Source organism: Marinilabilia salmonicolor JCM 21150, from assembly GCF_000259075.1.
In the GTDB taxonomy this organism is placed as follows: domain Bacteria; phylum Bacteroidota; class Bacteroidia; order Bacteroidales; family Marinilabiliaceae; genus Marinilabilia; species Marinilabilia salmonicolor.
In genome coordinates this window covers 57,672-115,342 of the sequence record NZ_AJKI01000031.1, presented here as the reverse complement: position 1 = coordinate 115,342, position 57,671 = coordinate 57,672, and the positions used below count along the sequence as shown (strand labels likewise).

The window sequence follows — 57,671 nt, the reverse complement described above, 5'->3', positions numbered from 1 at the left end:
GTTACCAGTGGTGAAAAACAGGTCACCTCTGATGTCCGGTATAAAGTTATTGATGCAGAGGATGCTTTGAGTAACGGGTCTGTTTCAGAGATAATAAAAGATAGTTTTGGCTATGTTTGGGTAGGAACCTATTATGGTTTGAACCGATACAACGGGTATGAGGCCGTTCCTTATTACCATAATTCAGGTAAGCCAAATTCATTGCCTAATAATTTCATTACTTCTCTTTTTCTGGATTCTAAGGGAACATTGTGGGTTGGAACAAAAGATGGACTCTGTTTTTATGATGATAAGAGAGATCGTTTTGAAGAGGTTTTTTGTGAGCATTCATCAAATCCAGCAAAGCATATCGGGACCATTTTTACCGGGGGGGATGATGGTTTTTTTGTAGGAATGATGGGGGGCGGTTTGTATTGTTATTCATATGATAAGGAGTTGCTTACGCCTGTAGTAAAAAATATGTCATCCGAAAAGAGGTTGAAGTTTCAAATTTATTGTGGATATTTTTTGTCAGAAGATTCAGTATTTGTAGGAACTTATGGCAATGGAATAGGGAGATACAATGAGTTGACTGATAGTATGGAGATGTATTCTTTTCCCGGAATGGAAATTAATTGCATTGAGCAGCTGGGACCAAGCAAATTATTATTGGGAACCAATAATATGGGATTGTATCTTTTCGATATTAGGTCCAAAAGCTATGAGAATGTACCTGTGTTTGACACCTCGAATCAGCCTGTAACTATTGTTCTGGATTTGGAGAAGGATTTGAACGGACAGTTTCTGATTGCGACTGATGGAGCTGGAATTGTTGAATTGGATGGAACTTCTTTAAAGCCTTCAGAGAGTAAAAAAAACCCTAACAAATTTAGTCTTTTCGAAAATGAAGGTGTAAGAGAGTTATATGTGGAGGAATCCGGGATTACATGGGTTGGGACAGTCGGCAAGGGGTTGTATAAATATAATCCGTTGTTCAATCAGTTTTTGTTGACAGGGGAAGATGGAGGAGTTGCTCATTCTGCTTTTTATGAGAATATCATAGATGTTTTTCAGGACTCCAAGGGGCGTATTTGGGTTGGTACAGACGGGGGCGGTTTGTTCATGATGGAAATGGATGAGAGAGTAATTGAGCGATTTGAAAATTTCAATATCCATCCGAAGCTTAAGTATATTGATGTAGTCAGGAGAATATATGAGGATTCGGAAGGGGATATATGGTTGGGGACATATGGAAACGGGATAAGCGTTTTTACCCCGGGCAAAGAACATGACAGATTTCAAACTTTTCATTTGACTCAAAAAGAAAGGTTTGATAATGCCAGTCATGTTTGGTCAATTGAAGGGGCCGGTAAACATCAAATATGGGCAGGCACCCTGGGAAGGGGGCTTTTCAGAATTAATAAACAAACGGGCATTGTTTCCTCTCTATATTCTATTAATGCTGAACTTGATTCTTGTCTGAATCCATATATTCTGAGTCTTGCAAAAGATAACAAACATCGTTTGTGGGTAGGTACCAGCAACGGTGTTATGAGAATTTCTGGAGACCTTGAAAATTTTTCAGTATTTCTGTATGATTCACTGAATAATAGTGGAGTTGGGCGAAATACGGTTACAGATATATATCATAGTAAAGATGGTTCTACCTGGTTATCTACCAATGGTGGAGGAGTCGTCAAAGTAGGGGAAAATGATAGTTTGACCATTTTTAATACGGCAAAGGGGCTGAGTCATGATAAAGTTTATGATGTTTTTCAGGACGGTCAACAAGATTATTGGATTGCAACCTATAATGGGTTGAATCGTTATCGTGTAGCGGATGGGGAGCTGTTAATGCTTGATGCGCGGGATGGCCTTAATAGCAGTGTAATGCAGGTTGCAATGCCCTTAAAGAATGGTTATATAATGACAGGAAGCCCCAAAGGCCTCAATTGTTTTAAACCGACAAACCTTTTGTTAAATGATCGCCCCCCTAAAGTGATTTTTGAAAATCTTTTTGTAGATAATCAGGAGATATTTCCGTATGATGAGTCTAATATCCTTGAAAATACGATTCAATATGCCAATAATATTGAGTTGACATCAGAGAATAATTCCTTTGCCTTGTTTTTTTCCGGACTGAATTATTTTATGCCTGAAAAGACCAGGTACAGCTACCGACTGTTAGGACTTTCTGAAGATTGGAGTATCCCCTCGGAAGAGCGTTGGGCAAGGTTTAATAAACTTCCACATGGAGAATACACCCTTCAGGTGAGGGGGGTGAATAACAGTGGGGTTTGGGGTGAGGAACCTGCAACGCTTAATATCAAAATTCTGCCTCCCTGGTATAAAACGCGTTTTGCATTTTTCGGATTTCTCGGTGTTTTTGGAATACTGGTCTTTGCTTATATGAAATATTCCATCTTCCTTATAGAGATGAAGAAAAATCTTTCTTTTGAGAAAAAAGAACGTTTGAGAATGGAAGAATTGAGTGAAATGCGTTCGCAATTTTTTACGAATATATCTCATGAATTTCGAACCCCTTTAACATTGATTTCATTGCCTGTAAAGAAAATTCTCAGAAAAGGCGGCCTTTCACCGGAGATAACTGAGTCACTATCAGGGGTGGCACATAATGCCGGTTATCTTACTCAGTTAATTGATCAAATTCTGGAAGTAAGTAAAATCGAATCAGGTCATTTGCAACTCAAACTCTCGGAGGAGAATTTTGCTAAATTTTGTGGACAGACTGTTGGCCAATTCAAAGGATTGGCTCAGGAGAAACAGATAATTTTGAAATTAAATGGCCGCTTGTCATACTCCTGGTTGAAGTTTGATAAGAGTGTGGTGAGGAAAATTATTAACAATCTATTATCTAACGCGTTGAAGCATTGTGTGAAGGGTGGGCACGTGACTTTTACTTTATTGGAGGAATCGGATGCCAGCCAGAATTCAGATGAAAAGATGGTTGGAGCAAAAAAGGCTTCCTCTATTGTCGATAATCGTCCACTAAAGGTAGGTTTTAAAGTTGAGGACGATGGGACAGGAATATCAAAGGAGAATTTGGATAGATTGTTCAACAGATATGAGCAGTTTGAAAAGGCAGTAAATAACTATCAACAGGGTACCGGAATAGGTCTTGCATTGGTAAAGCAGTTAGTGGATCTTCATAATGGTGATATTAAAGTTACCAGTAAAGAGGGAAAGGGAACTACTTTCGAAATCTTTTTTAAAGTTTTTCCTGTAGCTTCCAGATATGAGCATGAGTATGTTTCTCCTGTTATATTTAATTCTCCTGTTCAGGGATTTTACACCTCTAATGAATCGGCAGTGAGAAAATCTGAAGAAAACTCGGAACAGAAAAGTGTTTCCGGGGAAAAGCATATTCTTATTGTCGAAGATAATCAGGAAGTTCTAACTTTTTTAAGTGATGAGTTTAAAAGTTTATATCATGTGTCAGAGGCAAAGGATGGCATTCAGGCATTAGATTGGCTTTCCCTGCATCAAGCCGATTTGGTATTAAGTGATGTCATCATGCCGAATATGGATGGCATTGAATTGTGCAGGAAAATTAAATCCAATGTTAATTTGAACCATATCCCCGTTATTTTGCTGTCCGCCAGAGGGGAAGCGGGTGATAAGATTGAAGGATTGGAAGACGGGGCTGATTTATACCTGTCCAAGCCTTTTGATATGGAGTTGTTGAAAGCCTATGTCAGGGGGTTCATCCTTAATCGTGAAAAAACAAAAGAATATCTTTCATCTTTTTTGTATGAGAATTATTCTGTCGATAAAACAATCGGCCTAATTGAAGAGCAGTTTTTGAAAAAAGTGGTGTTTGTTATTAAAGCCAATCTTGACAATGAAGATTTTTCCGTAGAGGATTTGTGTGATGCAGTTTGTATGAGTCGAAGCAATCTTCATAGAAAATTGAAGGCTATTGTGGGTAAAAGTACCACTGAGTTTATTCGGTCTTTTCGATTGAAAGAGGCTGCATTGCTGCTTTCGGATACTGACCTGCAGGTATCTGAAATAGCCTTTAAGGTAGGATTTAACAATGTGTCTCATTTTATTAAGATATTCCGTCAGGAGTTTTCTCTTTCTCCTTCTTTGTACAGAAAGTCCAAGCGAACAGAGATTCACAATTTCTCATAACTGGGTGGTTTATACTTAAAAAAATCACTAATGTCCGGAGAAACTATTATTTTGAAAAAAGCTTGCTTCGCTCTGTTCGCAATGACCTTGTATTAAGGATTTTAACAGGGTTGGTAGGGGCTGATTTTCGGCTTTGCCGAAAATCAACCCCTACCAACCCTCAATATTCCGCAAAGGCCTGTTCATTGCGGACGTAGTGAAGCAATCTCAATTTTTTAACCGGAAATCAATGAGCTCGTTCAAGAATTATTCAGTCTTCCCAAGAGCGAGGCTTTTCTCTTTTTCCTAATTACAATATTGCATTTCTTACAAAGTTTGGTTGTGTTTTTAAAAGGCGGAGGGTCTTTAAGCAATAGCCTGGGGCAACCCCCAAAAAAAGTTGTAATAAATGTTCCCCTCTCACATTATTGGTCGCGTCACGACCAATAATGTGAGAGGACATGGGGGGATAACCCTAAGTCCCGGGCGTTGTCCTTGGGTTATTGCTCTCAGGCTTTCAGCCTGTTTACTCCTTACCTGTTTTATTATCACCTCTTTATTTCAATCCTTTTTATCCACAGGTAATTATGTCTCCTTTTTAGTGGCGGTTTAACGAGACGTCAAAATTTTACAAAATGCAACGTAAAGAATCTTTTGCAACAGCAGTGGTATTGTTGCATCAAATGGCTCATTTTTAGGAACAGGCAGAGTGTAGATGATTGTCCGTCTGAAATATATTTGTTTCCCGTTGTGCTCATGAATTTAAAATGAATCATTAAAAAGATGATACAGCCTGAAGATGAAGAAAAAAAAATGAAACACTACAAGAAAATACGAGGAGGGTTAATTATTGGGATTTTGCTAATGCTGGCCCTCTTCTATTATACAGTTTTTACCAAATAATTTTGTTGAACCAAAAATTCTTAATCTATGAAAAAAACGGATTTTTTTAAACAAATGCTGATCCTTCTATTTTTTGCATTTTTTGCGGGAGAGGTTGCAGCTCAGCAAATAACTGTCCGGGGGACAGTTATTGAATCTTCTAAGGGAGGAGAACCTATTCCCGGTGTTTCTGTGGTACAACAGGGAACGATGAACGGCACAATTACTGATGTTGAGGGGAATTATCAGATTTCACTTCCGGCGGATGCAACGCTGGTTTTTTCCTTTATTGGCTTTAAAACTACAGAAGTTGCTGTCAATGGACAGGAATCAATAGATATTCAGCTTGAACCTTCTGTTATCAACGTACAAGAGGTCGTTGTTACCGCTTTGGGAATTGAGAAACGAAGCAAGGGACTTACTTATTCCACTCAATCCATGAGCGGAGACGAACTTACTGATGCTAAGGATGTTAATTTGGTGAATTCGTTGACAGGAAAAAGTGCCGGAGTGGTAATTACCAAGAGTAGTTCCGGACTGGGTGGTTCTTCCAAGATGCTGATTCGTGGTAACCGTTCTGCCGGAGGTAACAACCAGCCACTTTATGTGATTGATGGTATGCCAATGTTGAACAGTGTTTCAGAACAGCCCAGTACCTCTATTGGAGGTACAAACGATGCCGGTGGACGAGACAGTGGTGATGGTATTTCGAACCTCAACCCCGAGGATATTAAGAGTATTAATATTCTTAAAGGGGCTTCTGCTGCTGCACTTTATGGTACACAGGCGGCCAACGGGGTCATTGTAATTACCACCAAAAAAGGACTGGCCGGAAGAACTACCGTCAATGTGAGTTCAAATACCACCGTGGAGTCTGCTGTTTCTCTTCCTGAATTTCAGGATAAGTACGGGCACAGTTCCGGTGGTTACAGCTGGGGTGATCCGATTAATGGGTCTGACGATTATGTGGATGATTTCTTTAAAACAGGGGTGACGACCATTAATAGTATGTCTCTTTCTTCGGGTAGCGAAAAAATGCAGACCTATTTTTCTTATGCCAATACTTCAGCAAAAGGTATTATTGAAGGGAATAAACTTAAAAAACACAACCTTAACTTTAGAGAATCAGCCAATTTTTTTAATGATAAGTTGTCTTTAGATGCCAATGTGAACCTCTTAAACCAGTCAATTACCAATAAGCCTGTTGCTGGTGGTTATTACCTCAATCCGTTGGTTGGGTTATATCGATTTCCCAGAGGGATGGAAATGCGGCCCTACAAAGAAGATTTTGAAGTGTATTCCATTGATCGAAATCTGAATGTTCAGAATTGGCATAAAGAATTAGAAGCAATGGAGCAAAATCCTTACTGGATTAATAATCGTATGCCTAGTAAGGATCGGCGAAATAGGGTTTTATCTTCGTTAACTGCAAGGCTGGAGATTAACAGTAATTTTAATGTTCAACTCAGAGGGAATGTGGATTATACCAACGACAGATACAACAAGAGAATTTATGCATCCACACACACTGCTCTTGCCGGAAGTAATGGCCGGTACATTGTAATGAATCGGGAAGAGATACTGAACTATGGTGATGTATTACTGAATTATAACAATGTTTTTGGGGATATTTCGCTTACCGGTTCTTTGGGAGCCAGTGTGAATGATACAAAAGTACGAAGCGAGCGCCTGGACTCCAGACCCAATAACTTACATCTTCCTAATGTGTTTACCGTAGCCAATATGGATATTGGCTATATCGAGGAAATGGATCTTCACCGACAAATGCAGTCTGTGTTCGGAACAGCTCAGGTTGGGTTCAAAGATCTGTTGTTTCTGGACGTAACAGGACGAAATGACTGGTCCTCAGCCCTTGCTAATACCGATAGTGAAAATTCAGGTTTCTTTTATCCTTCTGTGGGGATTACAGGTGTGCTTTCCGATATGATGAATATGCCCGATTTTATTGATTTTAGTAAGATTCGGGGATCATGGAGTAGTGTGGGTAACGATATACCTGTGTATATCAGTAATCCGGCCAACTCTTTAGCGGCCGGAGGAAATCTTATCTTTAATTCTGAAGCACCTTTTGACAATCTGAAGCCCGAACTTTCCAAGTCTGTGGAGCTGGGAACTGAGTGGCGGATGTTTGCCAATAAATTATCTCTTGACCTGACCTACTATAAGACCAATACGGAAAACCAACTCTTTACGCTTCCTGCTCCAGCCGGTTCCGGTTTTTCATCTTATTATGTGAATGCCGGAAATATTCAAAATGAGGGTTTTGAAGCTGTTGTTGGAATTACTCCTTTGGCTGAAAATGATTTGTTTTGGAAAAGTACCATCAACTTTTCAACCAATAAAAACACTGTGAAAGAGTTACATCCTGATTTGAAAGAATTTCGCTTTGGAGATCAGACTTCCAATTCTTATTGGATGAAACTAGTGGAGGGAGGTTCTTTCGGTGATATTTATGGTGTGGCATTTGCCAGAGATGAATCAGGTGAAATTATATACGACGAGGATGAATTGCCAACACGTCAGGATGAATTTATTAAAATAGCCAATGCATCTCCCGATTTCTCTCTGGGATGGAATAACAGCATTACTGTCAAAAATTTTAATTTCCAATTCCTTATTGATGGAAGATTCGGAGGGGATGCAATTTCTTTAACTCAGGCTGATCTTGATCAGTTTGGTGTGACCAAAGAAACCGCCGAGGCCCGCGACCGCGGATATGTGGAGTTGGAAGGCCGGAAAATCAATAATGTCAGAGAATTTTACAACCGGGTAGGGGGGCGAAATGGTATTTCTGAATACTATGTTTATGATGCCACAAATGTAAGATTGAGAGAGGTTATTTTGGGTTATTCTTTCGGTGAAGAAGTTTTTGGCGCAGACTCTTTTGTGAAAAATGCAAAGGTATCTCTCATTGGACGGAATCTGTTTTTTATTTACAAAGATGCCCCTTACGATCCTGAAGCACAGTTGTCTGTTGGTAACAACCTTCAGGGAGTGGATGTATTCGGCATGCCGGGTACCCGAAGCTATGGTTTGAATGTTAAATTAACCTTTTAAGAGATCTTGATTATGAAAAAATATATTTTTAAAACAATTCTGTTGTTGACAATTGTTCCCCTTTTGTTTCTGAAATGTACAGACCATTTTGATGAGCTGAATACCAATCCGGTAGGGATTACAGAGGAACAACTGGAAGGTGATTACAATATGATAGGAGCCTATTTTCCTCAAATGCAGCAAATGATATATATGAACTATAACTGGGGAGATGGGAAAGACTGGACTTACCAAATTGCCCAAAACCTGAATGCAGATATTTACTCGGGGTATATGATGTCTCCTACGCCCTTTAATGCCAATGTGAATAACCTGACTTATTCTCTGGTTGATGGCTGGAATTTTGCCGCATGGGAATATACTTATGCTCATTTTATGACTGCTGCACTGGAAGTCGAAAAAAAGGCGGTGGATGAATATGCTCATTTTGGTGCCGTTGCTAAGGTGTTAAAAGTTACCGCGATGCATCGGATATCCAACCTGTACGGTCCGATCATTTATACCGAGTATGGGAAGTCTCAAACAGGTGGCACTTATGATTCTCAGGAAGAAGCTTACAATGCCTTTTTTGATGATCTGAGTGATGCCGTGACTACTTTGGATGCTTTTATTCAGGATAACCCCGGAGCTACTCCTTTTCAGAATTTTGATCAATTTTTTGAAGGCGATTACCAGAAGTGGATTCAGTTCGCCAACTCATTGCGTCTGAGACTGGCTATTCACATAGCCAATGTATCTCCAGAGAAGGCCCGCCAGGAAGCAGAAGCTGCTGTGAAAACTACATATGGGCTGATGCTGGACGGTGTCGCAGCTGTAAGCGGAAAAGGATATACTCATCCTTTGGCTGTTCTTAGTAGTTCCTGGAATGATGTGTTGATGGGGGCTCCTATCGAATCAATAATGAAAGGGTATAGTGACCCTCGTCTGCCTGCTTATTTCAAACCCGCTATCGATGAAACTTTAATCAGCCAGGGATATGAATTTAAAGGTATCCGCCAGGGAATTGAAATAGAAGATAAGGGTACCTATGTGGAACACTCCCAATTGAATATTTCTGCTGAATCACCCGCCATATTGATGACTTCTGCCGAAGTTTATTTCCTGTTGGCTGAGGGTGCCCTGAGAGGTTGGAATGTTGGTGGCACAGCTGGTGATTTTTATGTCAAAGGGGTTGAGGCATCGATGGCACAGTGGGGCGTGTCTGCAGGTGATTATCTTAGTCAGGATAATGTGGCTGCACCTTACGTCGATCCGATAAATCAGGAAAACAGTGTCCAGGCGGATAGTGAATATTTAAACAATGTTTCTCCACGATGGGAGCAGGAAGCATCGGATGAGGTTAAGCAACAAAAGATAAGTATTCAGAAATGGTTGGCCATATTCCCTGAAGGAGTTGAAGGTTGGACTGAGGTGAGAAGAACCGGATTTCCCAAAATTTTTCCGGTGATCGTCAATCACAGTGGGGGTGTAATTCCTTCAGAACACTTTGTTCGACGGTTGAACTTTCCTCCATCTGAAAGAGATATGAACCCTTCTTATTCGGATGTAGAAGCACTTCTTAATGGGCCCGATAATGGAGCAACCCCTCTTTGGTGGGATGTGGATTTGTAGGAGTACTGCCTGATGGATAAGATGAAATAGTTTTTGTGAGGCATTTCCGGAATTCTATGACCGGAAATGCCTTTTTAATAATTCGTTATGAATGTGGCATGATTCGATATATTACAAAAGGAGATTTGGAGAATTCTGTTATACGGAGCGAAGCGCTTCCATTCGTTCTCGGGTTTTTAATTATTTTTTTATCAGGTGATTACAAAATTTTAAACGGATGAAAAATATAGGTTTTTTGTTGTCAATATGGATGCTTTTTGTTGTATCATTGACAGGATGTGGAAAAGAGCAAAAAGCTGCCAGAGACCTGGCTGTAATTCCCAGACCGGTCAAGATGGAGTCTCCTGGAGGGACGTTTCAGTTAAATAAAGAGACAAGGATTGTTTTGAGAGAGGATGAAGAGGAACGAAAAGGGGTGGCCAATTATCTGTCTCAATTGTTAAGTTCTGCCACCGGCTATAGCTTTGAGGTTTCGGTGCAGGATTATGCTGAGGAGAATACGATCTGTCTGGAGCTGGATCCTGCAATAACAGGAGCTTCCGGTTGCTATTCCTTAATTGTTTCGGACTCTGGAATAACAATTTCAGCTCCCGGGGTCACAGGGCTTTTTTACGGAGTGCAAACGTTGCGTCAATTGTTGCCACCTGAGATTGAATCGGATGTTTTATTTCCGGATATGGATTGGACAGTGCCGACGGTGGAAATATTTGATGAACCGGCTTTCCTATACAGAGGGTTACACCTCGATGTAAGTCGTCATTTCTTCCCTGTAAGTTTTATTAAAAAGTATATCGATTTACTTGCCCTTCATAAGATGAATGTATTTCATTGGCACCTGACTGATGATCAGGGATGGCGCTTGGAAATTAAGAAATATCCAAAACTGCAGGAAATTGCCGGTCAACGTGAAGAAACACTTGTCGGGCATGGACTGGAAGAGCCTTTTATCTATGATGGAGAACCCTATGATGGCTATTATACACAGGAGGAGGTGAAAGAAGTGGTAAAATATGCCGAAGAACGTTTCGTCACAGTGATTCCGGAGATAGAAATGCCGGGACATGCGCAGGCGGCACTGGCGGCATATCCACATTTGGGCTGCACAGGTGGACCCTATAGAACAGCTACCCGATGGGGGGTGTTCCCTGAGGTGTTTTGTTCAGGAAAAGAGGAAACTTTTCAATTTCTGGAGGATGTACTACTTGAAGTCATGGAGCTTTTCCCAAGCGAATATATCCATATTGGAGGTGATGAATGTCCTAAAACTCGCTGGGAAGAGTGTGAACTCTGTCAGACCAGGATTGCTGACGAAAACTTAAAAAATGAACAGGAGCTTCAAAGTTATTTTGTGCACAGGATTGAGGCATTTCTGAACCGGCATGGTCGAAACATCATTGGCTGGGATGAGATTATGGAAGGTGGACTGGCTTCCGGTGCAACAGTGATGTCCTGGCAGGGTGAAAAAGGTGGAATTCAGGCTGCTAAAATGGGACATAACGTGATAATGACACCTGTGTCTCATTTGTATTTCGATTATTATCAGACAGATCCTGAGGGAGAGCCTTTGGCCATCGGTCATTTTTTGCCTCTTGAGAAAGTTTATTCTTATCATCCCGTGCCAGATACGTTAACAACTGAGGAAGCAAAGTTTATAGTTGGTGCACAGGGTAATCTGTGGTCAGAATATATTAAAACTCCCGAACATGCAGAATATATGGCTTTCCCGAGGGTTGTGGCTTTGGCTGAAATTGTTTGGACTCCCTTAGAAAATAAAAACTATAAAGATTTTCTTCAAAGGTTAGATGTTCACAAGCGACGTCTGGATGTGCTTGGTGTGAATTATTTTAAAGATTAGAGCTCAAAGTCAATAGTGATATTATGAGACAAAAGTCTGTTGGTTTTATGCCGGCAGACTTTTTTGTTACTTCTTGTTAATTGTTAGAATAATCTTCTCTCTATTCAGAAATATTACGATTTTTGTGCTGATGTTATCAGAATCTGAGACTGACCTGGCAGAAATGCATTGTTTAAATACTGACGGGTTAATCCGTCATATACATTCTTTCGGTTTGTTTCCGGATTCTTGAAAATAATTACATGTTGATGAACTATCAGGAAACATTGGATTTTTTATTCAGCCAGCTGCCTATGTATCAGCGGGCGGGGAAAGCTGCTTACAAGGCCGATCTGGCCAATACTTTGGCACTTGACAAGTATTTTGGACATCCCCATCGACGGTTTCGTACGATTCATGTTGCCGGGACCAACGGAAAAGGGAGTGTCTCACATATGCTGGCGTCAGTGCTGCAGGCTGCAGGGTATCGAACCGGGTTATATACTTCGCCTCATTTACTCGATTTCAGAGAGCGAATAAAGATCGATGGAAGAATGATCGCTGAAATTGAGGTCACACAATTTGTGGAGCAGCACCGGGGTGTGATAGAACGTATTGCTCCTTCTTTTTTTGAAATGACGGTGGCTATGGCTTTCGATTATTTTGCCCGCAAAGAGGTAGATGTAGCAGTAGTGGAAGTTGGTCTTGGCGGTCGTTTGGATTCTACCAATATCATAACTCCCGATTTGTCGGTAATCACAAATATTGGACTGGACCATACAATGTTTCTGGGAGATTCTCTGAGGGCTATTGCCGGTGAAAAGGCAGGAATTATTAAGGCGGGAGTTCCGGTGGTGGTAGGACGTCATCAGGAAGAGATAGAAGATGTTTTTCGGGATAAGGCTAAAAAACAACGTGCACCTCTTTATTTCGCCCGGGATCTTGCAGCGTTAAAGCCGGAGGCAGGCACGGTGGAATTTCAGGAGTTGAATGTCGAGGCTGCTTTTGGAGGTGGAGTCTATCGTTTGCCCTTATTGGGGCTTTATCAGCAGGAGAATTTGAGAACTGTGCTGGCGGCATTGAATATTCTAAATAAATCATGGTATGAACTGACCCTGGAATCGGTTTCTCAGGGTGTGGAGAATGTGGTGAAAAACACCGGGTTACTAGGACGTTGGCAAAAATTGTCAGAGCAACCGTTGGTGATTTGCGACACCGGCCACAATGTGGATGGAGTTTCCGGAGTGATGAAGCAGTTGACGCTTCAGACGAAAGAGAATATTCACATTGTATGGGGTATGGTTAGTGATAAGGATATTGAGGGAGTGTTAAAATTACTACCAATGCGGGCCCGTTACTATTTTACACGGGCAGATATACCCAGGGCAATGGATGAAAAAGAGTTGAAAGAAGCTGCCGGAAAGTTTGGATTAGAGGGTGAATCTTTTCCTAATGTCAGATTAGCCATCGATGCTGCAAAAAAAAATGCAACAGATAATGATTTGATTTTCATTGGGGGGAGCACTTTTGTCGTTGCCGAAGCGTTGGAAAAATGAGTTTTTTGTTTGGTGGTTGAGAAAAACTCTTCTATATTTGCATCGCTTTTGAGAAAAACACGGGCGGTTAGCTCAGTTGGTTCAGAGCACTTGGTTTACACCCAAGGGGTCGGGGGTTCGACTCCCTCACCGCCCACCAACGACCAAATTTTTTCTCAAAAGGGCGATTAGCTCAGTTGGTTCAGAGCACTTGGTTTACACCCAAGGGGTCAAAGGTTCGAATCCTTTATCGCCCACCTGATTTTTAAGGACCTTACGGGTCCTTTTTTTGTTTGGCGTGGTCGGGTGTTTTTTATTACTGATTTCTTTCAGCAATAAAAAACTTCATTAATTTTGTAGTAAGAACGAATTTCACTCATCGAAAAAACCATGGAAGAAGGAAATAGTAAAAAGAAGAGCTTTCTGGTACCCGAGCCGGCGCTAAGACGTATGCCTTGTTATCTGGCTTATCTGAAAATTGCATCCCGGCAGGGCGATCGTTACATCTCCTCAACCAATATTGCCGGAGACATGGGAGTGGATCCTACACAGGTTACCAAAGATCTTGCTTATACAGGTATTTCCGGAAAAACACGAGTGGGCTATGAGGTGGAGCCACTTATTGATGCCCTTGAGGATTTTCTGGGATTCCGGGTTGTTGATCAGGCCTTTCTGTTCGGAGCAGGAAGTCTGGGACGTGCTTTGTTGCACGACCATGGTTTGAAACAATATGGTCTTAATGTGGTTAAGGCTTTTGATATTGATCCATCAGTTGTAGGCCGTGAAATTGTTGATGTTCCTATTCATCACATCGATGATTTTAAGTTGATGCGTGAGGAGGGTGTGGAAATCGGAATTCTCACCGTTCCGACTGAAAGTGCGCAACAGGTTGCCAACCTGATGGTGGAAGGTGGTATCCGGGCTATTTGGAATTTTACCCCGGTTCGCATTAAAACTCCCGATGATGTGGTTGTTCAGAATACTTCTCTTTATGCTCATCTGGCAGTGATGTTTAATCGTCTGCATGAGATTAAGCAAGCTGATAAGAAATTTTGATGATATTTTGTTTAGCTGATGAGGGGTGAGGAACGAAGGTTGAGCTCACCCCTCATCAGATCATTCCTCACCAGTTCACCATCTCATCAGCTCACCAGCTAAAACGTAAGCGAGAATTTCGTTTCTTTCTCCGGCTCCGAATAAGCATTGATTCCGCCACCGTGAAGTCGCATAATTTGTCGTGAAAGGCTAAGCCCGATACCGGATCCCTGAGGTTTTGTGGTGAAAAACGGAATGAAAATCTTGTCCAGCACATCAGGGAGAATGCCCTTTCCGTTATCAGTTACCTGGATAGTAATTCGTCCGCGGCGGTTGAGGAAAGCTCTGATCTCCAGTTGCGGGTTGGGAGTCTCCTCCAATGCATGCACTGCATTTGTTACCAGATTGATGAGCACCTGTTCAATGAGGTGTTGGTCGGCAGATAGTTCGAGTGATTCCGGATCTACAGTTACTTTGCAATTAATTCCTTTGTTTTGAATTTCGTTTTCATGAAGATCCCTGATGTTGTCCAGAAGGTCCTTGACTTTAAATATGGAGAAGCTGGGAGTTGGGATTTTTGTGAGATTCCGGTAGGTGTTTACAAAATGGAGGAGCCCGTCGGTGCGCTTATGGATGGTTTGCAGAGCCTGTTCCACTTCTTTCAGGGACTCGGTGTCTTCCGGGTCCACTTGCTGGTTTTCCAGTGATGTGGCAATGTCCCGGATGAGAAGTTTTACCGTTGAAGAGAGAGAGGATATCGGGGTGATGGAATTCATGATTTCGTGTGTCAGCACGCGTATTAGTTTTTGCCAGGATTCCATTTCTTTTTCATCCAGTTCCTGCTGGATGTTTTTGATAGAAACCAACAGAATGGTTCTGTTGTGAATGCGAAATTCGGTTGCATAAATGGCCAGTTGCAGCAAGTCATCTTTTTCTCTTACCCGGATCAGATCGTTTTCTCCGTGCTTGATGGTTAGCAGTTTCTGGACAATTTCGGGGCTGAACTCCTTTAACCCCTGTATGTTGTGCAAGGTACGTACCTGGAATAACTTTTTTGTAGCGTTGTTGATGAGTTCAACCGTACCATCCCTCTGAAAAGCAATCAAGGCAATGCCAATGTGTTGAATGACTGTTTGAAGGTAGAAAAAGTTTTCCTCCTTTTCGGCCCGCACAGATTGGAAGTCCTCAATAACTTCGTTGAATGATTTTTTTAACTTATCGAACGAAGAATCGGTGCTTTCCACCTGAAAAGTTCGTGTAAAATCGGAATACCGGATCGACTCCAAAAAATTGTTGAGTACACGGTTGGTCCTGTCCACATAGAAAATCATTGCTATAATTTGAAACAGTACCAGCAGTCCTGCCAAAATTAAGGTCATGGTCAGTTCCGTATTGTACCAGAGGTAGCTGAGTCCAAATATGGAGGCTGTGAGCAATAAGCTCCGGATGATGTAATTGGTTCGGAATGAATTAAAGGCCATATTTTTCCATTCTTCGATAAAGAGATGTTCGGGTAAGTCCAAGGTCTGATGCAGCTTTGGAGATGTTTCCACTGTGCATTCGCATTACTTTTTCAATTACTTTCTGTTCTATCTCCTCAAGGTTGTAATTATCAAAATCAAAGGCTTCTCCGGAACTGCCATGGCTTGACAAATGGAAGCTACCCTCGTCCAGGTTGGGTGAGTCGCTCATAATAACAGCTCTTTCGAGCACGTGTTGAAATTCGCGTACATTTCCAGGCCAGGGATATGTGTTGAACTTTTTAATGACCTGATTGGATAACTTGTTGATTTTTTTGTTGTATTTTCTGGAGTATATTTTCAGAAAATGGTCTGCGAGCAGGGGGATGTCTTCGGGGCGCTCCCTGAGGGGTGGAATTTCAATCTCCACGGTATTGATCCGGTATATTAAGTCTTGCCGGAAACCATCCTCCGCAGCCATTTGCTTTAAAGGCATATTGGTAGCGCTGATGAGTCGAATGTCGATGGGTTTTGGTTTGTTGGCTCCAACGCGTGTAACTTCTCTGCGCTCCAGAACAGTCAACAGTTTGGCCTGCATAGATACCGACAGGTTTCCTATCTCGTCCAGAAAAATAGTGCCTCCGGATGCCAGTTCAAAACGGCCGGGACGGTCGGTTTTTGCATCTGTAAATGCACCTTTCACATGTCCGAAAAGTTCACTTTCAAAAAGTGTCTCACTCAATGCTCCCAGGTCAACACTTACAAAGGGTTCTTCCTGGCGTAAAGAGTGTCGGTGAAGGGCCCGGGCAACCAGTTCTTTTCCTGTACCGTTTTCTCCAAGTATGAGTACATTCGCATCTGTGCCTGCCACTTTTTGAATTGTTTTAAAAACCTGCTGCATTCCGGGAGATACCCCTATGAAGTCTGCAAATGGCTGATCCATGATGGTGTTTATCTCTTTCTGCTTCTCCTTGAGGTCGCTAGCCTCGCGCTTGGAACGATTGAGTTTTATAGCTGATGAAATGGTGGCCAGCAATTTTTCGTTTTGCCAGGGTTTGATGATAAAATCGGTGGCTCCGGCTTTTATGGCCTGCACAGACTTTTCAACATCTCCGTAGGCGGTAATAAACAGCACTACTGCCTGGGGGTCTGTTTCAAGAACTTTGTCCAGCCAGTAAAAGCCTTCTTTTCCGCTGATGGCATCCTGGGTGAAATTCATATCCAGTAAAATCACATCAAAGTCTGTCTCTTTCATGTGATCAGGGATGTTTGACGGATTGGTTTCCGTAACGATTTGTTCCACGTGGGGACGAAGCAGCAATTTCAGTGCAAACAGAATGTCAGTATTGTCATCAACTGCAAGTATTTTTCCTGTCTTGGATGCCATAATATTGAATGGTTTGTTGGTTGTTGATAAGATTGAGGCTAAGGTTGAGAGTGGTTTTCGTTAATCGCTGATTTCAGCTTAAGAAAATGGTATTGCTTCACTGCGTTGGCAATGAATTGAACTATTCGTAAAAACTATAGAACAACTTCATTTGCAGCAAAGGGAAGCAATCTTTTCTTAGTGTTACTCCTAGCTTTTCAAGCTTAGTCTTTATCCTTTCCCCGGCCTACATTACCCAAATGTATTAATAAAATGTACAATTAAAAAGAAAAAATGTTCGTTTTCGTACAATAAAAGTCGTTTTCGACAAATATAAGGAGCTTTTATTGTTGTTATGTTGTAGCATAATAGTGTTTTATGATTTTTGGTCTGGTTTGTGATTTAATATGTCACAGACATAACTGAGATCAAAACATTTGACTGTTTTTTTAACTCCCTGACCAAAAAAACGTTCAATAATTCTTAATCATTAAAGTCATTCAGTGAGTGTATTAATGTAAGCTTGATAAGTTCCATTCGATTAATAAATGGATTTTTAAGAGGTGAAATTTGCATTGAGAATTATTTATTAATATTGTGAGTGAGGAATGGTCATTGAGATCTTTTAGATTTATGACTAAATAGCTACATGTTAGCATTTTATTTGAGGACGCAGCACTGATTGATCAGACTCAGGGGTGTACGCGAGCGGACGTGTAGTGTTCAAAAACGAACATATTTTAATTTTATGATTCATACCAGAAATCTTCAAAAGTTGTTTCGTCGGGGAAATAATGAAAAATATGTTCTCCGGAATATCAATATTGATATTGAAGAAGGAGAATATGTTGTGATCGCCGGTCCTTCAGGGAGTGGAAAAACTACCCTTTTGGGATTGTTAGGTCTGGTGGATGTCCCTTCTTCCGGCGAAATATGGTTCCGGGAGCAGGAGGTTACCGGTATCTCCGAGCGGAAGCGCAATCGTATTCGCCGTGACCATATCGCATTTCTTTTTGAGGACATTCATCTGATTGATGAACTTACGGTATATGAGAACATTGAACTTCCTTTGTTATATATGCCCGACAGTAGAAAAGCGCGGCGACAAAAAGTGGAAGAACTTCTGGAGCGATTTCGATTGACACATCTCAGGAAACAATATCCTGGAAAGTTTGGGGATTTTGTACAGCAAAAAGTAGCTCTTGCCCGGGCGTTGAGTTGTTCCCCTGACATTTTGTTTGGAGATGAACCAACCGGACGGTTGAGTTCGGGAGAGAAGGAGGAATTTATGGAGTTGCTGAGGCAACTCAATGAGGAGGGACAAACCATTGCTTTAGCCACCCATTCAAGGGAAGCTGCCCGTCATGGACAGCGGATTATTCAGCTTTTCGACGGGCATGTGGTAACCACCGCTTCGGACCGGGGTTGAGATAAACACTACCATTAGAGAAATTATGAGGATTCTGAATTATATAAAAATATCGCTTCGTACACTTTTTTTACATCGGGGTTTTTCACTGTTGACACTTCTTGGGCTTTCGGTGGGTATCGCCATGAGTATTTTTGTCCTGGAATATGTTTTTTTTCAGTTTTCTTTCGATAAACATTTTGATCGCTATCAGGATATGTACCGGGTGGTAACTTCCGGTAATATGGAAAATGAACAGGTGAATGCTGCGTTATCACCAATGGTTCTGGCCTCACGATTAAAGCAATATCCGGAAGTGGAATCGGCTACCCGTATTGTGGATGTAGGAGAAGTTCCGGTTCGGAGTTCTTACGCATCTTCATTTGAATCAGAGATTCTTTATGCAGATTCTTCTTTTTTTGATGTGTTTGCTACTTCTTTTCTTCTTGGGGGTCCTCGCCAGACATTTTCAGATTCCTCAGGTGTAATTATTTCCCGTTCGGCTGCCTCGCGTCTTTTTGGAGACAGAAATCCGCTCGGGCAGGAACTTCGGTTCAATCATGATAAAATCTATACCGTAAAAGGGGTGTTTGAGGATGTTCCTCAGAACAGTCATTTGCAGTACGATTTTGTGCTTCCGTTTTCGGTAATGGAGCAACAGTTGAAGGATTATTACGGAGATAGTTTTTCCAGAATGATAGAAAGCTGGTTCTCGCTGGTATGTTATGTTTATGTGAAGATGCAACCTGATGCAGATGTTCATGAACTGGAAAACGCTTTCGCAAACGAGATAAAGGCAGAGATGGAAGAAGAGGACATGGCCATATTCTCCGGGGAACGAAAGACCAATCTGCATTTCAGTTTTCAACCGTTACATCAGATTTATTTGTTTTCCAGTCAGGATTTTGAGATTGGAAAAACCACCAATAAAGCTTATGTGTTTATTTTTCTTGGAGTAGCATTTTTTATTCTGCTGGTTACGGCCTTTAACTTCATGAATCTGACCACAGCACGAGCCCTTGACAGGGCGATGGAAGCAGGAGTGCGGCGACTGTTTGGAGCCAGGCGCTTTCATTTGGCAGGGCAATTTGTGAGTGAAGCCGTATTGTTTAGCCTGGTGGCCTTGTTTTTTGGGTTGGTTTTGGTAGAGTTACTTCTTCCGGTCTTTAACAAACTTTTTCTGGTCGAATTTTTTGACAGAAGTTATCGTCAGTCACTGGATTTTCCTTTGGTATTGACAGTGACTCTTGCTGTCGGACTTTTGTCCGGGATTTATCCGGCTTTTGTTTTTTCCCGCATAAAAGCTTTTCATCTCCAATCAGGATACAGAAGGTTTTCTGCTTATCCGGGATTGTGGGTTCGCGGATTGCTGGTAATGGTTCAGATTTTTGTGGCGGTATTCGTCTCCACCACTGCTGTTGGGATGTATCGTCAGCTCAGCTATGTGAATGAAAAAGATCCCGGTTTTGATATTGAACAAGTCGGGTTGCTTGAACGTGCGGGGCACTTGGGGACAAAAACAGACTCGCTATATGAGGAGATAGGGGAGTTAGATGTAGTGGAAGATGTAAGCAGAATGTATTTCAAGCCGGGAGAGCCGGTTTCTATAATGTCTTTCAGTAGTTCGGATGACAGTAGCCGGCTTTTTCTTTTTGAGGTTTATCCTGTGGACTCGTCTTTTTTCAGGACGATAGGTGTTTCCGCCGAGCAGGGCGCTGATTATATGTTAGGGCCAGGAGATATTGTGATAAACAGACAGGCTGCTCAAATGATGGGAGATGAAGTCATTGGGAAGAGAATATATACCGTTGCCCGGGAAGCCGGAGACCGGATGGAGTTCGGCATATGTGGCATTGTACCGGATATGCACTTTTCAGGCTGGAAGCAGTCATTGCGTCCTGCAGTGTTTATTCCTGCCGGGCCGGATGAGAATCTGACTTCATTTCTTGTCAGGTTTAAAAAAGGTGAATGGGCACAGACTCGTCAGTTACTCAGAGATATATGGATGCAGTCTGAGGTGGGAATCCCTTTCAAAGCCGTCTCTTTTCAAGAGAAGAACAAAGCTTTTTACAGCGAGGATTACCGGTATATGTCACTGGCATGGGCATTTGCGGTGTTGGTGATAATTATCGCTACCCTTGGTATGACAGGGCTGGTTTCCTTTCTTTTGGCCACTCGTCAGCAGGAATTATACCTGCGCAAAATAACGGGATTTCCGGATTTTCATAACATCCGGATTCTGTTTTCCGGGTTTTTCCTTTTTGTATTGTTGGGTATATTGATGGCTTTTCCTGTTTCAAGATCAATGCTGTCGGACTGGTCTCAGGCATTTGTCGTTCGTTATGAGGTGGATTATATATGTTTCATAATTCCTGCATTGGTGATGTTAATTATAGCAGCGGTACTTGTGTTTTTTGGGGCACGACGGTTGTTGGAGAAAATATCCCTTCATCAGTTCTGACGCGTTGGTTTAACTTCCCGGGAATAAAAGAACTATCTGATGCATTAATCTAATAAACCCTAAAGGTTTTAAAAAAAATCAATATATTTGCGCGTTTAGTAAAACGTACATGAATTTGAATTTATAAAAATAGCTACAAATGCAGAACAAAGGAGCGATCAGACTATTTGCCATATTGTTGGCACTGGTTAGTTTGTATCAGTTGATCTTTACCTTTCAGACACGTCGTGTGGAAAATGATGCTGAAGAATTTGCACAGCAGAAAGCCGGTGACAACTCTGAATTGGTAAGTGAGTACAGATTTCAGTATCTCGACTCGATGAAGAGTGAAGTAGTGTATAATTTTCTTTTTGGATTAAGGGAATATACCTACCAGGAGTGTAAAGAACGTGAGATCAATTTTGGTCTCGACCTTAAGGGAGGAATGAACATGATCCTTGAGGTTCGGGTGGCCGATATTGTCCGGGCTCTTTCCAATTACAACCAGGATGAAAAGTTTAATGAAGCCATCAGACTGGCTCGTGAGCGTGAAAAAGAGTCCACTCGTGATTTTATTTCGCTCTTTGGTGAAGCATTTGAAGAAGTGGCTCCCGAAGGTCGGCTTGCTGCCATATTCAATACTGTTGAATTGAGGGAAAAGGTTGATTACAACTCTACCAATGCAGAAGTAATTGAAGTTATTCGTGAGGAATCAAGAGGTGCTATTGATAATGCATTTAATATTCTTCGTACCAGGATTGACCGCTTTGGTGTGGCTCAGCCAAATATTCAGCGACTGGAACAAGCCGGTCGTATTTTGGTTGAACTCCCCGGTATTACTGATCCGGAGCGTGTGCGTGACCTGCTTCAGGGAACTGCCAACCTGGAATTCTGGGAAGTTTACAATCAAAATCAAATTTTCGAAGCATTGATGTCAGCCAATCAGATGATTGCAGAAGTAAATGCTTTGAAACACAGTGATGTTGATACCGCCGATGTAGTGTCGGAAGTTCAGGCTGAAGAAAGTGCTGAAGATGTGGCACTTTTGGATGAAATTGAAGGAGATTCTCTTGATGCAGGAGACGAACAACGCGTTGAGTCTTTGTTCTCTGCTCTTGCTCCCTCAGGACGTCCCTCATCACCGGTTGTAGGATTGGCTACTTCACGCGATACAGGGAAGGTAAATACTTACCTGGCAATGGAGGAAGTTCAGTCTATTCTGCCACGTGATGTGAAGTTTATGTGGACGGTGAAGCCTATTCCCGGAACCGACGCTCAGTACTGGACCAATCAGCAGTTTGATGAAAATGATGAGCTCTTTCAGTTGGTTGCCATTAAAGTCAGCAGTCACGATGGCCGTGCTCCCCTCGAAGGTGATGTGGTTACCGGTGCGCGTGCTGTTACAAACCAAAGTGGTGCTTACGAAATTTCAATGTCCATGAACGGTGAAGGAGCCAAAACATGGGCACGTCTGACCAAAGCCAATATTGATAAGTCGATTGCCATCGTGCTGGACGGTTATGTTTATTCTTTCCCTACAGTTCAAAACGAAATTACAGGAGGTCGCAGCTCTATTACGGGTGATTTTACACCACAGGAGGCGAAAGACCTTGCAAATGTGCTGCAATCAGGTAAAATGCCGGCGCCTGCACGAATCGTAGAAGATACGGTTGTAGGTCCTTCACTTGGTGCTGAGGCAGTAGATGCCGGATTTAAGTCCTTTATCTGGGCTTTTATCGCAGTGCTTATTTACATGATTTTATACTACGGTTTTAAAGCCGGATTGGTTGCCGACCTTGCATTGGTTACCAATATGTTTTTTATCATGGGAGTTCTGGCCGCTTTCAATGCAGTACTTACACTTCCCGGTATTGCAGGTATCGTGCTGACCATTGGTATGTCGGTGGATGCCAACGTGTTGATATATGAACGAATACGAGAGGAGTTGAAAGCAGGAAAAGGGCTGAAGTTGGCCATCTCTGATGGTTACCGGAATGCTTTTTCTGCCATTATTGATGCCAACGTAACAACCTTCCTGACCGGTCTGATTCTCTTTTTGTTTGGTACCGGACCTATTAAAGGATTTGCAACCACATTGATGATTGGTATCGCCACTTCATTCTTCTCAGCATTCTTTATCACCCGTCTGGTTTATGAAAGCCTGCTGAAATCGAAAGTGGATATTAAGTTCGGCAGCGAGTGGACTAAAAATCTTTTTAAAAGGGCTCATATTCTCTTCATCGAGAAACGTAAGTTCTTTTTAATAATATCTATTGCTGTTATTTTGGTCGGAGTTGCATCTCTTGGAGTCAGAGGTCTTCAGCAGGGTATTGATTTTACCGGGGGGCGTTCTTTTGTGGTTCGCTTTGATGACCCGGTTCCTGCAACAGAAATTCAATCCGCGTTGACTAAAACGTTTGAAGGAGCTACCGTCGAAGCCAAAACATTTGGAGGAGACAATCAGATTCGCATCACGACCAACTATTTGGTGGATAGCGATTCCGAGTCGGCAGATCAGGAGGCTGAAACAAAACTTTATGAAGGTTTGAAGCAGTATGTTGGAGCTGATGTGGATCGGGATACTTTCCTGGCCGAGCATCGTATGAGTTCTCAGAAAGTAGGACCTACCATTGCTGCAGACATTAGAAATAAAGCAGGATATGCCATTTTCTTCTCGTTTGTGGTGATATTCCTTTACATTCTGATTCGTTTCCGTAACTGGGAGTTTGGATTAGGTGCCCTGGGTGCTGTTTTTCACGACGTATTGATTGTGATGGGAGTATTCTCGTTGCTTTATTCAATCATGCCTTTCTCGATGGAAATTGACCAATCGTTTATTGCGGCGATCCTGACGGTAATTGGATACTCTATTAACGATACGGTGGTTGTATTTGACCGTATCCGTGAATATCGCGGGTTGTATCCCAAGCGCGATTTGAAAGAAGTGTTCAACCTTGCCATGAACTCGACCATCAGCCGTACATTGAATACATCATTGACTACGCTGGTTGTTTTGCTGGTAATCTTTATCTTCGGAAGTGAAGTTATTCAGGGATTTGTATTTGCATTGATTGTTGGTGTTGTGGTAGGTACTTATTCATCACTCTTTATTGCTTCTCCCATTGCCTTTAATTTTATTGAGAAGCGAATCGCTAACAAAGCAAAAAAGAAGAAATAAGCATTTGATAAGAGTTTGTTAAAATTCTTGGAATGTTAGTTATTTTATCCCCGGTTTGGAGTATCCATACCGGGGATTTTTTTTTATATCTTTGAGCCAAACAATAATGATATGGCAGTATTTCTTTTTGGAATTTCCATGGGCGAGATAATTATTGTCTTCCTGGTGGTGCTTTTGCTTTTTGGGGCCAATAAAATTCCCGAGTTTGCGAAGATGCTGGGAAAGGGAATGAATGAATTTCGTAAGGCCACAGAGGATCTTAAGCGTGAGTTTAATGAGAGTACCGGTGATTTGAAGGAAGACCTGGAGGAGGCTAAACGGTATATTCATGAACAGGGACAAGAAATGAAGGATGATATTCAGCGTGCAGGCGATGAGGTAAAGGAGGATCTTGAGGAGGGTAGAAAGGATATGGAAGCCCGGGTGCATGAAGAAACTGAAGATTTGGCCGGAGGAATTGATGAAACAGCCCGTGATGTGTATGGAGTTACAGATAAGGGAAAAAGAGACGAATCCGGGGCTGTTGATGAATCCTCTGACGAAAGTAAGAATTCTGAGAAAGACAATAAGTAAAAGGTTTCTATCAGTCCTTTTTTAATCGTGTTATTGTCCGGTGTTTTCTGGCACTGGCATAACTTTCTTCTGTTTATTGAAATTTTTAATTGCTTCTTTTTATGGATGTTAATTCCTACTTGTTAGTTTTGATTGGATTTGTGTTGCTGTTTCTTTGTGGTAACTGGCTGGTGCGGGGAGGTTTGGAGTTGTCCCGTCATTTTCATGTCAGTCCTTTGGTTGCCGGACTCACTGTTGTTGCATTCGGAACTTCCGCGCCCGAACTTTTTGTCAGCGTAAAGGCTGTTTTTACCGAATCGCCCGATATTTCCATTGGTAATGTGGTTGGTTCTAATATTGCGAATATTGGGCTTATTCTGGGGGCTGTGGCAATTATATTTCCGCTGGCTGTCAGAAGGACTTCCATTCTTAACGATTGGATGGTAATGATGCTTTCGTATGCATTGTTATTTTTGTTTCTAATTAATGAGGTTCTTGAAGTTTATGAAGGCCTTATTTTTGTTTTTCTCATAGGAGCCTATATTGTTTGGTCTGTCTGGTCTTCCAGACGGCACTCCGCCAAAATGGTGGAAGTCTTTCCCGATCCCTCTTTGAAAGTGATTCAGGCAGTTGGACTTGTGCTTGTTGCTGTATTGGGATTGTATTTTGGTGCCGAGTGGCTGGTGAAAGGAGCCAGTGACCTGGCTATTGGCTGGGGGGTTAGTGAAAGGGTTGTGGGCATTTCCATAGTTGCCTTTGGCACCAGTGTTCCGGAACTTGCCACTTCGCTTGCTGCCGCTTTAAAGAAGGAGATGGATATCTCCATAGGAAATATCATTGGTTCCAATATTTTTAATGTATTCTCTATTCTTGGTATTACTGCTATTCTGAAGCCCTTACAGGTTTCTCCCAGAGTAATTTCTTCTGATATGATCTGGATGACTGTTTTGGCTGTTTTATTGCTTCTTTTTATGGTTCCGCTTCGTAACGGAGTTATTTCGCGGTGGAAAGGGACTATCCTTCTACTTTTCTATATTGTTTATATTTGGGTTTTATTTGTTTCGTAATTATGGTTGAGGGCAGAAATATACAAAAGCAATATGGCGACCTCCGGGTTTTAAAAGGTATTGATTTGAAAATTGATCGGGGTGAAATTGTTACCATTCTGGGATCCAGTGGAGCGGGTAAAACTACTTTGCTTCAGATATTAGGCTCGCTTGATAAACCTACAGGAGGGGATGTGTTCATCAATGGAACCAATGTTAGTACTTTAAAAGGAAATCAGCTTGCCAGGTTCCGTAATGAGCATATTGGGTTTGTTTTCCAGTTTCATCAGCTTTTACCCGAGTTTACTGCTTTAGAGAACTGTATGTTACCCGGATTAATAGCCCGTCGTTCCGAAAAAGAATCAAAAGATCGTGCGCTGAAGTTGCTTAACTATCTGGGGCTATCCGATCGTTTGGAACATAAGCCGGCAGAACTTAGCGGGGGTGAAAAGCAACGAGTGGCGGTAGCTCGCGCATTGGTGAATGACCCTTTAGTTGTTTTTGCTGATGAACCATCAGGGAACCTCGATTCCAGGAACCAGGATGAATTGATGGATCTGTTTGTGGATTTGCGGAAGCAGTTTAATCAGACTTTTGTAATTGTCACTCACGATCAGCATTTGGCCGATAAAGCCGATCGCACAGTTCATATTGTGGATGGTGTGATTGTTGATTAAGTTCCGGCTTCCTTTTTTTGCATTTAGAGCTTTTGCGGATTTCTCTTTTGTTTTGCTTGTTTTTGAATATGACCAATACCAGTGAAATTGTTGATTTTCTTAATGACAAGGCCTCTCATTATGAGGCTCGCTGGTTTATTGATGAAGATCCGGTACAAATCCCCCATTTGTTTACGAAAAAGGAGGATATCGAGATTGCAGGTTTTCTGACGGCAACGCTTGCATGGGGACAAAGACGAATGATTCTCAAAGCTTGCCGGCAATTAATGGAACGGATGGAAATGTCCCCTTATGATTTTTTGATGGAGGCCCCGGATGACGAGTTACAGGTTGCAGATAATTTTGTGTACCGCACCTTTAACAGCATTGATGCCAATTATTTTCTGAAAGCTCTTGCTCATATTTACCGTGAAAAAGGGGGGCTTCAGCAGGTGTTTATTGATGGATACCGTCGTGGTGGAATTGATAAGGCAATCATTCATTTCAGGGAGGTTTTTATGTCTTTCGACCCTCCGGTACGCACCAACAAGCATGTGGCCAATATTCTGAAGAATTCTTCAGCAAAACGCTTAAATATGTACCTGCGCTGGATGGTGAGAACAAACTCTCCGGTGGATTTCGGATTGTGGAGAGATATTTCCATGGCGGATCTCTTGATTCCGCTGGATGTTCACGTTGGAAGGGTTGCCCAGCAGCTGGGATTGTTGAGTAGGAAACAACAGGATTTTAAAGCGGTGTTGGAGCTAACAGGTAAGTTGGCCGGGTTTCGGCCCGAAGACCCCGTTTTTTATGATTATGCCCTGTTTGGCCTTGGGGTTTACGAAAAATTCTGATGGTTAGGAGGTATGTTTAAGTTTCAGCAGTTTACAGTAATACAGGAGAATGCCGCCATGAAGGTTGGAACAGATGGAGTGTTGCTTGGAGCCTGGACTCCTGTTGATCTTCAGCCCGCAAAAATTCTTGATGCGGGTACTGGAACAGGCCTGGTGGCATTAATGTTGGCACAGCGTACCCGTAATGCAATGATTGATGCCGTGGAAATTGACGATGCAGCCTGCGTCGATGCCCGAATCAATTTTGAAGCATCTCCCTGGAATGATCGACTAAATCTCTATCATGCATCTCTTCAGGATTTTGCTGAAAACAGTGCCTCTTCTTATGATTTGATTGTCAGTAATCCTCCTTTCTTCAGCGGGAGCATGAAAAATGAATGTTCCCGCAAAGCAACCGCACGGCATGATGTATCACTGACCGCAGAGGATCTGCTGGAAGGTGTGAATAAATTGCTTTCTGTTGATGGTGTTTTCTCTTTGATTCTTCCGGTTTATGATTATGAGAGCTTTAGGTTGAAAGCTGCTTGTTCCGGGATGTATGAGCAAAAACGCCTGATGGTGCATCCCAACCCAGGTAAACCCGCTAAAAGGGTATTGTCAGTGTGGACACGCAAGCAGGTGAATTTACCTATAATTGAAAGTCTTGATGTTGAGGAGTCCAGGCATAAATATACTCCCGGTTTTAAAAATATTGTTTCCGGTTTTTATCTTGCATTCTGAAATTAGTTTTGCTTTTTAGAATTTTTTAAGGATAGGATGATAACCTGAAAGCAATGACTTTTTTATGACTTGATAGTTTCCCGATTGAAATGAGGATGGAGCTTTGATTTCTCCCTCGGCTTTGCCGTTTTGTTTACAAAGACAACTACCACAATAGGGTATGTATAAAAGAATCACGAATTTCATCAGACCAATTAACTTATAATGATTTTATACTGAAGAAATGAGCATGGTAACCATTGCCGCAAAACAATATGGCTTAAGTTTATAGTTGCGTGTGGATGTTTAAAGATTGCTTCGGGCAACGCCCGAAGCAATCTCTAATTGCAAAAACGTTATTTTAAACCATAGTCAATAATGTGTGTAAGTTGCTGTATTCGAGTTTTATCCGGCATCGATAAGCAAATTTTTTACGGATGAATATCTTTTTTCATTCCGGAATTTGTTTTGTCAGGCATTCGAATTCGCTGGTTGGAACAAAACGAATATCTTTGCAGGTCATTTCTGATATCATGAATCAAAACAACATAATCAAAGAAACCTATTCCCGGCATTACGTGCCAAATCTTATTTTGGCCATGCCGGTAATGCTGGCTCAGGCCGGCCAGATGGTTGTGGTGCTTGCCGACAACCTGATGGTTGGGCAATTGGGCACGGTTCCACTGGCTGCAGTCTCCTTTGCCAATACAGTTTTTGTGGTGGGGATGGTTTTTGGACTGGGTATGGTCAACGGATTGACCCCTCTTGTGGGAAAAGCTTATGGAGGTGGCAATAAGCAGTTGGCATCTTCATGGTTTAAGCAGAGCCTGTATGCATTTCAGGCTGCAGGACTTGTCCTCACTTTATTGTTGTGGCTGGTTGGATACCTGATGCCTTTTATGGGGCAGCCGTCCGATGTGGTAGAGGTAGCATTGCCTTACTACAGAGTGTTGGTGGTCTCAATGATTCCTTTTGTGTTGTTTTTTACGTTCAAACAATTTGCCGAGGGTTTGGGAAATACCCGTATTGCGATGGTTATTACGGTTTCGGCCAACCTGCTGAATATATTTCTGAATTATATCTGGATATTTGGAAAATTTGGTTTTCCTGCTTATGGAGTAATGGGTGCGGGATATGCTACCCTTACTGCCCGTATGGTGATGCCATTGCTTTTTATGTGGGTCTATTTTAAGTTCGATTTTTTCAGGTACTATCGCCGTCATATCGGAGAAACCAAATTTTCCTGGAGTAAGAGCCTGCATCTGATGCGGCTTGGGCTTCCCATTGGAGGGCAGCATTTTATCGAAGTTTTGTCTTTCAGTCTTGGAAGTATAATGATGGGATGGTTAGGTGCTGCTGCTCTTGCAGCTCATCAGATTGTATTGAGTTTTGCCAGTTTCACCTTTATGGTGGCTCAGGGAATTGCTGCAGCCACCACGGTGAAGGTCAGTCAGTTTGTGGGGCAAAAGCGTTTTAATGCCTTGCGAGCAACGGTTTTTGCTTCTCTGCATTTGGTGCTGGTGTTTATGGGAAGTGGTGCTGTTCTTTTTATATTCGGCCGCAACTTCATTCCGGGTTTGTTTATTGATAGCGGGGAAGTGATAACTATTGCCGCAGGCCTGATGATTGTTGCTGCAGCGTTTCAGCTTTTCGATGGCTTGCAGGTGACCATGCTGGGAGCTTTGAGAGGGTTGGAAGATGTGAACCTTCCTTTTGGGATGTTGGTGGTGGCTTACTTTGTTCTTGCACTTCCGGTGGGGTACTTTTTTGCCTTTACCCTTGACGTTGGCCCGGAGGGTATTTGGTATGGTTATCTGCTCGGTCTTTTTTCTATTTCGATGTTCCTTTTGCTGCGATTCCGATGGCTGACCAGAAATATGCATCTTTCCGAAAGACCCCAAAAATAAAACGATATGCAAACAATAGACGTAATAAATTCGGTGACCGAACTTTCCGATGCCCGTGTTGCCGGAAAAACTGCGGTGGTAATTGATGTACTTCGCGCTACATCTGTGATGGTGACTGCTCTTTTTTACGGAGCAGAAAAAGTGATTCCGGTGCTTTCCAAAGAAGAGGCGTTCTCTTACCGTCTCAATAATTCCAAAGAGACTGTGATTCTTGCAGGGGAAAGAGATGCTGATCCCATAGAAGGTTTTGATATGGGAAACAGTCCATTGGAATTAATACCGGAAAAGTTATCTGAGGCTACTTTGGTGATGACAACCACCAATGGTACCAAAGCCATTCGTAAAGCCCAAACTGCCGGGTGCCTTTTCATTGCATCATTCTTAAATGCCCGGGCCACGGCAAATGCTTTAACAGAGGCGGAAGAGGTGGTTTTGATTGCATCAGGTACCAATGGAGCTTATTCTTTAGAAGATGTTTTGTGTGCCGGCTACATGGTAGAACTTTTCATGCAACAAGGTCATCCTGCAATATTTACTGATGCTGCATTGGGTGCATTGAATCTTTATGAGAACAATAAAGCAGATTTCCCGGGTATATCAGTGAGGGGCAGACATTACAATATTTTGAAGCAAAAGGGACGTGAAAAAGATCTTGATTATTGTTTTCGCAGAGATGTGCTTGACATTGTATGTGTAAGAAACGGGGAAAAAATTGTCCTTCGGTCGGAGTGATGAGTGATTTTCCTGGGAATTTATGGTCTTTATTGATGGACCTGTCTTTCTTTTAGCCAAAAAAAAAGTGACAGATTTAAACCTGCCACTTCAGCCTGGTTTATTCATGAGTTTTCGTTATGAGATGTTTAAATACCAATAAATTCAGGCAACCGCAGAGAAAATTGATAAAGTAAATAGTGAACTATTTTCAAGTCAATTTTATTGAGGACGCCTGAATTTAGCAGGTAGTTGAACATCGTAATAGATAATTTATGAATAATCCAGGTTAGTTCAAATGCTTTCAGTGTCTCACTCTTCAACCTTTTTATTCAGCAAGATGTGAGCAGCAATACCCCCAATAATTAATAGCAATGAAACAATCAGGTAAATGTTATCGATGTAATTGTTCATTGCATAAACCCCCAAAATTACAACGGCGGCAATAATCATCAGTATTCCAAGGTTCTTCAGAAGATATTTCATAACATGTAATTTTGATTACCTTTTCTTATTTTGAATGCGAATATAAAAATATTAATTGAATCGGGGATTTCAAAATTAAAGATTTACAAATACAGGACAGGTAAAAAACTTTTTTGCAATCGCTACGGTGTTGATTCTCTTTTTATCTTTGTGGGAAATTCGCAATTTAGGTAGAACTCCGAAAACCATAGTTTCTTGGCTAAAGATAAAAAAAATATTGTTCAGACTCCCCTGATGAAGCAATACTACAGCATAAAGGGGAAATATCCCGATGCCATTTTGCTGTTTCGTGTAGGGGACTTTTATGAGACTTTTTCTGATGATGCTGTAAAAGCGGCTGAAATATTAGGTATTACATTGACCAAACGTGCCAATGGTTCAGCGTCTTCTATCGAACTGGCAGGATTCCCCCACCATGCGTTGGATACTTATCTTCCAAAATTGGTCAGGGCCGGACAGCGCGTGGCTGTTTGTGATCAGCTCGAAGATCCGAAACTGACTAAAAAGATTGTCAAAAGAGGAGTAACAGAATTGGTGACTCCGGGAGTTGCCATTAATGACAATATTCTGGAACATCGGGAGAATAATTTTTTGGCTGCTGTACATTTGGATAATAAAGCTGCCGGAGTAGCTTTTCTGGATATTTCTACGGGTGAGTTTCTTACTGCTGAAGGACCTTTTGATCATATTCAGAAATTGGTATCAGGGTTTAAACCTAAAGAGGTATTGTTCGAGAAACAGCGAAAAAGTCAGTTTGCTGAGTTGTTCGGCTCCGGTTACTATACATTTGGTCTGGATGACTGGGTCTTCACTGAAGAGTCCGGACGGGATCGTTTATTGAAACATTTTGAAACAAAATCACTGAAAGGTTTCGGGGTGGAACGATTGAAGCTTGGGACCATTGCAGCCGGAGCTGTTTTACACTACCTGGATCTGACACAACATCATCAGATCAAACATATTTCCAGCCTTTCGCGAATCGATGAAGATAAATATGTCTGGTTGGATCGGTTTACCATCCGGAATCTGGAGATTTTTTCTTCTGTGAATGAGGGAGGGCGATCCCTTACGGATATCATTGATCATTCAGTTACTCCAATGGGGAGTCGTTTGCTCAAAAGATGGATTGCACTTCCGCTGAAGGACGTGCAGCCTATTAAAGACCGTCAGTCGGTGGTCGAACACTTTTTTAAAGATCCGCAGTTAAAAATGGATCTGGAGAGTCAACTTCGTCCTGTGGGAGATTTGGAACGTCTGGTTTCAAAGGTGGCTTCCGGTCGGATTACCCCACGGGAAATGATTCAGATGCGCAATGCATTAAACAGCATTGAGCCCGTTAGGGAGTTGTGTCTGCATGCAGATAATGATGTGTTAAATCACATTGGGGGCCAGTTGAATCCTTGTGTCACAATAAAAGAGCGAATCGAAAAAGAGATTATGCCCGATCCTCCCAATCAACTGAATAAAGGGAATGTGATCAGGGAGGGAGTTTCCAAAGAACTGGATGAACTTCGACACATCGCTTTCTCAGGTAAAGACTATCTGAATGAACTTCTGAAAAGAGAAACGGAGCGGACCGGGATTACAAGCCTGAAAATAAGTTTTAATAATGTTTTTGGATATTACATTGAGGTAAGGAATACCCATAAAGATAAGGTTCCTGATGATTGGATCAGGAAACAAACTCTTGTAAATGCCGAAAGATATATTACGGAGGAATTGAAAGAATATGAGGCCAAGATTCTCGGAGCCGAGGAGCGAATGTTGGTTTTGGAAACCGAGCTGTTTAATGCGCTTACTGTGGCACTGGCCGATTTTATTCCTGCCATCCAGCTCAACTCTAATTTGCTTGCACGAATCGACTGTCTGGTGGGTTTTGCATCACTGGCTGCTCAGAATAATTATGTGCGTCCGGTGATTACTGAGGAGGATAGCCTGGATATTAAGGCCGGACGTCATCCGGTAATTGAGAAACAACTTCCGGCTGGCGAGGAGTATGTACCCAATGATGTTTATCTCGACAATGACAAGCAGCAGATTATAATTATTACAGGGCCTAATATGGCTGGTAAGTCGGCCTTGCTCAGGCAGACTGCACTTATTGTTCTGATGGCACAGATTGGAAGTTTTGTGCCTGCCGAAAGTGCCACCATCGGAGTGGTTGATAAAATTTTTACACGTGTGGGGGCTTCCGACAATATATCATTGGGAGAATCTACTTTTATGGTGGAGATGAATGAAGCTTCCAGTATTTTGAATAACCTTACTCCGCGAAGCCTTGTTTTGTTTGATGAATTGGGGCGAGGAACCAGTACATATGACGGAATTTCCATTGCCTGGTCCATTGTGGAATATATTCATGAAAATACGCGGGCCAGAGCCAAGACCTTGTTTGCCACCCATTATCATGAACTCAATGAGATGGAGAAGTCTTTTCCCCGTTGCAAAAATTTTAATGTCTCGGTTAAAGAGGTGGATAATAAAGTGATTTTTCTTCGCAAATTGGTTCCAGGAGGCAGTGAGCATAGTTTTGGTATTCATGTGGCACGTATGGCCGGGATGCCGCCCAGTGTTGTGAAACGTGCCAATGAAATTCTTGGCGAACTGGAAACCAACAATAGGCAGGGAGGTATATCTAAACCGGTAGGAGATCTGGCTCAACACAGGGAAGGTTTTCAGCTTAGTTTCTTTCAGTTGGATGATCCTGTGCTTCAGCAAATAAGAGATCAGATTGTTAATCTGGACATTAACAATCTGACCCCTATGGATGCTCTTAATAAGTTGAACGAGATTAAGCGGATTTCCGGATTAAAGTGATTTTGTTTTTGGGGCCGCGGGAATAGATCCCCAGGGAATAGGATGGGGCGCTTCTATGGAGCTTTGGGGGGCTTGTTTTATGGTGCCATAGGTACGGTACATTTTATTGTCAGGGATTTTAATCCCGGGGCTTTTGTTTTGTTCGGTGATGTTCTTCCTGGTTTTGTATGTACCGGAATACCTTTTGAATATGTGATCGGTTGCAAGTGAAACAACCAAATCCCTGTTGCCATTCAAAACGATGGTTCAATTAATTAGTTTCGTTTAGCTATTTGGAAGATTATGCTTTAACTATTTTCATCAAATCTGACACGGCCTATGTTGGTTTAAGCGCTATAAAGCAATGAACATGTTCTTCAACTCCCTTGACAAAATGTTTATGCAACCTGTTTCATTCATTAAGTTTCCCATTGCATAAGGTAAGAAAGTCAAATTGGTTTGATTTAAGGAAAAGTGAATGAGGGTCGGTGTTTCACCAAATGTAAAAAGGCCGGTAAAAACCGACCTTTTAGTACCCGGAGCGGGACTTGAACCCGCACGGCCGCAATGGCCACTGGATTTTAAGTCCAGCGTGTCTACCAATTCCACCATCCGGGCGGATGTGAAATCCTTTAAATGCGGTGCAAATATAGTTTTTTCAGTTGTTCTCTACAACATTCGGTTGGTAGTTTTTTGCTTTTATTCTTCGTGAATTTGTAAACGATTGAAGAAGTGGGTATTATTTTTTTAAGAAAAACCACCTTTTTCTAAAGGTTGTGTCGGTGTTCTTTAAAATTTTTTGGTGAAATAATTGTTTTCAATCCCCCTGTTTTTGCATAAAATGTGGTGAGTGGTTTTATGGTGGGACGAATGAATGATGCGAATTGAACACCTTATTTTAAAAAGTTGTTCCTTTGTGGAGAGTTTTAAATCCAAAAAAGAAATATGACAAAACAAATCTATTCGGTAATAAAAGGAACCGGTTCTTATGTTCCTCCGAGAATTGTAAAGAATGAGGATTTTTTGCAAAATGAGTTTTATGCTCCTTCCGGTGAGCGGATGAATAAGCCGACAAAAGTTATTATTGAGAAGCTGAAAGAAATTACTGAGATTGATCAGCGCAGACATGTGGATGATCAGTATGTGTCTTCTGACATTGCTGCCTTTGCTGCAGAAAAGGCAATCCAGTCGGCGGGTATTGATAAGGAAAGTCTGGACTATATTATTGTAGCCCATAATTTCGGAGATGTCAGTAAAGAAACCGGGCGTACGGACATTTTGCCTTCCCTGGCTTCCAAGGTAAAGCATCAGCTTAAAGTAGAGAACCCGTTTTGCGTGGCATATGACCTTTTGTTTGGATGTCCGGGATGGGTGCAGGCACTCATTCAGGCCGATTTGTATATCAAAACCGGGGAAGCCAAAAGAGTATTGGTTATCGGTGCAGAGACATTGTCGCGTGTTTCTGATCCTCACGATGTGGATAGTATGATCTATTCCGACGGTGCCGGTGCTGCTGTTGTTGAAGCCAAGGAGAGTGATGCTCCGGTGGGGATTATTTCTCATATTTCCAGAACGGATACCCTCGACAATGCTTTTCTTTTGAGTATGGGGCCATCCTACAATAAAGAGCTTGATCCACGACATCAATATCTTAAAATGAATGGACGGAAAGTATATGAATATGCATTGCATACAGTACCGGCAACGGTAAAGAAGTGTCTTGAAAAAGCGCAAGTTGATATTACAGAAGTAAAAAAGGTGTTGATTCATCAGGCCAATGCTAAAATGGATTACGCCATTCTGGCAAGGTTGTTTAAACTATATGGGTTGCGCGAAGTTCCGGAATATACCATGCCCATGACCATCGCCAAACTGGGGAATAATTCTGTGGCTACAGTCCCGGTTTTATTTGATATGCTGATGGAGAAAGAGATTGAAAATCACCGGTTGAAATCGGGTGATCACTTTGTCTTTACTTCTGTGGGAGCCGGAATGAATATTAATGCGATTGTTTACAGAATGCCATAAGATGAGATGAATTTGTTTTAATGGCCTGCTTTTTGCGGGCGTATTTTGACTTTTTGGGGAAAATTGCTTTGATTGCCGAAATGGGTTTTCAAAGCAATTTTTATTTTGTATTAAATATTAAACAATACACATATGTAAAATAGTGGTTGTTTTTCGAACACATTGTATATTTTTGTGTTTGCATTTTATGAATAAATTTGAGGTTTAATTAGTCAAAGTATATAACGCATGAAAAAAATAAGTCTGATTTTCTGGGTTTCGTTGATATTTAGCGGGATAACGCTTAATGCTCAGATTCTGGAACCTGTCAAGTGGGCCTTTTCACTTAATCAGTTGTCGGAGTCAGAATACGAAATTATTGCTGATGCTACCATTGAGGAAGGGTGGCACTTGTATTCTTCTAATATTCCTGAGGGTGGGCCTATTGCCACATCTGTAACTCTTGTAAACTCTGACAATCAAGTTATGTCAGGTGATTTGCGGGAGGAGCCTGAAGCGGATGTTCAGTATGATCAGGCTTTTGATATGGAACTGTCGTGGTTTTCCAATGAGGCCCGACTGATTTTACCGGTAACTATTTCAGGTACTAACGTTGTTGAGCTGGAAGGATATGTGGAATTTATGGCCTGCGATGATGAGCAGTGTCTTCCTCCCGACCGGGTTGATTTTTCTTTTACCCTTGATGGAAAGGCAGATGTTGCAGAGCAAACCTCTGTGGTATCCGAACCAGATAAGGCGGTAGAGAATGATGTGAACGTTACCTTACAGGGTAAAGAAGAATCTGTGAATAATTCCGGAAATGGGGATGACTCAGAAACCCGGGGGAACTGGACCATTTTCTGGCTCTCATTTCTTGGCGGATTTGCAGCCTTGCTTACTCCTTGCGTGTTCCCCATGATTCCAATGACTGTCAGTTTCTTTACCAAGCAGAGCAAAACAAAAGCTTCCGGCTTTAGGAATGCTATTTTTTACGGGGTTTCTATAATTGTTATTTATGTTATTCTTGGAACTGTTGTAACAGCTGTTTTTGGAGCAGATGTTCTTAATGCATTATCTACCAACCCCTGGTTTAATCTCTTTTTTGCAGCACTGCTGATTATTTTTGCCATCTCCTTTTTTGGGGCTTTCGAAATTGTGTTGCCCAATTCCTGGGTCAGTGCGGCAGACAAAGGAGCCGATAAAGGAGGGCTGATTGGTATCTTCTTTATGGCCTTTACACTTGCTTTGGTTTCGTTCTCTTGTACCGGGCCTATCGTGGGGACTCTGATTGTTCAGGCGGCCTCGGTAGGCGGAATGGCTCCTGTTATCGGCATGCTTGGTTTTTCATTAGCATTGGCTCTCCCGTTTGCTCTGTTTGCTGCTTTCCCTGGCTGGCTCAACTCTTTGCCCAAATCGGGGGGGTGGTTAAATTCTGTGAAAGTGGTTCTGGGATTTCTTGAACTGGCCTTTGCCTTTAAATTTCTGAGTATTACCGATATGGTTTGGGGACTTCATGTGTTGGAACGTGAGGTGTTTATAGCTATTTGGATTGCCATATTTGGTGGTCTTGGATTCTACCTGATGGGAAAAATACGGTTGCCGCATGATTCACCCATGGAACACTTACCGGTTTCCCGTATGATGCTCGGCCTCGTGGTTTTTGCGTTTACCATTTATATGATTCCCGGGTTGTGGGGAGCTCCTGTTAACCTGATTAGTGGATTTCCACCACCCAATAATTATGCGGAATCACCTTATGGTGTCGGCAATAAAGCTCCCGGGAGCGGAGGTGGAAGTGCAACTCCTTTAAGTGAAGATATGCACCTCGGACCGCAGGGGATTCCGGCATTCGATGACTATGAAAAGGCTTTGGCCTATGCGAAACAGGAGAATAAGCCTCTTTTATTGGACTTTACCGGAAAGGGGTGTACCAATTGCCGCAAAATGGAGGATGCTGTTTGGTCGGATCCCACTGTGAAAGAGATGATCGCCAACGACTATGTTCTGACTTCGCTCTATGTGGATTACCGGGAGAAACTACCAGAAGAAGAACAGTATGTTTCGTCGGTTACCGGGAAAAAAATCAGGACGATTGGAAACAAATGGAGTGATTTTCAAATCTCGCGTTTCCAAAGAAACAGCCAGCCCCATTATGTGATTCTCGGGCATGATGAGAAGCCTCTGGTTGAGGAAAGAGGTTATGATACCAATATCCAGGACTATATTGACTGGTTGAAGTCGGGGTTAGAGGCGTTTGAGAATCGGTAATAAAAAGATCTGAGATCTTCCGGGAGTTTTTATTGGATAATCTATTAGCAGAGGGTTGATTTTTGGTAAAGCCGAAAGTTGATCCTCTGCTGCATTTTGGTCATTTACAAAAGCAATAAAGTTCATTAATCTACACTAACATATTGTTGGTAAAAATAATCTTTACCTTGGGTTTTTATTCCTTTAGCTTTGACAGATAAAGTAGTTGTACTTTGAATCTGACCAAAATCTGACCAAATAATGAGGAAAATACTGTTTATTATTTTTATATCCGCGTTTGTGTGTATTTCTGCAAACGCACAACAAATCGACTTCTACAATCTCGAAGAAGAACAAATTTATAATCCTTCCAGAAAATACAATACATGGTCGGTAACAGCCGGAATTGGTCCTGTTGTTTATTATACGGATGTGGTTGATTACACCGTTTTTCCTTCCCAGAACTGGAAGTTTGGCCCCTCTATTCTTGTCGGCAAGCAGTTGGGCAGGCCATGGTCTGTAGATGCCCAGTTTCTTATGGCAGATATGTATGGGGAGAAAAATTCTCGCTTTTTTGAAGGGGATTTTTACGATCTCACACTAAATCTTAATGTGAGTATTAATCAATTGGTTTTGTTTGGTCCCATTCGTGACCGATTGAATATCTATGGTAAAATTGGTTTGGGGGTTAATTATTTCAGAGCCCGTCAAAGAAATATTGAAACAGGCGAATGGATTACCGTAGGAGATGTCCATGGTGGAACTCCCGGATATCCGCGCCCCTACGGCTGGTCTGATGATGATTTTCTGGCCATTGGGTATGAAAAGGACAATCCGGAGGAGAAAACCGACAGGGGCAGTGAAATGGTTGTTCCCATTGGTTTGGGAATCGATTACCGGATTAATAAAAGCTTTGATGTAGGATTTGAATTAATGTTAAGAAATCTCAGTCAGGATAATCTGGATGTAAATCTAACGGGTGCTGACAATGATTCTTATATGTCCAATTCAGTGACAGTTACATATAAAATAGGTAAAAAAGACAAACGTCATGCCTTGTGGACCTATAAGGATTTTAACATGGGATGGCAACGTAATCGCAGGGTGGATCCCAATGCACAGAAACTTGACTCTCTGCGTCAGCGGTTGGAGGAAATTGCGGCCAATGATTCTTCGGTTACCGATACTACATTTATTTATCGGGAACAAATTGAATATCGAAAAACTCTTGCAGCTTCCGTGTTTTTTGACTTCGATAAGGCTGATATAAAAACGGATGCCCACAAAGTTATTGCCGTTGTAGCGCGCTTTATGAAAGAACACCCTGAAGAGGATATTCTTGTTCAGGGATACTGTGATGAACGTGGGGCAGATGATTACAATATCAGACTTAGTCAGAGACGATGCAATGCTGTGGTGGATGTCCTGGTAAATGATTATGGCCTGGACGAAAACAGAATAAGCACTGAACCAAACGGGGAGGGTAAATTGCTTTCTGATACCAAGAAGCTTGCACCACGGGGAGTCCATATGGTGAATCGAAGGGTTGATATCTTTTTGGTCAGAGAATCGAATATTGAAGAATGAAGCTCCATATTGTTCGGTCATTAAAGTTAAACCACCAGTTCATGAGAATTTTCGGGATTATTATATTTATATTTTTTGCCACATTTGTTTCTGAAGGTCAGAATCGACGTGATTCCTTGTTTGTTTTGACACCGGATATGATATTCTCTTTCGGACAAAGCTATAACTCCTGGTCTGTTAGTGCAGGTTTTGGCCCGGTTTTTATGTATGCGGATCAAAGTGGATACAGTCTGTTTCCGAATGAAGAAGTTGATTTTGGTCCTTCCCTGCAGGTTACAAAACATCTGGTTCCTGCCTTTGCTTTTGAGATGCAATACTTGCAAAGCGATATGTTTGGACGGCAGGGCGATTATGGTTTTCGGGGTGACCTGATGGATATTTCCATCAACGGAATTGCGATTATTAATCAAATGTCTGCTCATCCGGGACCAGTCAATGATAAATGGAATTATTACCTGAAGATTGGCGTGGGAGCCACGCTCTTTCGAAGTCGTTTATTCTCCGTAGAGACAGGAGAGGTGGTCCGGAGAAGTCAGTTATACAATAGTTCTAATCCTGATTATGTGGTGTTGGGATATGATGTGAAAAATCCGGAAGAGAAAACATCACGGGCTACTGATATTGTTTTGCCTTTTGGTGCAGGTCTGATGTATCGTATCAATAACCGGTTTGATGTGGGAGTGGAGAGTATTCTTCGTTTTTCCGCTTCTGATCGTCTGGACAACATTCTTACCGGGGCAACCAATGACAGATATTTATATACATCACTGAACATCAGTTATAAATTTGGAGATAAGGATCGGCGGCATATGCGGTGGACATACCGGGCAGAAGGGATGGATGTATTCGGGAGACCTCAGGAGGATCCATTGTTAGCTGAAATCCGCCAGCTGGAAGAAGATATTGACATTTATGAGGCAAACCGTCCGGTGCATAAGGATTCGGTTGTAATCACCGAGACATTAAGAGTTGTTTACGATCAGTACAATGTTAGAACCATTTTCTTTCCTCCGGGACACATTCGTCGTTTTAGTCCTGCAGATCAGTTGTTGATGGGCCGAATTGCTGTGGAATTGAATAATCATGACGATAAAAAATTAACGCTCTATGGTTATGCCGATAGCGACGGGGATTCTGAAAAAAACATGGAAATTAGTCGTGAGCGCTGCCTGGCTGTGAAAGAGTATTTTGTATATGAATTGGGGCTGAATCCCGGCAGGATTAGTATTGTTCCTTTGGGAGAGGAGAATCCGCTTTCCCCAGTGAGTGACTTGTCCCCACGTGGTTTAAAGATGGCCAACCGGCGGGTCGATTTGGTTGTTGAATAACGAATTCAACAGGGATTGACAACTAATGGCCTGCTACCACAGGTGTGACAATTTTATGCGTTGTACCACTTTTTTCTTTTGCCCAATGCTCATTATCTGATTTTACAATTTTCTTCCATTTGAACATTCAGGAATAATTGACTGTTGCATATAAGACAAAAATGTCTTAAATTGTTGCTACGTTCTTTTATGTGAAACCTGAAAGCTGACAAACAGACTTTCAAAAAACCTTTTGCTTATGGTGAGATTTGAAAAGTTGTATTGCAGAAAAAGGCTTTTTGACCGTGATTTTCTTTATGGGGTTTCCCAAAATGGCGGGTTTGTGAAAGATCCGGAAGCGTTTTTTTCAGGACCTGCTGAGAATTCTTCTCCCGATAGAGAGGTGGATGAAGATACATGTCGGGGAACTGATGAAGAAACTGTATTGTAAAACTGTTGTTGGACATGGCCTGGTTTTCAGGTTTGGTCCAACTTTTTTTATTTATCAGGTTTTATTCACATTTCTCCAATTCTCTATGGTACTTGTATTAACCTACCTTATACCAAAAACAGGTAAGGTGTAAACAGGCTGAATCCCTAAGAGCAATAGCCCAGAGCAACGCCTTGGGTCTGGAGTTATCTCCAATATTGGTCGCGTTGCGACCAATAAAGAGAAGGGAAATTGATTTATTCCAATTTTCCTGAGGTCTTGCCCCAGACTATTGCTTAAAGAACTTCGGCCTTTTAAAAACACAGCCTCATTTTGTCAAAGCGGCAATATGTATTTCCCTAAAAGGAAAAAGCCTCGCTTATGGGAGGGTTGATTAATTCATGAATTATCTATTACAATATCCAACTATCTGCGGAATAAAAGTGTACTCATCAAAATTGACTTGAAAATAGTTCACTATTTGCTACTTCAAATTTGATTGTGGTTACGTGTATTTCTTGATGTTTGCACATCTTACAATGATAATCATGAATAAACAAGTTTAAATAATTAATTTTAATGATTGTACTCTTCGATGGTTTTTGTGTCTTGTGCAGTGGTTTTGCCAGATGGCTTAAAAGACAGTATTCAGGCAATATTCAACTTAAAGCTATGCAGTCGGATGGAGGCCAGGAACTACTTAAGTTGTATGGATATTCTGTCGATAACCCGGATGAAGTGGTGGTTGTTGATCAGCAGGTTTCCTATTCGGGTGCTTCTGCAGTGCTATATATTCTGAAACATGGAGGACGACTCTCCCGTTTTCTCTATTTTCTGCTGAGGATGATCCCCAACAGCTGGATAAAAGGACTCTACCGGCTGGTGGCTAACAACCGGTATAAGTGGTTTGGTCGCCGTGCTTCCTGCACCGTTATTCAGGATTGAGCTCCCCCTTTTGATCTTCCCGGTATTTGGCCGAAAGCATGGACAGGGTTTTTCCAAATACTTTCAAAGCTTCATTGGTTCCCTCTGAAATTTCTTTTCCTTGTAATTTCAATACAAATGCATTATACATGGCAGCCAGCATTAACTCTATATCATGCTCGGGCCGGGGTTGCATTTTCTCTTCCAGTTCTTTAATCAGTGGGACAGCTTTCATAAATTGATGCTGATATGCCACCTCCTTTTTTGAATGCATAAGAGCAATGTGCAGCCGGTTCATGTCATTCACGGTGTTGGTAATCACTTGCAAGTGTCCTGACTGTTCTTTTTTCTCATTTCGCATCATCTCCACAAGGTTTTCATACCATTCTTCCAGCTCTTTTTTTGTTTCTTCGGGCTGCTCATACTGCTTGATAATGGTTCCCCTGATGGTGTCCATATTTAGGCCGGAGGCTCTCAATAGATCTTCAATTTGCCACATATACAGGACGTAACCTGCGATGTCACTATTTTTTTTATGTCTTGATATAATCATAATCCGGATTGAATAGTTGGTTTAGCTCAAATCGTTTTTTAAATTATCGAGATCTCGACGGTCCTTTTTTGTGGGGCGTCCTGTTCCTTTGGGGCGGCTAAGTTTTTGGGTCATTCTGGCCATATCCAGCAAGTCGAGTTCTTCTTTTGGAGTGATGTCTTCAAGAAAATCAGGGACCAGTTTGGCACCCATTCGCTTTTCTGATAAATCCAACACCTTATAGGTTTTTACTGCAGGGGGTACTTTGATTGATATCTTATCTTCCCGTCGGATCATCCGTGACGACTTCACCGGTTGTTCGTCAATGGTAACTCTTCCTTTTTTGCAGGCTTCCGCTGCCAGACTTCTGGTTTTAAACAATCTTACGGCCCACAAGTATTTGTCTATTCGTACGCTTTCAGTTTTGTTCATAGCAGATTGCTTAGAGGTTGTCTATAAATTAAGCAAAGTTTGTTTTTAGTCATGTGTAGGGTCAGAAAGTGCCAATTGCAAGGCTTGCGACCGCGTGCCGCCTAAAGCTTTAGCGGTGGCGCAAGTCGCCAAAAGCGTAGTTTACTTACGTAAATGAGTATTTTGGCGGCAAGCGTAACGCAGCAAGTGGTACTTTATGGAAAGACACTACTTATTGTTGTAATGGCTCATGGTTTGTGCAAGACCGATGGTTCCAAAACCTTTGATGATCTCGATGGCTTTGTCTATTCTTTCTGGCAGAGCAACTTCTTCGTCCCTGTCCCAGGTTCCCAATACATAATCAATCTGTCGGCCGCGTGAATAATTATCTCCGATGCCGAATCTGAGTCGGGCATATTGGTTATGTCCCAATACCTGGTTGATGTTTTTCAGTCCGTTGTGACCGGCATCGCTTCCTTTGGCTTTGAGTCTGAGCGTACCAAAAGGCAAGGCCAGGTCATCCAACACGACCAGCAATCTTTCTGCTGGTATCTTCTCCTGTTTCATCCAGTAATTGATCGCTTTTCCGCTGAGATTGACATATGTCGATGGTTTTAACAATACGAATGTGCGTCCTTTGAATTTATATTCCGTTACATTCCCATAGCGGCTGTCCCTGAATTCAATATTTTCCTGTTTGGCCAGTTCGTCTAATACGTCAAACCCAATATTGTGGCGGGTATGTTCATATTCCCGGCCTATATTCCCAAGTCCTGTAATTAAATATTTCACGCTATTGTCCGATTCTTTTTCTGCCGGTTGCAGCAGTTGTTTTATTTTTTCAAAAAGCCCCATGCTTATTTTACTTTTGTTTGATGTCATCGGCAAATGTATCAGGTAAGGAGCTTCCGGTAACAGAGATAAAATGCCCTGTGTTGGGTTTGACTCAATCATCTTTTTTTGAAGCCTTGTGGGTGATTCCGGGTTTTAGAAATATTATGATTCTGAGTTACCTGACACTTTCTGTGTGCAAAAGTAAGATTTTTAGTTCAGGGACTGCTTTGCACTGAAACACAAAAACCCCCATATACAGATATGGAGGTTTTTGAAATATGGTTGAAAGACTACTCTTCTCCAGTGGTTCCTGCAGCACGGGCAGCTCTTGTAAGCTTAACAGAAACAACCACCTGGTTTTTGTTGTTAAGCAGTTCAAGATTTTCAAAGTCAAGTTCTCCTACCTTAAGGCCTTTCCCAAGGCCAAGTTTGGCAATATCAATTTCAAGCAGTGTGGGAAGATCTTTAGCCAGACCTTTAACTTTCAGCTTACGTTTCTCAATAGTAAGTTTACCACCTGCTTTAACTCCTGCAGCCAGACCTTTGGTTTTAACAGGAATCTCAATCACAACAGGCTTATCCTCGAATACCTGAAGGAAGTCCACATGGAGTGCATCATCAGTTACGGGATGATATTGTACGTCCTGAATAACAGCATTATGAACAGTCCCGTCAATATTCAGTTTCACAAGGTGAACATCGGGAGTGTAAATTAGCTTGTTAAAATCTTTCAGAAGCGCTGCAGCATGAAGCGTTTCTTCTCCACCGTAAAGTACGAAAGGTACTTTTTCTTCACTACGAAGTTGTTTGGTTGCTGTTTTTCCAAGGTTCTCGCGCTTGGCAGCTTTGAGTTCAATTGTTTTCATCTTTTTGTTTTTGAATGTGTTACTCAAAATTAAGATTGTAATGTGAAACCTTAATCTCCCATCACACTACGCCATTTTGGCGGCCGCAAAGGTAATAATTAAATTACAAATTGCGTACTTATGGATTGATAATTATAAACTTTATCAATGGTGTCGGCGAATAATTGAGCGGCCGAGAGCACCTTAATTTTCTCTGATTTTTTCCTCAAAGGAATGGAATCCGTTACATAAATCTCACAGATGCTTGATTTCTCGATGTTCTCGTAAGCAGGACCGGAAAGAACCGCATGAGTTGCGAATGCGCGCACACTGGTTGCACCTTGTTCAAGCATCATGTCAGCAGCTTTGGTGAGCGTACCTGCTGTATCCACCATGTCGTCCACAATGATTACATTTTTTCCGGACACATCACCGATGATTCTCATTTCATCTACCACGTTGGCCTTGGAGCGATGTTTGTGGCAAATAACCATGGGGGCATCCAGGAACTTGGCGTAAGTGTTGGCCCTTTTGGAGCCACCCACATCGGGCGAAGCAATGACCAGGTTTTCCAGGTTCAATTTGCGGATATGAGGCACGAAAATTCCGCTTGCATATAGATGATCCACGGGGATATCAAAAAATCCCTGAATCTGATCTGCGTGTAAATCCATCGTGATGATGCGGTCCACTCCGGCAGTGGTCAGTAAATCGGCTACCAGCTTGGCTCCAATGGCCACTCTTGGTTTGTCTTTACGGTCCTGACGGGCAAAGCCAAAATATGGCATCACGGCTACCAGTTTGTAAGCAGAAGCCCGTTTGGCTGCATCTATCATCATCAGCAACTCAAAAAGATTGTCCGATGGTGGAAAAGTGGATTGGATAAGGAAAACATGCGACCCTCTTATGGTTTCCTCATAAGCAGTGGTGAATTCTCCGTCACTAAAACGTGTCAGATTAATGTTTCCCAGTTCTCTTCCATTACAAAGACTGATTTTTTCGGCAAGATAGCGGGTGTTGGTTCCCGAGAATAATTTGATTGGTGCTTTAGGTGGCATTTAAAGTCCTGTTTATCAGTTATATTCAGTAGCGAATTCTGGTTGCAAAGGTAAGGAAAAATACCTGTTTAACGGTAAATTCTTACTAAAGTAACATATATTGTTATAAAGTAATAGTTTAAATCTGATTTTTGTTAATTTTCTCAATGTAAGAAAGAAGCTCTTCCTGCCCCTGCCTTGTGGAAGAGGAGGTCAGAAATATCGGAGGCAATTCCTCCCAGTCTTCAAGAAGTCTTTCTTTGTATTTGGTGATGTTGTCTTCCAGTTGTGCGGGTTTCAGTTTGTCGGTCTTGGTAAATACTACCGCAAAGGGGACCCCTTTAATTCCCATGTTCTGCATGAAATCCAGGTCTGCCTGAATTGGTGCATGCCGGCTGTCAATCAGCACAAACAGGTTGGATAGGTTTGTTCGATCGGTAAGGTACCCCTCAATCATCTTCTTGAATTTCTCCCGTTCTGACTTGGAGAGCTTGGCATATCCGTATCCGGGCAGATCGACCATATACCAACTGTTGTTGATAAGAAAATGATTGATAAGTCTTGTTTTTCCTGGAGTTCCTGATATTTTGGCCAGTTTTCTGCGGTCACAGAGCATATTCAGAAGCGATGACTTTCCTACATTGGAGCGCCCAATGAATGCATACTCGGGCTTATTTGGGGCAGGACAATCTTTCGGATTGGCACTGCTTGTAAGAAATGATGCTTCGGTTATTCGCATTTTTTTTTTGCAAAAATATGATGTTTTTTGGTTTGATAATAAATTTTCTTTGTAAAAGAATGAAACGTTCCTGATTTTTGAATCAGTAAAAACATAAAAGGGAATGATTGGAGAACAGTGATAAGCTTTATCCGGCCTTAACCTGGTCTATTCATAAGTTTTCGTTATGAGATGCTCAAATACCAATAAATATGGGAACCGCAAAGAAAATTGATGAAGGGAATAATATTTTATTTTCAAGTTAATTTTCTTGAGGACGCCCGTATTTAGCCGGTAGTTGAACATTGTAATAGATAATTTAGGAAAAGTTCAGGTTAAAATAAATTGAATTTTGAAAAAGCAGATTAGACTGTTTTACTGCTTCGCTATATTCCTTATAATAATTGTAGCTTGCTAACATCTGGAAGTAATTTGTTTCTATAGCAGGCATCAAAGATTATTTATTGTTGCAAAAGCAATTTGTAGAATCTTCTTAAAATCCGGTGGTAATATATCACAGATTGCTTGATGCGACAATCTATTTGGTATATTTGCATTTCACAGTAAAAGCATTTTTGATATTATGGAAAGAAAACTTTATCCGTTAAAATTTGAACCGATTCTGAAACAAAGACTGTGGGGCGGCACTAAGCTAAATACGGTTTTGAATAAATCTATTGGAGAAGTCACTGACATTGGCGAAAGCTGGGAGTTGAGCGGTGTGCCCGGAGATGTGTCCGTGGTGAGCAACGGTTTTCTAAAGGGAAATTCGCTGAGTGAATTGCTGGAAATTTATATGTCCGAACTGGTAGGGGATAAGGTTTTTGAAAAGTATGGAAATGAGTTCCCTCTGTTGATTAAGTTTATTGATGCCAATGATGTCCTTTCCATTCAGGTTCATCCTGATGACAAACTGGCTCGTAGCAGACACAATTCTTTCGGAAAAACGGAAATGTGGTACGTCATGCAGGCCGATAAGGGAGCAAGCCTGATCAGTGGTTTTAAAAAGGATACCGGAAAAGAGGAGTATCTGAAAGCTTTGGAAAATAAGAAGCTGGATGATTTGCTTGCCAGTCATGAGGTGGAGCCGGGAGATGTGTTTTTTATACCTGCCGGTCGGGTGCATGCAATCGGGAAGGGCATCTTGCTTGCTGAGATTCAACAAACTTCCGATGTGACCTATCGTATTTATGATTTTGATCGCAGAGATGCAGAGGGCAATGCCCGTGAACTGCATACTGCTCAGGCTCTGGATGCTATTGACTTCTCCGGGGGAGATGAGTACAGGACTCAATATAAAGCCAAAGAAAATGAGATTACTGCGATCGTGGAATCTCCTTATTTTGTAACCAGTTTGATTGACTTGAAAGGACACGAGCTCAGGAAAGATATTTTTGAGATTGACTCGTTTGTAATTCTGATGTGTATGGAAGGAAGTGCTGACATTATTTATAATGATGGTCAGAAAGAGTCCGTTAAGATGGGAGAAACTGTGCTTGTTCCTGCCGATTTAAAGGAATTTACCATCAAGGCAGAGCACAAATGCAAGATGCTTGAAGTGCATATGCCGGATGTTGAATCGGAGTCTAAAAAGTAATTTTAAGCCTTTGAGACAGGAAGAAAGGGGATTGATTGTCGGATTGACTGAGAATCAATCCCCTTTTTCCTGCTAGTGTCAATTCAAGTGTAGAATGTCGGGTAAGCTGCCGCTATTTATCACCTTGTGCAAATCAACAAAAAAGTAAGCTTAGCCGTAGCTACGTGAGTCTTTTTTTGAGAAGCACAAGTTAGAAAGAGCAAGGCTTGGGCCGTCAGACAATGCTTGACTTGACACTCGTGTGTCAGTTATTAAATTAGTGAAGGAATTTAGTAATTGCCACACTAGTTAAGTATTGCAGTCGGGTGCTACAGAGATGTATCAGAGTGTAATCCTTCTTTATTGATTGGTGCTTTTACCTCTCAGAAAGACTGTGTGTGAGCGAAATTGTTAGCGGATTAGGTCTTTTTTGTTAAAATTTATAACTTTGCAGACTGTAAAAATGATTAAATTGTCATGCGATGTTTGAGTACTTTCATTTAGGAAATGAATGGAAGAAATAAATTTACAGGCAATGTGCAATTTGAAAATATTATAGTTATGAAGGTACTAAAATTTGGCGGAACATCAGTAGGATCAGCACAGCGTATGCGTGAAGTGGCAGACCTTATTACCGGTTCCGACCGTAAGATTGTGGTTCTCTCCGCAATGTCGGGAACAACCAACAGTTTAGTTGAAATAGCAAATTATTTATACAAGAAAAATTACGACGGTGCCAATGAGGTTATTAACAGACTTGAGCGTGGTTACCTGAACACGGTGGCCGAACTTTTCAAAAAGGAAGAGTTCAAGCATAAAGGTCTGGAGTTGGTAAAATCGCATTTCGATTACGTAAAATCTTTCACCAAGGATGTGTTTACGGTCTTTGAGGAGAAATCCGTACTGGCCCAGGGGGAGTTGCTGACCACTGCACTTTTTAATTTTTACCTTCAGGAGAACGGACATGACTCGGTGTTACTTCCGGCATTGGATTTTATGCGTACCAATAAGAATAATGAACCGGATACGGTTTATATCCGGGAGAATCTGGAGCGCATCATGAGTGATTTTGAAGGGACTCACCTTTTTATTACGCAGGGGTATATCTGTCGTAATGCATTTGGTGAGGTGGACAACCTTCAACGTGGTGGGAGTGATTATACAGCCTCTCTGGTCGGAGCTTCTTTAGAAGTCGAGGAGATTCAGATCTGGACTGATATTGACGGGATGCACAATAATGATCCCCGATTTGTGGAAAACACCACCTCAATTGCTGAAATTTCGTTTGATGAGGCCGCCGAGCTGGCCTATTTTGGAGCGAAAATCCTGCACCCCACCAGTGTATTGCCTGCCAAACTGGCCAATGTACCGGTGAAAGTACTTAATACTATGGATCCTGAAGCTGTTGGAACCACGATTTCTTCTTCACAGCACAAAAACCGGATAACTGCCGTTGCAGCCAAAGATGGTATCACTGCTATTAAGATTAAATCAGGACGTATGTTGCTGGCTTTCGGTTTCCTGAGAAAGGTTTTTGAGATTTTCGAAAGCTATAAAACGCCCATCGATATGATTACCACTTCCGAGGTGGGAGTATCTGTTACCATTGACAATGACAGGCATCTCGACGAGATACTGGATGATTTGAGGAAGTTTAGTACTGTGGAAGTGGATTATGACCAGGTAATAGTTTGTGTTGTTGGCGACCTGGTAGCTGAAAATAAAGGGTATGCCAACCGGATTTTTGAAGCACTTAAGGAAATTCCCATCAGGATGATCTCTTATGGAGGAAGCGAGCATAACATCTCCTTGCTGGTGGATGCAAATGATAAAAAGGATGCTTTACAGGCATTAAGTGCAAAACTTTTTTAAACAAGTTACAGAATGACAAATTTTCCTACAGAGAAATTTAAAGAACTAAAAACACCGTTTTATTATTATGACATGAATCTGCTGGAGAACACTCTTTCTCTTGTAAAGAAAGAGTCTGAGAAGTATGATTTTCATGTTCATTATGCTATAAAAGCCAATGCCAATGACCGGGTTTTGGAAAAAATCCGCTCCAAAGGTTTTGGAATTGACTGTGTCAGTGGTTATGAAATACAAAAAGCACTGGATGTAGGCTTCAGTCCCGACGGGATTGTGTTTGCAGGTGTGGGAAAAGCCGATTGGGAAATAGAACTTGGTCTGAAGCACGATATTTATTGTTTTAATGTGGAGTCGCTTCCTGAATTGGAAATTATCAATGAGCTGGCGGCCAGGAATGGCAAGAAAGCCAGGGTGGCATTCAGGATAAATCCAAATGTCCAGGCGGATACTCATCATTATATTACCACCGGACTGGATGAAAATAAATTTGGTATCAGTATGCCGGATCTGGAATCAGTATTGGACAGGATGAAAGAGTTGGAGAACGTTCAGTTCGAAGGGATGCATTTCCATATTGGTTCACAGATCACGGATCTGGATAACTTTAAGGATTTGTGCATCAGAGTTAACGAATTGCAGGAGTGGTTTATTTCAAGACAACTTTTCCCCAAAGTGATAAATGTTGGTGGTGGTTTCGGAATCGATTATGACGATCCCCAAAACAATCCAATCTCAGATTTTGCTTCTTACTTCAAGGTCTTTAAGGATTTTCTTAAGCTTAAAGCGGGGCAGGAGTTGCATTTTGAACTGGGACGATCTGTTGTTGGTCAGGCAGGAAATGTGATTTCCCGTGTGTTGTATGTGAAAGAAGGGGTAAAAACCCGTTTTGCCATTATCGATGCCGGAATGACCGATCTTATTCGTCCTGCACTCTATCAGGCCAAGCATAAAATTGAAAGTCTGTCTGCCTCCGGGGATTCAAAGACTGTCAGGTACGATGTGGTGGGGCCAATTTGTGAATCATCCGACAGCTTCGGGAAGGCCATTGATTTGCCCGAACTGAAGCGTGGCGATTTTGTTGCTTTGCGAAGTGCAGGCGCCTATGGTGAGGTTATGGTTTCCAAATACAACCTGAGAGAAGAGCCTCAGGCGTTTTATTCTGATGATTTTTAAGAGATTTGATAAAAATAAAAAAACGCACGACCTGATAATTACGGCCGTGCGTTTTTTTTATATCTCATAATCCACACAGGCCCGTTTTTCCAGAATCTCTCTGATAGCAGCACCTGCTTTCACATGATCGGGATGTACCGCATAGGCCTTAAGCCCTTTCATATCATCGAATTCAGAAACCAATGACAGGTTATATTCTTCCTCCGGATTGATGTTGATTCCAACCTCCATTTTACGAAGTGTTTCAACTTTTTCAACCAGTGCTTCTAAATCGGCTTTAATCCTTTCTGATTTGTTTTTTTTCTCGTCAGCAGGCAAATCTTCTTTGAACTTGAACAATACAATGTGCTTAATCATGAGTATTATCTTTTAATTATTTGACCATCTGTTGTAATTTAGTGCCGTAAAAATATAAAAATCAAACAACATATGCTCGTAATTGGCATTGCCGGAGGCACCGGATCAGGGAAAACCACTGTGGTTCGAAAAATAATGGAAAAATTGCCTGCCGGAGAGGTGGCGCTCCTGCCACAGGACTCTTACTATCGTGATAACGGACATCTGCCTCTGGAAGAGCGGCAAAAAATCAATTTTGATCATCCCGATTCTATTGAGTTTGATCTTTTGGTGGAGCATATCCGAAAACTAAAAGCCAATCAACCTGTAGAACAACCTGTTTATTCTTATCTCTCCTGTTTGCGTTCAGAGGAGACCATCTCTGTAAGTCCAACTAAAGTGGTCATTGTGGAGGGGATTTTGGTGCTTACCCATCCCGGTCTGAGAAAGTTGATGGATCTGAAGGTGTTTGTGGATGCTGAGGCCGATGATCGTTTGATGAGGGTTATTCAGCGAGATATTGAAGAACGCGGACGAACTGTGGAAAAAGTGTTGAACCGGTATCAAAAGACTGTGAAGCCTATGCACCTGCAATTTATTGAACCCTGTAAACGATATGCAGATCTTATTGTGCCCCAGGGAGGTGAAAATCATGTGGCCATAAATATTCTCACCCATTTTATTCAACGTAACCTGTCCTAAATTTACTTATTCAAAAATCAGGCTAAAACCTTGTGTTATGCTTAACAACATTGCATCCGAAAAAATAATGTACATCGATATTGAAACGGTGCCTGAGCATCCTGCTTTTGGTATGCTTGATGATACGATGAAAGCCTTGTGGGAGAAAAAATCTTCTAAAATATCCGGTGCGGATGTTACACCGGAAGAGGATTATGTCCGGGCTGGCATTTATGCTGAATTTGGGAAGATTATTTGCATCTCGGCCGGCATCATTAAGGCCGAAAACGGAGAGAGAACACTGAGAGTGAAATCTTTTTTTGGTCATGATGAAAAGAAGTTACTGCAGGAGTTTTCGGCTGCCCTGACTAACTTCACATCTCACCCGGGAACCAATATTTGTGGACACAATGTGAGAGAATTTGATTTTCCATACATCGCCCGCAGGATTCTTATCAACGGACTGCAGTTGCCGGATATTCTGGATGTGGCAGGCAAAAAACCATGGGAGGTCAAGTTTATTGATACCATGGATCTCTGGAAGTTTGGAGATTTTAAGCATTATACCTCACTGAATTTGCTTACACACATCATGGGAATCCCATCTCCAAAAGATGATATTGACGGTAGTCAGGTGGCTTCTGTTTATTACGAGGAAGATGATGTGGAGCGTATTGCACGTTATTGTGAAAAGGATGTGCTGGCAACGGCTCAGTTGTTTCTCCGGCTGAAAGGTGAACCTTTGCTTAAACCGGAGAATGTGGTTTCTGTTTAGCAGTACGTTGGTGAAATAGTATTTTTTCGCACTATTAATATTTTGGATGGCTGGCTATCTGTATTTGTTGATTGCCGATGGGGCATAGTTGCTGCCCGGTGCTTAAAGCCCCGGGCGTTTTGGTCAGACTTCCAAAAAGTATTTAACAGTTTTCAGGAACAGGTCATGTTGTTCTGCATGAACCCAATGACCTGCACCGGGGATGTTTACAATCTGGGATCCTGGAAAAAATTTATTGATGGACAGGGAGTCGTCTTCGTGTATGTAAGGAGATTTTTCTCCTCTGATGAAGATGGTTTCGGGCATTTTTACTCCGGCAGGTGGTGTCAAATCCGAAAAGCCATCCATGACATCCTGAAGGTTGTCCCTCAGGGCTTTCAGGTTGAGTTGCCATTCATAATTCCCATCCTTTGTTCTTTTAAGGTTCTTCATCAAAAAACCTCTGAGCCTTTTCTGCGGAAAAGTTTCTTTCAGAATGTTATCGATGTCCTGGCGATTCTTAAATTTTGTCGGATCTACAGATGACAGGGCTTCTATAATTTTTCCGTGATCGGCAGTAACTTCTGCATAATTGGCATAAGAGCTGTATGATTTTGGAGCAATGTCAACCACAATCATTTTTTCTGCCATTTCCGGATATTCCAGGCAGAAACGCATCACTGTTTTTCCTCCCATGGAATGGCCCATCAGAATAGCCTTGTTGATGTTCAGTTTTTTCATCAATTCATGGAGATCCTCTGCCATTGCCTGATAGGTATGTTCCTGGCTATGTGGCGATTTGCCATGGTTGCGCTGATCAATGAGGATAACGCGAAAATCTTTTTCCAGTTCTCCTGCCACAGAAAGCCAGTTGTCAGAGGCCCCGTAAAGCCCGTGGACGATTATGATTGTTTTGTTGCCTGTTCCTTTTTCCCTGTAAAAAAGTTCCATCTCTATTTTTCTTTAATCAGAAGGTCTTTATACATATTAATGGTTCGCTCGAGTCCATAGTATAGGGCATCGCTGATAAGTGCGTGTCCGATGGAGACTTCTTTCAAAAAGGGAATTCTCTCATTGAAAAACTTCAGGTTTTCAAGATTCAGATCGTGACCTGCATTGATTCTCAGGCCTGCCTTGTTGGCAATGTTGGCTGCTTCCACGAAAGGGGCAATGGCTTTTTCCGGATTTTTTGGGTAATCTGTGGCAAAAGGCTCAGTGTAAAGTTCTATCCTGTCGGTATTTGTTTTGGCAGCGTTGACGATGAAATCGGGGTTGGTGTCAATAAAGATGGAGGTTCTGATACCATACTCTTTCAATTCACCAATGACATCCTGTAAATAAGAGAGGTGAGTGATGGTGTCCCAGCCCGAATTGGAAGTAATGGCCTCGGGCGGATCGGGAACAAGGGTTACCTGGTGGGGCCGAACTGCTTTTACCAGTTCCAGAAATCTTGGGGATGGATACCCTTCAATGTTAAATTCGGTCTTTATGACTCTCTGGATGTCGTGTACATCCCTGTATTTAATGTGTCGCTCGTCAGGGCGTGGGTGAACGGTGACACCCTGGGCTCCGAATTCCTGCACATCAACAGCCGCTTTTACAACATCCGGGATGTTCCCGCCTCTTGAGTTTCGTAGGGTTGCAATCTTATTTATGTTTACGCTGAGTTTTGTCATGATAAAAAAGTTCCAATACTTATTTCTGAGAAATATAGAAAAACAGTAAAATGTTTTGTTTGTTTAAAATTTTGAGTGTATTTTCCCAACAAAATGGGATTGTATTGTAAGTTTTATGGTTGATATGAATGCTGTTTTGAATAAAATAATTATCTTAAAGCAACAGCAAATTTACAAAGTATTTCCGGAAAGCGCATTTTTATGTTGGCAAAAGATTTAATTTCAGACATCATTCCGTCCTTAAAAACGTCCGATACAGGGGTTAATGCCCTGGCCTGGATGGAGGCATTTCGTGTGTCCCATTTACCCATCGTCAACAATAAGGTTTTTCTAGGCCTTATTTCTGATGCTGACATCTATGATTTGAATTCTGCTGATGAGCCATTGGGCAATCACCGCTTGTCACTGATCAAGCCATATGTATTCGCACATCAGCACATCTATGATGTTGTGGAGATTGCATCCCGGCTTAAACTGACTGTTGTTCCTGTTCTGAGTCCTGATCAGGATTATATTGGTGTCATAACACAAAATGATTTACTGCTCAGGTTTTCCGAGTTGATTGCTGCTCCAACCCCGGGAGGTATTATAGAAATAGAACTGGGGCCGAGAGATTATGCTCTTTCCGAGATTGCACGAATTGTGGAAGATGCCGATGCCAAGGTCCTGAGTCTTTATGCTTCTCAAAGTAAAGCTACCGAGCAACTTAAAATCACCATTAAACTCAATAGGGTTGATGCCGGTGGGGTGATAAACGCTTTTGAACGTTACGGTTATAAAGTGAATGCTGTTTACTCCGGCGAATCTCAGGTGGATGATACCACCCGTCGGAATTACGAGTCACTAATGAAATATCTGGGGGTTTAACGCTTGTTTGTTGCTTATTTTTTATCTTCGTTCACAAAAAAAGTATGGAAATTGCCATATTTGGAAAAAGCTTTGGTGATGTTTTTTATGAGAATTGCAGACAACTGTTTGACTATTTGCATAAAAAAGGGACCAGGATATATATATATAAACCGTTTTACGAGTTTCTTTCCGATAAATTTGACCTGAAACCTGAAGTTACAGGCTTTTTTTCTTCCTCGGAGGATTTGCCCGCGGTGGATATGCTTTTTAGTATCGGAGGAGATGGTACTTTTCTTCAGGCAGTCACTATTGTTCGGGACTCGGGCATTCCCATCGTCGGCATTAACAGTGGTCGTTTGGGTTTTCTGGCCGATATTTCCCGGAATGAATTGCCCGTTGCTCTGGAGGAGATTGATCTTGGCAGGTATAAAGTTAAGGAATTATCATTGCTGGAATTGATCAGCCCTACCGGAATTGTGGACGATTTTAATTTTGCACTCAACGAATTTGCGGTCCACAAGCAGGACAGTTCTTCCATGATTACCATTCATACTTATCTGGATAACGAATATCTTAATTCGTACTGGGCCGATGGGCTAATCGTGAGTACCCCCACCGGATCTACGGCCTATTCACTTAGCGTTGGGGGGCCTATAATGCACCCCTCTTCACAGGGGATAATAATAACCCCAATTGCACCGCATAACCTGACGGTGAGGCCGTTGGTTGTGCCTGACAATATGGAGCTTACGTTGAAAGTGGAAGGGCGTGGAGGGAAATTTCTTGCCAGCCTTGATTCCCGCAGTGTTGTGGTGGAAGAAGGCACTGAGCTGAAAATCCGAAAAGCCGGTTTCCCCATAAAAATGGTGGAGCGTACTGATCAGAGCTTCTACAGCACTTTGAGAAATAAGCTGATGTGGGGGGCTGACCGTCGAAATTGACTTCTTATGACAATATTCCGCACTTACACCCGTTAAGTAGGGATGAGGCAGCGCAACTTTTTTAAGGTTGTAGTTGCCGTTATTTTTCAGATGGGAAATCCAAAATATAACAATGCGTTGTAAAGGCCATATTATTACTGTGCTCATCATTACTCTCTTTTCCACCGTTTCGGGTTCTTCCCAGGAGCGGATAGAGGGAGGTTTGTTTTTGGGAACCTCTTACTACAATGGTGATCTGAACCCGGACAAACAGTTTTACAATGCCAAGCCGGCTGTTGGAGCACTCGTGCGAGTGGTGTTTAACGAACGAATTGCTTTTAAGGGAACCCTGACTTCCGTTGAAATTGGAGGGCATTATCCACAGTCCGGAATTCAATACCCATCCACATCCGGACGAAGTTCTGCTTCTTATAGTTTTCAGAGATCAATGGCTGATATTTCCACCCAGTTGGAAATAAATTTTTTTGAGTATGATCATCCTTTTCGTCGTAAGGAAACCCGTTTTACGCCTTTTATCAGCGGGGGGCTGGCTTATACAGTTTACCGACGTTATGAATCCAATGGTTCAGGAGGTTCTGAAAACCCACATTTTATATTATCTTTGCCGTTCGGTGCAGGGGTGAAATGGAAACCTGTTGACTGGTTGCATGTTGGACTGGAATGGACTTTCAGGAAAACTTTTGTTGACGACCTGGATTTCATTGGCTCCGGAGATATCAATCCCACTGATCCTTATGGGTTTCAGCAACCTTCGGATTGGCATAACAATGATTGGTATTCATTTGCAGGCGTGTTTGTTACTATGGATATTTTTCATAGAAATGTTCCCTGCAATGCCGGTTATTAGAAATATGACGAAGAATAAAATGTATGTCATCAGTTAAAGAACAACTGGATAAAGAAAAATTGCCTTCCCATGTGGCCATTATTATGGATGGGAACGGTCGATGGGCAAAAAAGCGAGGTAATGTCAGGGTTTTTGGACATAAAAACGGGGTGAAGGCCGTTCGTGAAGTTACTGAAGCTGCTGCCGAACTGGGCATGAAATTCCTTACACTTTATGCTTTTTCTACTGAAAACTGGAATCGTCCCAAAAACGAGGTTGATGCATTGATGTCGTTGTTGGTTTCTACCATTGCCTCTGAGACCAAGACGTTGATGGATAATAATGTCAAGCTCAAATCCATTGGTTGTAAAGAAAATCTTCCCCGGGGAGTTCAGGACAAACTGGCTGCCTGCATTGAACAGACAAAAGACAATGACGGATTGACTCTTGTGCTTGCGTTGAGC

General features: G+C 41.9%; 44 protein-coding genes and 3 tRNA genes (2 of these 47 cut by a window edge). 34 read left to right on the top strand and 13 right to left on the bottom strand.

Annotated elements, in window-relative coordinates:
* From W7W_RS0114900 to W7W_RS0114855, 8 genes are all read left to right on the top strand, one after another.
* Positions 1–4,134 carry the 3' portion of a hybrid sensor histidine kinase/response regulator transcription factor gene (locus W7W_RS0114900; protein WP_010664505.1) on the top strand. The gene continues 48 nt to the left of window position 1, outside the view, so only the last 4,134 of its 4,182 coding nucleotides appear in the window; the start codon falls outside the window, past its left edge; its stop codon occupies positions 4,132–4,134.
* 909 nt (positions 4,135–5,043) lie between these two features.
* A complete protein-coding gene (locus tag W7W_RS0114890) occupies positions 5,044–8,073 on the top strand; it encodes a SusC/RagA family TonB-linked outer membrane protein (RefSeq protein WP_010664504.1) in 3,030 nt (1,009 codons plus the stop codon).
* A gap of 12 nt (positions 8,074–8,085) precedes the next feature.
* Positions 8,086–9,684, top strand: a complete 1,599-nt coding sequence (locus W7W_RS0114885; RefSeq protein ID WP_010664503.1) for a RagB/SusD family nutrient uptake outer membrane protein — start codon at positions 8,086–8,088, stop codon at positions 9,682–9,684.
* A gap of 217 nt (positions 9,685–9,901) precedes the next feature.
* On the top strand, positions 9,902–11,539 hold the full coding sequence (locus W7W_RS0114875; RefSeq protein WP_010664502.1) for a beta-N-acetylhexosaminidase: 1,638 nt from the start codon (positions 9,902–9,904) through the stop codon (positions 11,537–11,539).
* Between the two features lie 248 nt (positions 11,540–11,787).
* A complete protein-coding gene (locus W7W_RS0114870; protein WP_010664501.1) occupies positions 11,788–13,074 on the top strand; it encodes a bifunctional folylpolyglutamate synthase/dihydrofolate synthase in 1,287 nt (428 codons plus the stop codon).
* 61 nt (positions 13,075–13,135) lie between these two features.
* A tRNA-Val gene (locus W7W_RS0114865) sits at positions 13,136–13,213 on the top strand.
* Between the two features lie 22 nt (positions 13,214–13,235).
* Positions 13,236–13,310: transfer RNA gene (locus tag W7W_RS0114860), tRNA-Val, on the top strand.
* Positions 13,311–13,443: 133 nt separating this feature from the next.
* Positions 13,444–14,109: a redox-sensing transcriptional repressor Rex gene (locus W7W_RS0114855; protein ID WP_010664500.1), complete on the top strand. Its 666-nt coding sequence runs from the start codon at positions 13,444–13,446 to the stop codon at positions 14,107–14,109.
* A gap of 98 nt (positions 14,110–14,207) precedes the next feature.
* On the opposite strand, the gene W7W_RS0114850 is transcribed toward W7W_RS0114855, so the two are convergent.
* Together W7W_RS0114850 and W7W_RS0114845 are read right to left on the bottom strand one after the other, a co-directional pair.
* On the bottom strand, positions 14,208–15,569 hold the full coding sequence (locus tag W7W_RS0114850) for a sensor histidine kinase (protein WP_010664499.1): 1,362 nt from the start codon (positions 15,567–15,569) through the stop codon (positions 14,208–14,210).
* Positions 15,559–16,935 (bottom strand): sigma-54-dependent transcriptional regulator, encoded by a 1,377-nt coding sequence (locus W7W_RS0114845; protein ID WP_010664498.1) that lies wholly within the window; start codon positions 16,933–16,935, stop codon positions 15,559–15,561. Before W7W_RS0114845 ends, W7W_RS0114850 begins: the two co-directional genes overlap by 11 nt.
* Positions 16,936–17,662: 727 nt before the next feature.
* Here W7W_RS0114845 and W7W_RS0114840 point away from each other — a divergent pair.
* The 10 genes from W7W_RS0114840 (at position 17,663) to W7W_RS0114795 (ending at position 30,386) form a co-directional block, all read left to right on the top strand.
* Positions 17,663–18,343, top strand: a complete 681-nt coding sequence (locus W7W_RS0114840) for an ABC transporter ATP-binding protein (RefSeq protein WP_010664497.1) — start codon at positions 17,663–17,665, stop codon at positions 18,341–18,343.
* Positions 18,344–18,368: 25 nt separating this feature from the next.
* Positions 18,369–20,783 carry an ABC transporter permease gene (locus W7W_RS0114835; protein ID WP_010664496.1) on the top strand — a complete coding sequence of 805 codons (2,415 nt, stop codon included), beginning with the start codon at positions 18,369–18,371 and terminating at the stop codon, positions 20,781–20,783.
* Positions 20,784–20,922: 139 nt separating this feature from the next.
* Positions 20,923–23,940 (top strand): protein translocase subunit SecDF, encoded by a 3,018-nt coding sequence (secDF, locus tag W7W_RS0114830; protein WP_010664495.1) that lies wholly within the window; start codon positions 20,923–20,925, stop codon positions 23,938–23,940.
* A gap of 111 nt (positions 23,941–24,051) precedes the next feature.
* Positions 24,052–24,513, top strand: a complete 462-nt coding sequence (locus W7W_RS0114825) for a Sec-independent protein translocase subunit TatA/TatB (RefSeq protein WP_010664494.1) — start codon at positions 24,052–24,054, stop codon at positions 24,511–24,513.
* A gap of 101 nt (positions 24,514–24,614) precedes the next feature.
* Entirely contained in the window at positions 24,615–25,559 is a 945-nt protein-coding gene (locus W7W_RS0114820; RefSeq protein WP_010664493.1) for a calcium/sodium antiporter, read from the top strand.
* A gap of 2 nt (positions 25,560–25,561) precedes the next feature.
* On the top strand, positions 25,562–26,215 hold the full coding sequence (locus W7W_RS0114815; RefSeq protein ID WP_010664492.1) for an ABC transporter ATP-binding protein: 654 nt from the start codon (positions 25,562–25,564) through the stop codon (positions 26,213–26,215).
* Between the two features lie 68 nt (positions 26,216–26,283).
* Positions 26,284–27,048 (top strand): TIGR02757 family protein, encoded by a 765-nt coding sequence (locus W7W_RS0114810; RefSeq protein ID WP_010664491.1) that lies wholly within the window; start codon positions 26,284–26,286, stop codon positions 27,046–27,048.
* A 12-nt stretch (positions 27,049–27,060) separates the two neighbouring features.
* Positions 27,061–27,768: a tRNA1(Val) (adenine(37)-N6)-methyltransferase gene (locus tag W7W_RS0114805; RefSeq protein ID WP_010664490.1), complete on the top strand. Its 708-nt coding sequence runs from the start codon at positions 27,061–27,063 to the stop codon at positions 27,766–27,768.
* Between the two features lie 416 nt (positions 27,769–28,184).
* The gene (locus W7W_RS0114800; protein ID WP_010664489.1) at positions 28,185–29,654 is read left to right on the top strand and encodes an MATE family efflux transporter; all 1,470 of its coding nucleotides are present in this window, start codon (positions 28,185–28,187) and stop codon (positions 29,652–29,654) included.
* 6 nt (positions 29,655–29,660) lie between these two features.
* Positions 29,661–30,386 carry a 2-phosphosulfolactate phosphatase gene (locus W7W_RS0114795; protein WP_010664488.1) on the top strand — a complete coding sequence of 242 codons (726 nt, stop codon included), beginning with the start codon at positions 29,661–29,663 and terminating at the stop codon, positions 30,384–30,386.
* A gap of 291 nt (positions 30,387–30,677) precedes the next feature.
* Here the strand turns inward: W7W_RS0114795 and W7W_RS23720 are convergent, their stop codons facing one another.
* Entirely contained in the window at positions 30,678–30,851 is a 174-nt protein-coding gene (locus W7W_RS23720; protein WP_169315026.1) for a hypothetical protein, read from the bottom strand.
* Between the two features lie 195 nt (positions 30,852–31,046).
* Here W7W_RS23720 and mutS point away from each other — a divergent pair, with 195 nt between their 5' ends.
* Positions 31,047–33,668: a DNA mismatch repair protein MutS gene (mutS, locus tag W7W_RS0114785; protein WP_010664487.1), complete on the top strand. Its 2,622-nt coding sequence runs from the start codon at positions 31,047–31,049 to the stop codon at positions 33,666–33,668.
* Positions 33,669–34,180: 512 nt separating this feature from the next.
* Here the strand turns inward: mutS and W7W_RS0114775 are convergent.
* A tRNA-Leu gene (locus W7W_RS0114775) sits at positions 34,181–34,265 on the bottom strand.
* Positions 34,266–34,592: 327 nt separating this feature from the next.
* On the opposite strand from W7W_RS0114775, the gene W7W_RS0114770 reads away from it, so the two are divergent.
* From W7W_RS0114770 to W7W_RS0114740, 6 genes are all read left to right on the top strand, one after another.
* Positions 34,593–35,675, top strand: a complete 1,083-nt coding sequence (locus W7W_RS0114770; protein WP_010664485.1) for a 3-oxoacyl-ACP synthase III family protein — start codon at positions 34,593–34,595, stop codon at positions 35,673–35,675.
* A 228-nt stretch (positions 35,676–35,903) separates the two neighbouring features.
* A complete protein-coding gene (locus W7W_RS0114760; RefSeq protein ID WP_010664484.1) occupies positions 35,904–37,922 on the top strand; it encodes a protein-disulfide reductase DsbD family protein in 2,019 nt (672 codons plus the stop codon).
* A 240-nt stretch (positions 37,923–38,162) separates the two neighbouring features.
* Positions 38,163–39,488, top strand: coding sequence for an OmpA family protein (locus tag W7W_RS0114755; RefSeq protein ID WP_010664483.1), 1,326 nt, complete (start codon positions 38,163–38,165; stop codon positions 39,486–39,488).
* Positions 39,489–39,529: 41 nt separating this feature from the next.
* Positions 39,530–40,816, top strand: coding sequence for an OmpA family protein (locus W7W_RS0114750; protein WP_010664482.1), 1,287 nt, complete (start codon positions 39,530–39,532; stop codon positions 40,814–40,816).
* Between the two features lie 238 nt (positions 40,817–41,054).
* Positions 41,055–41,246: a hypothetical protein gene (locus W7W_RS22310; protein WP_010664481.1), complete on the top strand. Its 192-nt coding sequence runs from the start codon at positions 41,055–41,057 to the stop codon at positions 41,244–41,246.
* A 558-nt stretch (positions 41,247–41,804) separates the two neighbouring features.
* Positions 41,805–42,170, top strand: coding sequence for a thiol-disulfide oxidoreductase DCC family protein (locus W7W_RS0114740; protein ID WP_010664480.1), 366 nt, complete (start codon positions 41,805–41,807; stop codon positions 42,168–42,170).
* Here the strand turns inward: W7W_RS0114740 and W7W_RS0114735 are convergent.
* The 6 genes from W7W_RS0114735 to yihA all read right to left on the bottom strand — a co-directional run bounded on the left by W7W_RS0114735 (position 42,157) and on the right by yihA (position 46,547).
* Positions 42,157–42,702, bottom strand: coding sequence for a DUF4924 family protein (locus tag W7W_RS0114735; RefSeq protein ID WP_010664479.1), 546 nt, complete (start codon positions 42,700–42,702; stop codon positions 42,157–42,159). The two genes, W7W_RS0114740 and W7W_RS0114735, sit on opposite strands and share 14 nt — an antisense overlap.
* A 21-nt stretch (positions 42,703–42,723) precedes the next feature.
* Positions 42,724–43,113, bottom strand: coding sequence for an RNA-binding S4 domain-containing protein (locus W7W_RS0114730; protein ID WP_010664478.1), 390 nt, complete (start codon positions 43,111–43,113; stop codon positions 42,724–42,726).
* A gap of 207 nt (positions 43,114–43,320) precedes the next feature.
* On the bottom strand, positions 43,321–44,046 hold the full coding sequence (pth, locus tag W7W_RS0114725) for an aminoacyl-tRNA hydrolase (protein WP_010664477.1): 726 nt from the start codon (positions 44,044–44,046) through the stop codon (positions 43,321–43,323).
* A 170-nt stretch (positions 44,047–44,216) separates the two neighbouring features.
* Complete coding sequence (locus tag W7W_RS0114715) at positions 44,217–44,792, bottom strand: 50S ribosomal protein L25/general stress protein Ctc (RefSeq protein ID WP_010664476.1); 576 nt, start codon at positions 44,790–44,792, stop codon at positions 44,217–44,219.
* A 98-nt stretch (positions 44,793–44,890) separates the two neighbouring features.
* Complete coding sequence (locus tag W7W_RS0114710; RefSeq protein ID WP_010664475.1) at positions 44,891–45,829, bottom strand: ribose-phosphate pyrophosphokinase; 939 nt, start codon at positions 45,827–45,829, stop codon at positions 44,891–44,893.
* A 118-nt stretch (positions 45,830–45,947) separates the two neighbouring features.
* Positions 45,948–46,547: a ribosome biogenesis GTP-binding protein YihA/YsxC gene (yihA, locus tag W7W_RS0114705; protein WP_010664474.1), complete on the bottom strand. Its 600-nt coding sequence runs from the start codon at positions 46,545–46,547 to the stop codon at positions 45,948–45,950.
* A 562-nt stretch (positions 46,548–47,109) separates the two neighbouring features.
* Here yihA and W7W_RS0114695 point away from each other — a divergent pair.
* The 3 genes from W7W_RS0114695 to lysA all read left to right on the top strand — a co-directional run bounded on the left by W7W_RS0114695 (position 47,110) and on the right by lysA (position 51,144).
* Positions 47,110–48,123: a type I phosphomannose isomerase catalytic subunit gene (locus W7W_RS0114695; RefSeq protein ID WP_010664473.1), complete on the top strand. Its 1,014-nt coding sequence runs from the start codon at positions 47,110–47,112 to the stop codon at positions 48,121–48,123.
* Positions 48,124–48,663: 540 nt separating this feature from the next.
* Entirely contained in the window at positions 48,664–49,974 is a 1,311-nt protein-coding gene (locus tag W7W_RS0114690) for an aspartate kinase (protein WP_010664472.1), read from the top strand.
* 12 nt (positions 49,975–49,986) lie between these two features.
* A complete protein-coding gene (gene lysA, locus W7W_RS0114685) occupies positions 49,987–51,144 on the top strand; it encodes a diaminopimelate decarboxylase (protein WP_010664471.1) in 1,158 nt (385 codons plus the stop codon).
* A gap of 57 nt (positions 51,145–51,201) precedes the next feature.
* Here lysA and W7W_RS0114680 read toward each other — a convergent pair whose 3' ends face one another.
* Positions 51,202–51,501: a Dabb family protein gene (locus W7W_RS0114680; protein ID WP_010664470.1), complete on the bottom strand. Its 300-nt coding sequence runs from the start codon at positions 51,499–51,501 to the stop codon at positions 51,202–51,204.
* Between the two features lie 72 nt (positions 51,502–51,573).
* Between W7W_RS0114680 and udk the strand changes: the two genes are divergently transcribed.
* Both udk and W7W_RS0114670 read left to right on the top strand, forming a co-directional pair.
* Positions 51,574–52,182 (top strand): uridine kinase, encoded by a 609-nt coding sequence (gene udk / locus W7W_RS0114675; protein WP_010664469.1) that lies wholly within the window; start codon positions 51,574–51,576, stop codon positions 52,180–52,182.
* A gap of 37 nt (positions 52,183–52,219) precedes the next feature.
* Positions 52,220–52,936, top strand: coding sequence for a 3'-5' exonuclease (locus W7W_RS0114670; protein WP_010664468.1), 717 nt, complete (start codon positions 52,220–52,222; stop codon positions 52,934–52,936).
* 123 nt (positions 52,937–53,059) lie between these two features.
* Here the strand turns inward: W7W_RS0114670 and W7W_RS0114665 are convergent, their stop codons facing one another.
* Positions 53,060–53,866, bottom strand: a complete 807-nt coding sequence (locus tag W7W_RS0114665) for an alpha/beta fold hydrolase (RefSeq protein ID WP_010664467.1) — start codon at positions 53,864–53,866, stop codon at positions 53,060–53,062.
* A 2-nt stretch (positions 53,867–53,868) separates the two neighbouring features.
* Positions 53,869–54,591 (bottom strand): pyridoxine 5'-phosphate synthase, encoded by a 723-nt coding sequence (locus W7W_RS0114660; RefSeq protein WP_010664466.1) that lies wholly within the window; start codon positions 54,589–54,591, stop codon positions 53,869–53,871.
* A gap of 201 nt (positions 54,592–54,792) precedes the next feature.
* On the opposite strand from W7W_RS0114660, the gene W7W_RS0114655 reads away from it, so the two are divergent.
* The 4 genes from W7W_RS0114655 to W7W_RS0114640 form a co-directional block, all read left to right on the top strand.
* Entirely contained in the window at positions 54,793–55,458 is a 666-nt protein-coding gene (locus W7W_RS0114655; protein ID WP_010664465.1) for a CBS domain-containing protein, read from the top strand.
* A 44-nt stretch (positions 55,459–55,502) separates the two neighbouring features.
* On the top strand, positions 55,503–56,381 hold the full coding sequence (locus W7W_RS0114650; protein WP_010664464.1) for an NAD kinase: 879 nt from the start codon (positions 55,503–55,505) through the stop codon (positions 56,379–56,381).
* A gap of 112 nt (positions 56,382–56,493) precedes the next feature.
* The gene (gene porG / locus W7W_RS0114645) at positions 56,494–57,228 is read left to right on the top strand and encodes a type IX secretion system protein PorG (protein ID WP_010664463.1); all 735 of its coding nucleotides are present in this window, start codon (positions 56,494–56,496) and stop codon (positions 57,226–57,228) included.
* Between the two features lie 23 nt (positions 57,229–57,251).
* Positions 57,252–57,671, top strand: the 5' portion of a protein-coding gene (locus W7W_RS0114640; RefSeq protein WP_010664462.1) for an isoprenyl transferase. It continues 327 nt past the right edge of the window; only the first 420 of its 747 coding nucleotides appear in the window; the start codon lies at positions 57,252–57,254; its stop codon lies beyond the right edge, outside the window.

What these genes read in the sequence shown, in the direction of transcription:
- W7W_RS0114890 (WP_010664504.1), top strand. Translation starts at nt 5,044, where the DNA reads ATGAAAAAAACGGATTTTTTTAAACAAATGCTGATCCTTCTATTTTTT.
- W7W_RS0114885 (WP_010664503.1), top strand. Translation starts at nt 8,086, where the DNA reads ATGAAAAAATATATTTTTAAAACAATTCTGTTGTTGACAATTGTTCCC.
- W7W_RS0114875 (WP_010664502.1), top strand. Translation starts at nt 9,902, where the DNA reads ATGAAAAATATAGGTTTTTTGTTGTCAATATGGATGCTTTTTGTTGTA.
- W7W_RS0114870 (WP_010664501.1), top strand. Translation starts at nt 11,788, where the DNA reads ATGAACTATCAGGAAACATTGGATTTTTTATTCAGCCAGCTGCCTATG.
- W7W_RS0114855 (WP_010664500.1), top strand. Translation starts at nt 13,444, where the DNA reads ATGGAAGAAGGAAATAGTAAAAAGAAGAGCTTTCTGGTACCCGAGCCG.
- W7W_RS0114850 (WP_010664499.1), bottom strand. Translation starts at nt 15,569, where the DNA reads ATGGCCTTTAATTCATTCCGAACCAATTACATCATCCGGAGCTTATTG.
- W7W_RS0114845 (WP_010664498.1), bottom strand. Translation starts at nt 16,935, where the DNA reads ATGGCATCCAAGACAGGAAAAATACTTGCAGTTGATGACAATACTGAC.
- W7W_RS0114840 (WP_010664497.1), top strand. Translation starts at nt 17,663, where the DNA reads ATGATTCATACCAGAAATCTTCAAAAGTTGTTTCGTCGGGGAAATAAT.
- W7W_RS0114835 (WP_010664496.1), top strand. Translation starts at nt 18,369, where the DNA reads ATGAGGATTCTGAATTATATAAAAATATCGCTTCGTACACTTTTTTTA.
- secDF (WP_010664495.1), top strand. Translation starts at nt 20,923, where the DNA reads ATGCAGAACAAAGGAGCGATCAGACTATTTGCCATATTGTTGGCACTG.
- W7W_RS0114825 (WP_010664494.1), top strand. Translation starts at nt 24,052, where the DNA reads ATGGCAGTATTTCTTTTTGGAATTTCCATGGGCGAGATAATTATTGTC.
- W7W_RS0114820 (WP_010664493.1), top strand. Translation starts at nt 24,615, where the DNA reads ATGGATGTTAATTCCTACTTGTTAGTTTTGATTGGATTTGTGTTGCTG.
- W7W_RS0114815 (WP_010664492.1), top strand. Translation starts at nt 25,562, where the DNA reads ATGGTTGAGGGCAGAAATATACAAAAGCAATATGGCGACCTCCGGGTT.
- W7W_RS0114810 (WP_010664491.1), top strand. Translation starts at nt 26,284, where the DNA reads ATGACCAATACCAGTGAAATTGTTGATTTTCTTAATGACAAGGCCTCT.
- W7W_RS0114805 (WP_010664490.1), top strand. Translation starts at nt 27,061, where the DNA reads ATGTTTAAGTTTCAGCAGTTTACAGTAATACAGGAGAATGCCGCCATG.
- W7W_RS0114800 (WP_010664489.1), top strand. Translation starts at nt 28,185, where the DNA reads ATGAATATCTTTTTTCATTCCGGAATTTGTTTTGTCAGGCATTCGAAT.
- W7W_RS0114795 (WP_010664488.1), top strand. Translation starts at nt 29,661, where the DNA reads ATGCAAACAATAGACGTAATAAATTCGGTGACCGAACTTTCCGATGCC.
- W7W_RS23720 (WP_169315026.1), bottom strand. Translation starts at nt 30,851, where the DNA reads ATGAAATATCTTCTGAAGAACCTTGGAATACTGATGATTATTGCCGCC.
- W7W_RS0114770 (WP_010664485.1), top strand. Translation starts at nt 34,593, where the DNA reads ATGACAAAACAAATCTATTCGGTAATAAAAGGAACCGGTTCTTATGTT.
- W7W_RS0114760 (WP_010664484.1), top strand. Translation starts at nt 35,904, where the DNA reads ATGAAAAAAATAAGTCTGATTTTCTGGGTTTCGTTGATATTTAGCGGG.
- W7W_RS0114755 (WP_010664483.1), top strand. Translation starts at nt 38,163, where the DNA reads ATGAGGAAAATACTGTTTATTATTTTTATATCCGCGTTTGTGTGTATT.
- W7W_RS0114750 (WP_010664482.1), top strand. Translation starts at nt 39,530, where the DNA reads ATGAGAATTTTCGGGATTATTATATTTATATTTTTTGCCACATTTGTT.
- W7W_RS22310 (WP_010664481.1), top strand. Translation starts at nt 41,055, where the DNA reads ATGGTGAGATTTGAAAAGTTGTATTGCAGAAAAAGGCTTTTTGACCGT.
- W7W_RS0114740 (WP_010664480.1), top strand. Translation starts at nt 41,805, where the DNA reads ATGATTGTACTCTTCGATGGTTTTTGTGTCTTGTGCAGTGGTTTTGCC.
- W7W_RS0114735 (WP_010664479.1), bottom strand. Translation starts at nt 42,702, where the DNA reads ATGATTATATCAAGACATAAAAAAAATAGTGACATCGCAGGTTACGTC.
- W7W_RS0114730 (WP_010664478.1), bottom strand. Translation starts at nt 43,113, where the DNA reads ATGAACAAAACTGAAAGCGTACGAATAGACAAATACTTGTGGGCCGTA.
- pth (WP_010664477.1), bottom strand. Translation starts at nt 44,046, where the DNA reads ATGATTGAGTCAAACCCAACACAGGGCATTTTATCTCTGTTACCGGAA.
- W7W_RS0114715 (WP_010664476.1), bottom strand. Translation starts at nt 44,792, where the DNA reads ATGAAAACAATTGAACTCAAAGCTGCCAAGCGCGAGAACCTTGGAAAA.
- W7W_RS0114710 (WP_010664475.1), bottom strand. Translation starts at nt 45,829, where the DNA reads ATGCCACCTAAAGCACCAATCAAATTATTCTCGGGAACCAACACCCGC.
- yihA (WP_010664474.1), bottom strand. Translation starts at nt 46,547, where the DNA reads ATGCGAATAACCGAAGCATCATTTCTTACAAGCAGTGCCAATCCGAAA.
- W7W_RS0114695 (WP_010664473.1), top strand. Translation starts at nt 47,110, where the DNA reads ATGGAAAGAAAACTTTATCCGTTAAAATTTGAACCGATTCTGAAACAA.
- W7W_RS0114690 (WP_010664472.1), top strand. Translation starts at nt 48,664, where the DNA reads ATGAAGGTACTAAAATTTGGCGGAACATCAGTAGGATCAGCACAGCGT.
- lysA (WP_010664471.1), top strand. Translation starts at nt 49,987, where the DNA reads ATGACAAATTTTCCTACAGAGAAATTTAAAGAACTAAAAACACCGTTT.
- W7W_RS0114680 (WP_010664470.1), bottom strand. Translation starts at nt 51,501, where the DNA reads ATGATTAAGCACATTGTATTGTTCAAGTTCAAAGAAGATTTGCCTGCT.
- udk (WP_010664469.1), top strand. Translation starts at nt 51,574, where the DNA reads ATGCTCGTAATTGGCATTGCCGGAGGCACCGGATCAGGGAAAACCACT.
- W7W_RS0114670 (WP_010664468.1), top strand. Translation starts at nt 52,220, where the DNA reads ATGCTTAACAACATTGCATCCGAAAAAATAATGTACATCGATATTGAA.
- W7W_RS0114665 (WP_010664467.1), bottom strand. Translation starts at nt 53,866, where the DNA reads ATGGAACTTTTTTACAGGGAAAAAGGAACAGGCAACAAAACAATCATA.
- W7W_RS0114660 (WP_010664466.1), bottom strand. Translation starts at nt 54,591, where the DNA reads ATGACAAAACTCAGCGTAAACATAAATAAGATTGCAACCCTACGAAAC.
- W7W_RS0114655 (WP_010664465.1), top strand. Translation starts at nt 54,793, where the DNA reads ATGTTGGCAAAAGATTTAATTTCAGACATCATTCCGTCCTTAAAAACG.
- W7W_RS0114650 (WP_010664464.1), top strand. Translation starts at nt 55,503, where the DNA reads ATGGAAATTGCCATATTTGGAAAAAGCTTTGGTGATGTTTTTTATGAG.
- porG (WP_010664463.1), top strand. Translation starts at nt 56,494, where the DNA reads ATGCGTTGTAAAGGCCATATTATTACTGTGCTCATCATTACTCTCTTT.